The 57,671-nt window shown below is 41.2% G+C and carries 58 protein-coding genes and 1 riboswitch (1 of these 59 running past the window's edge); of the genes, 5 read left to right on the forward strand and 53 right to left on the reverse strand.

Going from position 1 to position 57,671, the window contains the following annotated elements:
- Positions 1–23 precede the first annotated feature (23 nt).
- Positions 24–131: a zinc ribbon domain-containing protein gene (locus tag KMHG_RS18680; protein WP_439097671.1), complete on the forward strand. Its 108-nt coding sequence runs from the start codon at positions 24–26 to the stop codon at positions 129–131.
- A 232-nt stretch (positions 132–363) separates the two neighbouring features.
- Here KMHG_RS18680 and KMHG_RS03500 read toward each other — a convergent pair whose 3' ends face one another.
- On the reverse strand, positions 364–810 hold the full coding sequence (locus KMHG_RS03500) for a transcriptional regulator (protein WP_010287010.1): 447 nt from the start codon (positions 808–810) through the stop codon (positions 364–366).
- A gap of 288 nt (positions 811–1,098) precedes the next feature.
- Here KMHG_RS03500 and KMHG_RS03505 point away from each other — a divergent pair, with 288 nt between their 5' ends.
- Together KMHG_RS03505 and KMHG_RS03510 are read left to right on the forward strand one after the other, a co-directional pair.
- Positions 1,099–2,670 carry an SWIM zinc finger family protein gene (locus KMHG_RS03505; RefSeq protein WP_010287012.1) on the forward strand — a complete coding sequence of 524 codons (1,572 nt, stop codon included), beginning with the start codon at positions 1,099–1,101 and terminating at the stop codon, positions 2,668–2,670.
- Complete coding sequence (locus tag KMHG_RS03510) at positions 2,667–5,432, forward strand: DEAD/DEAH box helicase (protein ID WP_010287014.1); 2,766 nt, start codon at positions 2,667–2,669, stop codon at positions 5,430–5,432. The genes KMHG_RS03505 and KMHG_RS03510 overlap by 4 nt, the downstream gene beginning before the upstream one ends.
- Before the next feature lie 85 nt (positions 5,433–5,517).
- Here KMHG_RS03510 and KMHG_RS03515 read toward each other — a convergent pair whose 3' ends face one another.
- Positions 5,518–5,895, reverse strand: coding sequence for a single-stranded DNA-binding protein (locus tag KMHG_RS03515; RefSeq protein WP_010287018.1), 378 nt, complete (start codon positions 5,893–5,895; stop codon positions 5,518–5,520).
- Between the two features lie 182 nt (positions 5,896–6,077).
- Between KMHG_RS03515 and KMHG_RS03520 the strand changes: the two genes are divergently transcribed.
- Entirely contained in the window at positions 6,078–6,515 is a 438-nt protein-coding gene (locus KMHG_RS03520; RefSeq protein WP_238984664.1) for a YwpF family protein, read from the forward strand.
- A gap of 36 nt (positions 6,516–6,551) precedes the next feature.
- Here KMHG_RS03520 and fabZ read toward each other — a convergent pair whose 3' ends face one another.
- The 34 genes from fabZ to KMHG_RS03690 form a co-directional block, all read right to left on the reverse strand.
- Positions 6,552–6,986 carry a 3-hydroxyacyl-ACP dehydratase FabZ gene (gene fabZ / locus KMHG_RS03525; RefSeq protein ID WP_010287021.1) on the reverse strand — a complete coding sequence of 145 codons (435 nt, stop codon included), beginning with the start codon at positions 6,984–6,986 and terminating at the stop codon, positions 6,552–6,554.
- A gap of 55 nt (positions 6,987–7,041) precedes the next feature.
- Complete coding sequence (locus KMHG_RS03530) at positions 7,042–7,311, reverse strand: DNA-directed RNA polymerase subunit beta (RefSeq protein WP_010287023.1); 270 nt, start codon at positions 7,309–7,311, stop codon at positions 7,042–7,044.
- Between the two features lie 18 nt (positions 7,312–7,329).
- Positions 7,330–8,184 carry a flagellar hook-basal body protein gene (locus KMHG_RS03535; RefSeq protein ID WP_010287030.1) on the reverse strand — a complete coding sequence of 285 codons (855 nt, stop codon included), beginning with the start codon at positions 8,182–8,184 and terminating at the stop codon, positions 7,330–7,332.
- Positions 8,185–8,197: 13 nt separating this feature from the next.
- Positions 8,198–9,034 (reverse strand): flagellar hook-basal body protein, encoded by an 837-nt coding sequence (locus KMHG_RS03540; RefSeq protein ID WP_010287031.1) that lies wholly within the window; start codon positions 9,032–9,034, stop codon positions 8,198–8,200.
- Between the two features lie 30 nt (positions 9,035–9,064).
- Positions 9,065–10,078, reverse strand: a complete 1,014-nt coding sequence (mreB, locus tag KMHG_RS03545) for a rod shape-determining protein MreB (protein WP_010287033.1) — start codon at positions 10,076–10,078, stop codon at positions 9,065–9,067.
- Positions 10,079–10,340: 262 nt separating this feature from the next.
- Positions 10,341–11,648, reverse strand: coding sequence for a UDP-N-acetylglucosamine 1-carboxyvinyltransferase (murA, locus tag KMHG_RS03550; RefSeq protein ID WP_010287035.1), 1,308 nt, complete (start codon positions 11,646–11,648; stop codon positions 10,341–10,343).
- Between the two features lie 314 nt (positions 11,649–11,962).
- The gene (locus KMHG_RS03555; protein ID WP_010287037.1) at positions 11,963–12,208 is read right to left on the reverse strand and encodes a DUF1146 family protein; all 246 of its coding nucleotides are present in this window, start codon (positions 12,206–12,208) and stop codon (positions 11,963–11,965) included.
- A gap of 157 nt (positions 12,209–12,365) precedes the next feature.
- Positions 12,366–12,773 (reverse strand): F0F1 ATP synthase subunit epsilon, encoded by a 408-nt coding sequence (locus KMHG_RS03560; RefSeq protein ID WP_010287039.1) that lies wholly within the window; start codon positions 12,771–12,773, stop codon positions 12,366–12,368.
- A 25-nt stretch (positions 12,774–12,798) separates the two neighbouring features.
- Positions 12,799–14,223: a F0F1 ATP synthase subunit beta gene (gene atpD / locus KMHG_RS03565; RefSeq protein ID WP_010287042.1), complete on the reverse strand. Its 1,425-nt coding sequence runs from the start codon at positions 14,221–14,223 to the stop codon at positions 12,799–12,801.
- 47 nt (positions 14,224–14,270) lie between these two features.
- The gene (gene atpG, locus KMHG_RS03570; protein ID WP_010287045.1) at positions 14,271–15,125 is read right to left on the reverse strand and encodes an ATP synthase F1 subunit gamma; all 855 of its coding nucleotides are present in this window, start codon (positions 15,123–15,125) and stop codon (positions 14,271–14,273) included.
- A gap of 44 nt (positions 15,126–15,169) precedes the next feature.
- On the reverse strand, positions 15,170–16,690 hold the full coding sequence (gene atpA / locus KMHG_RS03575; RefSeq protein WP_010287047.1) for a F0F1 ATP synthase subunit alpha: 1,521 nt from the start codon (positions 16,688–16,690) through the stop codon (positions 15,170–15,172).
- A 29-nt stretch (positions 16,691–16,719) separates the two neighbouring features.
- The gene (locus tag KMHG_RS03580; protein ID WP_010287048.1) at positions 16,720–17,256 is read right to left on the reverse strand and encodes a F0F1 ATP synthase subunit delta; all 537 of its coding nucleotides are present in this window, start codon (positions 17,254–17,256) and stop codon (positions 16,720–16,722) included.
- On the reverse strand, positions 17,253–17,774 hold the full coding sequence (gene atpF, locus KMHG_RS03585; protein WP_010287049.1) for a F0F1 ATP synthase subunit B: 522 nt from the start codon (positions 17,772–17,774) through the stop codon (positions 17,253–17,255). The genes KMHG_RS03580 and atpF overlap by 4 nt, the downstream gene beginning before the upstream one ends.
- A 202-nt stretch (positions 17,775–17,976) precedes the next feature.
- Entirely contained in the window at positions 17,977–18,198 is a 222-nt protein-coding gene (gene atpE, locus KMHG_RS03590) for a F0F1 ATP synthase subunit C (RefSeq protein ID WP_010287050.1), read from the reverse strand.
- A gap of 74 nt (positions 18,199–18,272) precedes the next feature.
- Positions 18,273–18,986: a F0F1 ATP synthase subunit A gene (gene atpB, locus KMHG_RS03595; protein ID WP_010287051.1), complete on the reverse strand. Its 714-nt coding sequence runs from the start codon at positions 18,984–18,986 to the stop codon at positions 18,273–18,275.
- Positions 18,987–19,021: 35 nt separating this feature from the next.
- Positions 19,022–19,393 carry an ATP synthase subunit I gene (locus tag KMHG_RS03600; protein WP_010287054.1) on the reverse strand — a complete coding sequence of 124 codons (372 nt, stop codon included), beginning with the start codon at positions 19,391–19,393 and terminating at the stop codon, positions 19,022–19,024.
- Positions 19,394–19,860: 467 nt separating this feature from the next.
- Positions 19,861–20,967, reverse strand: coding sequence for a non-hydrolyzing UDP-N-acetylglucosamine 2-epimerase (gene wecB, locus KMHG_RS03605; RefSeq protein ID WP_010287056.1), 1,107 nt, complete (start codon positions 20,965–20,967; stop codon positions 19,861–19,863).
- Between the two features lie 18 nt (positions 20,968–20,985).
- Complete coding sequence (upp, locus tag KMHG_RS03610; RefSeq protein WP_010287059.1) at positions 20,986–21,615, reverse strand: uracil phosphoribosyltransferase; 630 nt, start codon at positions 21,613–21,615, stop codon at positions 20,986–20,988.
- 371 nt (positions 21,616–21,986) lie between these two features.
- The gene (gene glyA / locus KMHG_RS03615; protein WP_010287062.1) at positions 21,987–23,240 is read right to left on the reverse strand and encodes a serine hydroxymethyltransferase; all 1,254 of its coding nucleotides are present in this window, start codon (positions 23,238–23,240) and stop codon (positions 21,987–21,989) included.
- Positions 23,241–23,282: 42 nt separating this feature from the next.
- Positions 23,283–23,840: a TIGR01440 family protein gene (locus KMHG_RS18975; RefSeq protein ID WP_010287065.1), complete on the reverse strand. Its 558-nt coding sequence runs from the start codon at positions 23,838–23,840 to the stop codon at positions 23,283–23,285.
- A gap of 13 nt (positions 23,841–23,853) precedes the next feature.
- Complete coding sequence (gene rpiB, locus KMHG_RS03625; protein WP_010287068.1) at positions 23,854–24,297, reverse strand: ribose 5-phosphate isomerase B; 444 nt, start codon at positions 24,295–24,297, stop codon at positions 23,854–23,856.
- A gap of 297 nt (positions 24,298–24,594) precedes the next feature.
- Positions 24,595–25,878, reverse strand: a complete 1,284-nt coding sequence (locus tag KMHG_RS03630; RefSeq protein ID WP_010287069.1) for a methyl-accepting chemotaxis protein — start codon at positions 25,876–25,878, stop codon at positions 24,595–24,597.
- A gap of 28 nt (positions 25,879–25,906) precedes the next feature.
- On the reverse strand, positions 25,907–26,338 hold the full coding sequence (locus KMHG_RS03635) for a low molecular weight protein arginine phosphatase (protein ID WP_010287070.1): 432 nt from the start codon (positions 26,336–26,338) through the stop codon (positions 25,907–25,909).
- A gap of 138 nt (positions 26,339–26,476) precedes the next feature.
- The gene (locus KMHG_RS03640) at positions 26,477–27,502 is read right to left on the reverse strand and encodes an L-threonylcarbamoyladenylate synthase (RefSeq protein ID WP_010287072.1); all 1,026 of its coding nucleotides are present in this window, start codon (positions 27,500–27,502) and stop codon (positions 26,477–26,479) included.
- Between the two features lie 20 nt (positions 27,503–27,522).
- Positions 27,523–28,386, reverse strand: a complete 864-nt coding sequence (gene prmC / locus KMHG_RS03645; protein WP_010287086.1) for a peptide chain release factor N(5)-glutamine methyltransferase — start codon at positions 28,384–28,386, stop codon at positions 27,523–27,525.
- Positions 28,370–29,449: a peptide chain release factor 1 gene (gene prfA / locus KMHG_RS03650; protein WP_010287088.1), complete on the reverse strand. Its 1,080-nt coding sequence runs from the start codon at positions 29,447–29,449 to the stop codon at positions 28,370–28,372. The genes prmC and prfA overlap by 17 nt, the downstream gene beginning before the upstream one ends.
- A gap of 170 nt (positions 29,450–29,619) precedes the next feature.
- Positions 29,620–30,222, reverse strand: coding sequence for a thymidine kinase (locus tag KMHG_RS03655; protein WP_010287089.1), 603 nt, complete (start codon positions 30,220–30,222; stop codon positions 29,620–29,622).
- Positions 30,223–30,433: 211 nt separating this feature from the next.
- The gene (gene rpmE / locus KMHG_RS03660; protein WP_010287090.1) at positions 30,434–30,634 is read right to left on the reverse strand and encodes a 50S ribosomal protein L31; all 201 of its coding nucleotides are present in this window, start codon (positions 30,632–30,634) and stop codon (positions 30,434–30,436) included.
- Positions 30,635–30,918: 284 nt separating this feature from the next.
- Positions 30,919–32,202 carry a transcription termination factor Rho gene (rho, locus tag KMHG_RS03665; protein ID WP_010287091.1) on the reverse strand — a complete coding sequence of 428 codons (1,284 nt, stop codon included), beginning with the start codon at positions 32,200–32,202 and terminating at the stop codon, positions 30,919–30,921.
- A 248-nt stretch (positions 32,203–32,450) separates the two neighbouring features.
- Positions 32,451–33,416: a class II fructose-bisphosphatase gene (glpX, locus tag KMHG_RS03670; protein WP_010287092.1), complete on the reverse strand. Its 966-nt coding sequence runs from the start codon at positions 33,414–33,416 to the stop codon at positions 32,451–32,453.
- A 127-nt stretch (positions 33,417–33,543) separates the two neighbouring features.
- Positions 33,544–34,806 (reverse strand): UDP-N-acetylglucosamine 1-carboxyvinyltransferase, encoded by a 1,263-nt coding sequence (gene murA / locus KMHG_RS03675; RefSeq protein WP_010287093.1) that lies wholly within the window; start codon positions 34,804–34,806, stop codon positions 33,544–33,546.
- Between the two features lie 87 nt (positions 34,807–34,893).
- Positions 34,894–35,541 carry a fructose-6-phosphate aldolase gene (gene fsa, locus KMHG_RS03680; protein ID WP_010287096.1) on the reverse strand — a complete coding sequence of 216 codons (648 nt, stop codon included), beginning with the start codon at positions 35,539–35,541 and terminating at the stop codon, positions 34,894–34,896.
- A 67-nt stretch (positions 35,542–35,608) separates the two neighbouring features.
- On the reverse strand, positions 35,609–36,463 hold the full coding sequence (fba, locus tag KMHG_RS03685; RefSeq protein WP_010287097.1) for a class II fructose-1,6-bisphosphate aldolase: 855 nt from the start codon (positions 36,461–36,463) through the stop codon (positions 35,609–35,611).
- Positions 36,464–36,548: 85 nt separating this feature from the next.
- Positions 36,549–36,920, reverse strand: a complete 372-nt coding sequence (locus tag KMHG_RS03690) for a response regulator (RefSeq protein WP_010287100.1) — start codon at positions 36,918–36,920, stop codon at positions 36,549–36,551.
- A 98-nt stretch (positions 36,921–37,018) separates the two neighbouring features.
- Between KMHG_RS03690 and KMHG_RS03695 the strand changes: the two genes are divergently transcribed.
- Positions 37,019–37,543: a DUF2529 family protein gene (locus KMHG_RS03695; protein WP_010287101.1), complete on the forward strand. Its 525-nt coding sequence runs from the start codon at positions 37,019–37,021 to the stop codon at positions 37,541–37,543.
- A gap of 112 nt (positions 37,544–37,655) precedes the next feature.
- On the opposite strand, the gene pyrG is transcribed toward KMHG_RS03695, so the two are convergent.
- The 17 genes from pyrG to argS form a co-directional block, all read right to left on the reverse strand.
- A complete protein-coding gene (gene pyrG, locus KMHG_RS03700) occupies positions 37,656–39,245 on the reverse strand; it encodes a CTP synthase (RefSeq protein ID WP_010287102.1) in 1,590 nt (529 codons plus the stop codon).
- A gap of 195 nt (positions 39,246–39,440) precedes the next feature.
- Complete coding sequence (rpoE, locus tag KMHG_RS03705) at positions 39,441–39,962, reverse strand: DNA-directed RNA polymerase subunit delta (RefSeq protein WP_010287103.1); 522 nt, start codon at positions 39,960–39,962, stop codon at positions 39,441–39,443.
- 308 nt (positions 39,963–40,270) lie between these two features.
- Complete coding sequence (gene icmF, locus KMHG_RS03710) at positions 40,271–43,495, reverse strand: fused isobutyryl-CoA mutase/GTPase IcmF (RefSeq protein WP_010287104.1); 3,225 nt, start codon at positions 43,493–43,495, stop codon at positions 40,271–40,273.
- 120 nt (positions 43,496–43,615) lie between these two features.
- A complete protein-coding gene (locus tag KMHG_RS03715; protein ID WP_010287105.1) occupies positions 43,616–44,776 on the reverse strand; it encodes an acyl-CoA dehydrogenase in 1,161 nt (386 codons plus the stop codon).
- Positions 44,777–44,855: 79 nt separating this feature from the next.
- Positions 44,856–46,043, reverse strand: a complete 1,188-nt coding sequence (locus tag KMHG_RS03720) for an acetyl-CoA C-acetyltransferase (RefSeq protein WP_010287106.1) — start codon at positions 46,041–46,043, stop codon at positions 44,856–44,858.
- A gap of 49 nt (positions 46,044–46,092) precedes the next feature.
- Complete coding sequence (locus KMHG_RS03725; RefSeq protein WP_010287108.1) at positions 46,093–48,276, reverse strand: (Fe-S)-binding protein; 2,184 nt, start codon at positions 48,274–48,276, stop codon at positions 46,093–46,095.
- Between the two features lie 294 nt (positions 48,277–48,570).
- The gene (locus KMHG_RS03730; protein WP_010287111.1) at positions 48,571–49,158 is read right to left on the reverse strand and encodes a cob(I)yrinic acid a,c-diamide adenosyltransferase; all 588 of its coding nucleotides are present in this window, start codon (positions 49,156–49,158) and stop codon (positions 48,571–48,573) included.
- A gap of 4 nt (positions 49,159–49,162) precedes the next feature.
- Entirely contained in the window at positions 49,163–49,552 is a 390-nt protein-coding gene (locus tag KMHG_RS03735) for a bifunctional adenosylcobinamide kinase/adenosylcobinamide-phosphate guanylyltransferase (protein WP_010287113.1), read from the reverse strand.
- Positions 49,504–50,097, reverse strand: coding sequence for a histidine phosphatase family protein (locus KMHG_RS03740; protein WP_010287115.1), 594 nt, complete (start codon positions 50,095–50,097; stop codon positions 49,504–49,506). Before KMHG_RS03740 ends, KMHG_RS03735 begins: the two co-directional genes overlap by 49 nt.
- Positions 50,070–50,846: an adenosylcobinamide-GDP ribazoletransferase gene (gene cobS / locus KMHG_RS03745; protein WP_010287117.1), complete on the reverse strand. Its 777-nt coding sequence runs from the start codon at positions 50,844–50,846 to the stop codon at positions 50,070–50,072. Before cobS ends, KMHG_RS03740 begins: the two co-directional genes overlap by 28 nt.
- On the reverse strand, positions 50,821–51,396 hold the full coding sequence (locus KMHG_RS03750; protein WP_010287118.1) for a bifunctional adenosylcobinamide kinase/adenosylcobinamide-phosphate guanylyltransferase: 576 nt from the start codon (positions 51,394–51,396) through the stop codon (positions 50,821–50,823). The genes cobS and KMHG_RS03750 overlap by 26 nt, the downstream gene beginning before the upstream one ends.
- Positions 51,369–52,448, reverse strand: a complete 1,080-nt coding sequence (locus KMHG_RS03755; protein ID WP_010287119.1) for a pyridoxal phosphate-dependent aminotransferase — start codon at positions 52,446–52,448, stop codon at positions 51,369–51,371. Before KMHG_RS03755 ends, KMHG_RS03750 begins: the two co-directional genes overlap by 28 nt.
- A complete protein-coding gene (cbiB, locus tag KMHG_RS03760) occupies positions 52,438–53,391 on the reverse strand; it encodes an adenosylcobinamide-phosphate synthase CbiB (RefSeq protein WP_026021990.1) in 954 nt (317 codons plus the stop codon). Before cbiB ends, KMHG_RS03755 begins: the two co-directional genes overlap by 11 nt.
- Before the next feature lie 2 nt (positions 53,392–53,393).
- Positions 53,394–54,860, reverse strand: a complete 1,467-nt coding sequence (locus KMHG_RS03765; protein WP_010287123.1) for an adenosylcobinamide amidohydrolase — start codon at positions 54,858–54,860, stop codon at positions 53,394–53,396.
- A 2-nt stretch (positions 54,861–54,862) separates the two neighbouring features.
- The gene (locus KMHG_RS03770; protein WP_010287126.1) at positions 54,863–55,858 is read right to left on the reverse strand and encodes a FecCD family ABC transporter permease; all 996 of its coding nucleotides are present in this window, start codon (positions 55,856–55,858) and stop codon (positions 54,863–54,865) included.
- Positions 55,858–56,811, reverse strand: a complete 954-nt coding sequence (locus tag KMHG_RS03775; RefSeq protein WP_010287129.1) for an ABC transporter substrate-binding protein — start codon at positions 56,809–56,811, stop codon at positions 55,858–55,860. Before KMHG_RS03775 ends, KMHG_RS03770 begins: the two co-directional genes overlap by 1 nt.
- 51 nt (positions 56,812–56,862) lie before the next feature.
- Positions 56,863–57,002, reverse strand: a riboswitch (adenosylcobalamin (AdoCbl) riboswitch).
- 105 nt (positions 57,003–57,107) lie between these two features.
- On the reverse strand, positions 57,108–57,671 hold the end of the coding sequence (gene argS / locus KMHG_RS03780) for an arginine--tRNA ligase (RefSeq protein WP_010287130.1). It continues 1,104 nt past the right edge of the window; 564 of the gene's 1,668 nt are visible here — the last part of the coding sequence; its start codon lies beyond the right edge, outside the window — the gene reads right to left on this strand; it ends in the stop codon at positions 57,108–57,110.

Raw genomic sequence — 57,671 nt, forward strand, 5'->3', positions numbered from 1 at the left:
AGGATGGTAAAAAATCACTCGATATTCGTGTGTGGACTTGTCCATCTTGCGGTACGGAACTAGACCGAGATATTAACGCAAGTCAAAATATTTTAGCTGAGGGATTAAGGATATTATATCAACAACCGTAGGAACTACGGGGCTCGCCTACTCAAAAAGTGAAGCCACTGTTTCGAGCAAGTGGAAACAAGCAAGCGCTGTTCGTAGGAATCCCCCACTTCAAGCATGTTCGAAGAACGGCTAAGTGGGGGTAGTTCAATATCGGCTTCAATGATATTTTCTCTACAAAAAAGGCATCCACACTCTTCAGAGTATAGATGCCGACGTTGACAGTCATAATAGCAATTCACTGATATCGCTCCTTTAACGCATGTTAGTGAGGTCATCGAATAATGCCTTATCCCGGCGATCGAGCGCTACATCAATTAGATTAAGGCGGTTTTGGTCTTCCATTTCTGTAAAGAGCATTTCAAATTCTGAATGTGCTGCAGCGCGCGCCTCGTCTTGCTCTTTTTTCAACTCTAGGTCATCTAAAATCTTTTGCAGATGATCATGGATATTTGAGACGAGCAATAATTGATACAACGGTAGGCGGATGAAACGGCTACCTCGTTGGAAAACGAAAACGTCGGATAAGTTTTCGATTTGTAGCGTTTTTAAGTTAATAATAATCTCTTTGCCCTCGACCGGAATGAAGTTGAATAGCTCATCATCTTTTAACACTGAAAAATATTGATAAGCGAAGACGAGTTTTAAACGATCCCCTACGCGTTTCGTATAGAACGGTTCGATTCGACGGATTTGTAACATGGCCTTTCCCCTCCTTTAAAAAGGAATATTGAGATCCTTAAATACTTGGGGCCTATTGCGGTCACGGTGCCTAAAGAACTGAAGCTAACAACTTTCGATGATTACCGCTGTCTTACCGCAATATTCTGACTACTTATATAATACCACCAATCAATATATTTTACACATGTACTGTTTCAAATCGAACGATTAGACTATGAAAAAGTTGTTTGAATCTAAAACATTTACCTGTTTCCTGAATCGTTCTATAATGGAGAGAAAGATTTTTTTTGAGGACGGGATACTTATATGAATACAAACGTGTCAGAAATCGCTCATTTATATGAAGATTTTTTACGTAATAAAATGATTGAATTAAGCATTGAACTCGATTCCTCTAATAATAATGATGAGGAAACGGTACGCCGCGCTGCTTTTTTAGCGCGTCACAATTATGTGAAGCTGCGTAGTTTCCGTGCAGATCTTGGACGCATTCAATTTGCGGTACAAGATGCTGGTACACCGACAGTGACAATTTTGACGAATGAAACGAAAACGAATTGTGACTGTCCGATGAAAAAGCCTTGTCGCCACCAATTAGCGGCATTGTTTACACTTTATCAATATGTTGACTCTCTAGCAGGGTGGCTAGAAGATTTTCGTAATAAAAAGAACGTACAACTTCGCTTATTAAATGAAGAACGTACGCCCGAATCTTGGCTAAAACTTGTGCAACAAGTGTATCGCCAAAATTTATACAATCAGCAAAAAATTAATCCATATTTAATGGAGAGCATTTTTGCGGATATGCTTCAACAAATTAATCGTTATACACCACTTGAACGAGAATGGAGTAGCATGTATCAACTGTTTACGCGCATTGCCCTGCTTTCACACACTTGGAAACATTTACAGGCGACAGCGGAAGCTTCTCGTTCACACTACATTAATTTTATTGAGCATGAAGCAGAACAATTAAAAGAACTGATTCGTCAATCATCGACGAAGTCACGTCTTTTTGCGCTTGATCCGTTTTATGAATCACTGCAACAAGTTGTGAACTATTTCTTATTACATCAAGATGGCTATTTTGATGAACGCCTTAATATTTATACGCTATTTTGGGAATCAATGTTCGAAGATAAACGTTCACGTGAAATCGAACTGAACGTTTTACAACAAGAGCGTCATTTATCGGACGACGTTGATTTAAATGTCGTTTATGCGATGTTTTACATTATGCTCGATAAACGACTTGAATTTGAACGAATGCTTGAAGCCATCGAATCAAAACAATTGCTCGTATGGACGGATTTAGCGCATTTCGCAAACCGCAACGGCTACGATGAGATGCTTGCGATGATCATTCGCGCGATGCTCAGTCATTTAAACGTCTTTATTAATGAATGGCTTGCTGCACGCTACCGTTCATCGTTTGTCGCAGAATTTAATGAGTTATGTAAAAACGTCTCATTAACAGATGCCGAAAATGAATTACTCTTTGCAGCATCGGGTATGTACGGCATTCAACCGTATTCGCGCTATTTAATTAAACAACAACGTTTTATCGAATGGGCTGCATTGCATCAACGCTTCCCTTCGTCACTTAGCTATTTAGAATTGTGCGGAATGCGAGACGTACTCGATGAAAAACCAGAAGCACTATTGCCGCTTTATCATACGTTAGCGATGAAGGAAGTCAATCAAAAATCACGCCAACATTATAAACAAGCAGTACGCGTATGGAAAAAAATGAAAACCGCTGCGAAAAAATCAGCGAAAAATGAATTTTGGAATGATTATGTAACGACGTTAAAACAAAGCTACAAGCGTTTACGCGCCTTACAAGAAGAAATCGAGAAAGGAAACTTAATGCTATGACAATGACTAAGCATGTTCCGGATACTTTTTTAAAGTCGTTTATGCTAGAGATTTCGGAGATGAACAACGTCTACGCGCTTTCTGCATACGATGCAACGACGGGCACTGCGCTCAAAGCTGAAGATTGGGTATCTTTCCTTTATTTCCGTTATGAACGCGGCTTTTTCGGCTTAACGGCGAATATGACCGAGGATTCGATTTTATTATCACCACTTGATATGATCGAACTTTTCTCACCACAACAAATGCATCCGTTCGCAAGTTACGTCGGCAAAACGGTTTATGACAATGCGATTTTAGACGCTGCGATACGTGCCGGTAACTATTGGTATAGTGACATTTTATGGGATCATATCGATATTACAGAAGATGCACTACACGTGACGTTAGAAGACCAAGCTATCAATCATTTATTAGAGCTTGCACTGACACAAAAAATGCACGATGCCGGCCTTCGTCATGAAGATTTAACGCATCTACTGCCAATCTTTAAAGATGGTGGTTGGCCGATTCAACCAAAACATATAAAAGATGCGCTCATCGTCGCGCTCCGCCTTCGTGAACCAGATGAAGGTGAAACGATGTGGACGCTTGAAACGGTATTACGTGCGAAAAAATCTGCAAGCTATTGGACCGTTCCAGCCAGCAAGCGCAAACTAACGATTGAACGTGCAATGCCTAATAAATGGAGCGATTACTGTGCAGATGTGCAACAAATGCAAGCGCAAATGTTGAAATTATTGACATTGAAACCGTACGGCGCACATTTAGCAAATGACCGTTTTATTCGCGTCGATTTAACAGATCAAGATGTTCGTCAGTTTTTAAGCACCGACTTCATTTACTTACAAGCGCTCGGTTTTGAAATCGTGCTACCGGGTTGGTTAAAAGAATTGAAAGAATCTCGCATGAAAGTACAAGCGAGTGCTTCTACCGCTTCTAACTACAAATCAGCTGCCGGCTTAGATGAAATTTTAACGTTCAACTGGAAACTATCATTAGATGGTCATGATGTGAGCATTGAAGAATTCGAAAAAATGGTTGCAGAAAATCGTGAGTTTATTCGTGCTGGTACGGAATGGATTCGTGTCGATGCTGCATGGATGCAAGAAATTCGTGAACTCATGGAAAAAGCAGAAGATGAAAACTGGACGGTGCGTGATTTATTGTTCAAAGATGTTGCGCAAGAATTGAGCTTGCCGATGGAGATGGAAGATGACTCCGAATTAGATGACCCTGTATTACAATTTGAACTACAGCGTTCATTAAAAGATTACGTACAAAAAATTGTCGATAAACAAGGGCTGCCAGAAATTCCTGCTCCGGAAACGTTGCAAGCGGAATTACGCCCATATCAACAAATCGGATTTGATTGGCTCGTGTTCATGCGTGAGCAAAAATTCGGTGCCTGTCTTGCCGACGATATGGGACTTGGGAAAACGATTCAATTAATTTCGTATTTACTCCACGTCTACAAAACAGCGACAAAACCGACGCTCATCATTTGCCCGACTTCTGTACTCGGCAACTGGCAAAAAGAACTCGAACGCTTTGCCCCATCGTTAAATACGTACTTACATTACGGTGCAAAACGTTTGAAAGAATCTGACTTAACGAAAATGGTTGTACGTGATGACGTGCAAATTATGTTAACGACGTACGGTACCGTTACACAAGACATTGATTTATTAGAATCAATGGAATGGGCAAACGTCACACTTGATGAAGCGCAAAACATTAAAAATATGAATACGAAACAGTCGAAAGCGATTCGCCGTCTACGCGGTGAGCATCATATCGCTCTTACTGGTACGCCGGTTGAAAACAGACTGTCTGAGCTATGGGCTATTTTCGACTTTATTTATAAAGGCTATTTAGGTAGCTTTTCGAAATTCCAAGAGCAATACATCGCACCGATTGAACGTGATAATAGCGATGAAGTAAAAGAACAGTTGCGTCGAAAAATTCAGCCGTTCTTACTGCGTCGTACGAAGCAAGACCCTGATTTACGTCTGAACCTACCAGATAAAATTGAGCAACGTGAATATTGCCCATTAACGGAAGAACAAGCAGTGCTATATGAAAGCTTTATTCAAGAAACGATGCACAAACTTGAAACGTTGTCAGGTTTTGAACGTAAAGGGCTGATTTTAAAAATGCTCGGTAAGTTAAAACAACTGTGCAACCACCCCACATTGTATTTAAAAGAGCCATTCGATAATGCTGAAGATATGATTCATCGTTCTGAAAAATTAGAGCGCATCGTCAATCTCGGTGCAGAAATCGTACAAAATGGCGAGCAATGTTTAATCTTCACACAGTACATCGGTATGGGTCACTTAATGCAACATTGCTTCTCTGAGCTATACGACATCGACGTACCATTTTTAACAGGTAGTATGCCGAAACAGCAACGTGACCATTTCGTTGAGTCGTTCCAACGCGGCGACTTCCCGATTTTCATCTTGTCATTAAAAGCTGGCGGTACAGGATTAAACTTAACCGCGGCAAGCCACGTCTTGCATGCCGATCGTTGGTGGAATCCGGCTGTTGAAAACCAAGCGACCGACCGCGCATATCGTCTCGGTCAAACGCAATTCGTCCACGTCCATAAATTTATGACGACGGGCACAATCGAAGAAAAAATTGATGTGTTACTGACAGAAAAACAAACGTTATCAGAACAACTTATCCAATCTAGCAATTGGATTACGGAGTTAAATGATGATGAATTAAAAAATTTACTGAGCTTTTCTTATTAACACGCAAAAGCGCCTAGTTTCCGCTAGGCGCTTTTTTGCGTTGAAATGCGCCACCTCTAACGCACTTCTTCCTCAACTATACATTTTAAAATAGTACTTCTACTGAATCGATTGGTTCGAAATGTTTTAATGGGTCCTCATCTTTTTTCGTTACGAGAAACTCTACTTCATCCACAACAACTTCTGTCACATAAATACGTTGTTGCTGGTCATTCATATACGAATCACTTCGCAACCGACCACTTATGGAAACGAGTGACCCTTTCCCACAATAAATGCTCATATTTTCAGCTATTTTTCCCCACGCAGCGCACTGAATAAAATCTGTCTCCGACATGCCATCTGCATTTTTATAGCGACGTGTAACGGCTAACGTAAAACGCGCTCTCGGTTGTTGCTTTTGACCGACATATTGTAAATCTACCTGTTTCGTCGTACGTCCAGTTAGAACGACTTTGTTCAAACCATCACCTCCACACCGTTACTATAAAAGATAAGCATTCTTTTGACGAAGAGCGTATCGTGAGAAATGAGGCGCATCATCTTTGTATTTATAAAAAATCGTGCACAAATCCGGCAATAGCAATGCTGTTTTCTCAACAATCGCATATGCTATACTAAAAAAAAGACTGGATATGAAAGGTGATGAAGCAGTTGAAAACGTTTAAATTAATGTCGTTTGAAGTATTCCAAGGCGACGGCTTTAAAAGATATTTTTTAGAAGATGGGATTATTATTAATCAAGAAAGTAGCCACCAATCGTGGGTGCTCGAAATATTTTGTGATGCCGAGTATGCAGATGATTTCAAACATCTCATCAATACCGATACGATTTTAGAAGTGCGTGCAGTTATTTCTTACCCTGATAACGAGCCAGCTGCTTTCCGTGTGCTCGTACAAGGACTCAAATATACGAGTGACGGACGTATTTCCGTATTATTTAAAGGTACGCTCAAAACGCAAAATCGCCAGCAATATGCAGAGTTATTGCTCGAACATTTAATTAAAGAAGGTTTAGAAAGCGATGCCCTCGTGGACCGCTTCGCACGCGATATGAAAGAGCGCCCGCGCATTAAACCGTAAAAAAAGAGGTTAGGCATATGCCTAACCTCTTCATTTTTATTCAGCTGCCGGTCCAATTGCAAATAAAATATCACATTCACAAACGAGTTCCCCATCAACGGTTGCCACAGCGTGACCTTTCCCCATTTGACGGCGAAGACGTGTAAATTCGACTTCCATTTTTAATTGATCACCAGGAGTTACTTGGCGTTTAAAACGCGCATTATCAATCCCTGTTAAGAAAGCTAAGTGTCCTTTAAACTCCTCTTTTGAGAGCAGTGCGACACCGCCTACTTGTGCCATTGCTTCGACAATCAATACACCTGGCATCACTGGATACCCCGGGAAATGACCTTGGAAGAACGGTTCATTGATCGACACATTTTTAAGACCGACCGCGCGGATCCCTTCTTCCATATCGATAATACGATCGACAAGTAAAAATGGATAGCGGTGCGGTAAAATTGATTGAATTTGTGTTGCGTCTAGCATACATTAGTACCTCCTAGTGAATAAATTATTACCTGATACTAATAGTATACCACAACTACTCTGTCTTACCATTCATGATATCGAAAATATGCGTCCACGTTCCTGGATTTAATACTTGCATTGGGTTACCGTCTCCGATACCACCATAGCCAATCATTGCACCTAAAACGGCTGCTGCCGCTACTAATACAACGACGATTAAAATGCGCACAATCCAAGAGCCGAAGTTTACTGTGACAATTGGTTGTTGTATGTCAGTCGTTTCTTCAGGAGCTGTCTGTTGTTGACGCTTTTGCATACGTGTTTGTTTTTGTTGTTCAGTCATTGTCCTTGTCCCTTCATTCTAAGATCGAATGCTGTTTACAAGTCCCATCATTTGGTCAGCCATTGAAACGGTACGTGAGTTGAATTGGTATGAACGTTGCGTTTGAATTAAGCTTGTCATTTCGGCAGACATATCTACGTTTGACTGTTCAAGCGCGCCATTTTGCAAGCCGATTTGACTACGTTCTTCACCCGTCAAATCTGTTAACACATCGTCAATATTAATATCTAACTCATCAAAATTATCTGGAATGATTAAATAGTTTCCTGCTCGATGAACCATGAGATCAGGACGTTCAATTTGTGTAATTCCTAATCCAATTTTTTCTGTCGTACCATCTTTATATTCAACTTCCATCGTACCGTTCTCACGCATACCGATATTTTCAAGGTCACCTTTGAAGACGATTTCTTCATTATTTTCATCTAACACTAAGTTGCCGTTCGCATCTGTTAAATTAATCGTGCCGTCTTCATTCGGTGACAGTTGGAAATTACCATTACGTGTTACACCGATTTGTTGCATGTTATCCGGGTCATGACGATCTCCCATTTGGACATTAAAATATTGATTTTCTTTCGTTAACGCGAAATCTAAATAGCGATCCGTCGTTTTTAAGCTGCCTTGCGCTTGTTTTAGTTGCGTTTGCGCAATTTGTGCCCCAACACCGGTACGAATGCCAATTGGCGTTTGACGCGGTGATTTGTCCTTTTTATCGTTATTGTATTGTTGATACAATAACTCACCAAATGTTGCATTTTCAGACTTGTATCCAGTTGTATCTGTATTCGCTAAGTTATTACCGATACTATCAATTTTTTGTTGTAGCTGCGACATTGTGTTCGAAGCTGATACCATTGTACGGTTAAACATTTACATGTGCCTCCTAAACTTTCCCGATTTCATTAACCGCTTTATCCATGCTGCGGTCATACGCTTGAAGCATTTTTTGGTTTGCTTCAAATGAACGGTAAGCGGACATCATTTCTGTCATCGTTGATGCTGCATCAACATTTGACTGTTCAACGTAACCTTGGTTTAGAGAGTATGTATACTCACCGTCGCCAACAATTGACTCAAGTGGTTCTTCATCCTCTTCTGTATAGTATAACCCATTATCTTGTTTTAATAACCTATTTGGGTCCTCTGCATAAGCGACGTCAATTTGTGCAACAAGTTCATCATTTTCAATTACTTGACCATCTGTAGTTACTTGGAAGTCTGCACTTTGTAATTGAATTGGTTCACCAGTTGTCGATAGTACGTAATTGCCGTTAGATGTAACGAGATTACCTGATCCATCTTGTGTAAAGTTACCGTTACGTGTATATGCTTCACCAGTATCTGTTTGCAAGCGGAAGAACAGTGCCCCTGTTGATCCATCTTCATTTTCTGGTACATACTCTTGGCTCATGCCGATATCTGTTTTTAAATCTGTTTGTACAAGTTGACCTTGTGTATAATCAGGAATCGTTTCTTGGACGTATACGCCTGTACCAAGTTCCCCAATTTTTAATGTTGAGTTTGGATTAAAACCATTTGATAGACTGGCTTTACCACTTTTTTGAATTGCTGAAAGGAGCATATTTGGGAATGCGCGCACAGTCGATTGATCAGCTTTATAACCTGGTGTATTCGCATTAGCGACGTTGTTAGACAAAATCTCCGTACGACGTTGTTGTGCGATCATGCCTGTCGCCGCTGTATAAAATCCTTTAAACATCGATAAAATCTCTCCTTTGTTGTACTACTATTATATTTCGACTAATTTTTTGCTTTTTGCAACCTTATCTATGTTTTCTAACAAAATACCTGTACCGTCTACAACACAGTTCATTGCGTTGTCTGCAATAAATACCGGCACTAGTAATTGTTCTGTCAACAATTGGTCCAGCCCGTGAATTAACGCGCCACCGCCCGTTAACATCACACCGCGGTCGATAATATCTGCTGATAATTCTGGTGGTGTTTGTTCTAACACACTTTTGGCACCTTGTACGATTTGGTGTACGGCATCTTCTACCGCTTCTTGTGCCTCTTTAGACGTAATCGTAATCGTACGTGGTAAACCGTTAATCATGTCGCGTCCACGCACTTCTGTCTCTTCTTGACGGCCATCTTTTAACACAGTACCCACTTCAACTTTAATACGCTCTGCCGTATGTTCACCAATCAATAACTTATGATGTTTTTTCACATATTCAGCAATATTTTTATCGAATAAGTTGCCTGCTACTTTCAATGATTTAGAAGTAACGACGCCACCTAGTGATAGCACAGCAATATCTGTCGTACCGCCACCGATATCGATGACCATGTTGCCATATGGTTGGAAAATATCCATGCCTGCGCCTACTGCTGCTACTTTCGGCTCTTCTTCTAAGTAAACTGTACCGCCGCCTGCTTTTTGCGCTGCTTCACGAATAGCATTTTGTTCTACCGATGTAATATTCGTTGGACAGCAAATTAAAATACGTGGTTTTTTAGAAAAACGACCACCTAATTTTAATGAGCTAATAAAATGCGTTAGCATCGCTTCTGTCGTATCAAAATCGGCAATGACACCATCTTGTAATGGGCGTACTGCAATAATGCTTCCTGGCGTACGTCCAACCATCAGACGTGCTTCTTCTCCGACTGCTAATACTTTTTTCGTGCTTTGATTTAGCGCTACAACAGATGGTTCATTTAATACGATCCCCTGTCCTTTAACATATACTAATACGTTCGCCGTTCCTAAATCGATTCCGATATCATTTGAAAACATGTTCATGTTTCCCCTTTCGTAAAAAAATATTGTGAATTTAGTAAAAAAGCGTGCTCTACATACGTAACTTACAATAGTTTAACATAGGGAGGAAAGGCGAATATAGAGCAATTTAGTGAAATCTATAACATTTTTCTTACGTGAAATAAAATATTCGCCCCGACTTGGGACTTATATTTTTTATAAAATGACAGCAAATAAAAAAGAGCTCCTTCTAAAGAAGGAACTCTTTCAGATTATAATTTATAAAATAATGACAGTACTAAGCCTTTTGAAGTTCTTTTTCGTCTGCTGTTTCTTTTTCAGTGTCGATACGTTCGATATCTGCACCTAATGCTTTTAGCTTACCGTGGAAGTTTACGTAACCGCGATCTAAGTGACGTAATTCTGATACGCGTGTAATACCTTCCGCTACAAGGCCTGCAAGAATTAATGCTGCAGCTGCACGCAAATCTGTTGCAGCTACTTCAGCACCTTGTAATTTTGTAGGGCCTTCGATCACAACTGAACGGCCATCAATTTTAGCGTTTGCATTCATACGACGGAATTCTTCAACGTGCATGAAACGGTTTTCGAATACTGTTTCAGTTACCATGCTGCTACCTTCAGCAACAAGCATTAGTGCCATCATTTGTGATTGCATATCTGTTGGGAAACCTGGGTGTGGAATTGTTTTTACATCTGTTGCTTTTAATGGATGTGTTGCGCGTACACGTACACCACCATCTTCAAGTTCTGTAATTTCAACGCCCATTTCGCGCATTTTAGCAACTAGTGCTGTCATGTGCTCGATTACAGCGTTTTCAACGATCACATCACCGCCAGTAATTGCTGCGGCTACCATGAACGTACCAGCTTCGATACGGTCAGGAATGATGCTATGTGTTGTACCATGTAATTTTTCGACACCTTCGATACGGATTTTATCTGTACCTGCACCGACAACTTTACCACCCATTTCGTTGATAAAGTTTGCAAGGTCAACGATTTCTGGTTCGCGTGCTGCGTTTTCGATAATTGTTGTACCTTCAGCTAATGCTGCAGCTGTCATTAAGTTTTCAGTTGCACCTACTGATGGGAAATCCATATAGATTTTTGCGCCTTTAAGACGACCATCAGTTGTTGCTTCTACATAACCGTGACCCATTGTAATTTTCGCGCCCATTTGTTCGAAGCCTTTTAAGTGGATATCGATTGGACGAGAACCAATTGCACAGCCACCTGGCATTGCAACGCGTGCGAAACCGTTACGCGCTAATAATGGACCCATCACTAAAATTGAAGCACGCATTTTACGTACGAATTCGAATTGAGCCTCTGAATTAATTTCGTTGGACGCATCGATGTTAACGATGTTTGTTTCTGGATCGTATGTTAAATCTGCGTTTAAACTTTTTAACACTTCATCGATTGTATATACGTCTGATAAGTTTGGTACATTTTTGATTACATTTTGTCCTTCTGATGCAAGTAATGTTGCAGCAAGTACTGGTAAGACTGCGTTTTTAGCGCCCTCTACTCGTACTGTACCGTTCAACACATTGCCGCCTTTTACAACAATTTTTTCCACTTTTTGTCCCTCCGAATGTATTTATATCAAAAAAAATTTCATCATCTATTCATTGTTAATTTTTAAAGTCTGTTGTCAATTATTAGTAGCAAAACACATATAATGATACATGGTTTTCTTGGTATTGACAAGCATCCAAAACACTAATTTCAATTGACCTTTTTAAATTTTAACACAAATTTATTGTGCGTGCCTACTTCCATTCCTTTATTCCCTGGGAAATAGTAAATTATTCTCTACATTTATTTTCAAACAATTTAGTTTTAACGAAATTTTTTTTCATTATACCATCTATGACAAAAAGCAAAAAAATACTACGAAAATAAATAGCCTAACTGGCGTGCCCAACCTGTGAACGCTAAGAACACATTTGAAGCAGTACCGCCGATTGCGATGCTTAATAAAATTAAAATTAATTGCGTTTGAAATACATGGTTTTTTTTAAACCATTGACTATACATGAGACTTTGTAATCCGTAAAATGTGATCGCAATAAAGAAAATATGAGACATTAAACTAAATAGTGCGTTCTGCCCAATCATCGTTGATACTTCGCTCAATACACTCACCGCCCTTGTCATTAGTTATACCTATAATAATCGAATATCTCATCATCAATCAAATGCCTGAAGACACCCTTTTATTATATAGAAGGAAAAAAATATAAAAAAAAGATGAGTAGATTAAAATCTACTCATCTTATATTAAGCCCAAAGCTTAAATGTTACCCTCTTTAACGTTGATACGATTGATTGCACGGCTAAGAGCAGCCTCAGCGCGTTTCACATCGACGCCGTCTTTTTTCGCTTGTAAGCGTGTTTCAGCACGTTTAAGTGCTTCTTTTGCACGCGCAAGATCGATAGAGTCAGCCATCTCTGCAGAAGGTGATAAAATAGTAACTTGTTCAGCACGGATTTCAACGAACCCGCCGCTAACTGCTACTAATTCAGTTTTATTATTCGCAGTTTGTACGCGAACAACACCAACGGCAAGTGGTGCAACTGTTGGAATGTGTCCCGGTAGGATACCCATTTCACCAGATGTCGCACGCACACTTACCATTGAAGCTTCTGAATCGTATACTGGGCCGTCAGGAGTGACAATGTTGACTACAGTGGTCTTCATATTTTCTTCCTCCTAGTCCCTATGATTAAAGTGTTACGCCTAAGCCTTTAGCTTTTTCGATAACATCATCAATGCCACCAACTAAGTGGAATGCTTCTTCAGGGAATTTATCGTATTTACCTTCAAGAATTTCTTTGAAACCTCGAATAGTGTCTTTCACGGGAACAAGAGAACCTTTTTGACCAGTGAATTGTTCTGCTACGTGGAAGTTTTGAGATAAGAAGAATTGGATACGACGAGCGCGGCCAACTAATACTTTATCTTCATCAGATAATTCATCCATACCTAAGATAGCGATGATATCTTGTAATTCGTGGTAGCGTTGTAATGTTGATTGAACGCGACGAGCTACGTCGTAGTGTTCTTGACCAACGATTTCTGGTGCTAATGCACGAGAAGTTGAAGCTAATGGGTCAACCGCAGGGTAGATACCCATTTCAGATAATTTACGCTCTAAGTTCGTAGTTGAATCTAAGTGAGCGAAAGTTGTAGCTGGCGCTGGGTCAGTATAGTCATCGGCTGGTACATATACCGCTTGGATAGATGTAACAGAACCTTTGTTAGTAGATGTGATACGTTCTTGTAGTTTACCCATCTCTGTTGCAAGAGTTGGTTGGTAACCTACTGCAGAAGGCATACGACCTAATAATGCTGATACTTCAGAACCTGCTTGAGTGAAACGGAAGATGTTATCGATGAATAGAAGTACATCTTGACCCATTTCATCACGGAAGTATTCTGCCATTGTTAAACCAGAAAGTGCTACACGCATACGAGCACCTGGTGGCTCATTCATTTGACCGAATACCATTGCAGTTTTTGTAATTACGCCTGCGTCAGTCATTTCGTAGTAAAGGTCATTACCTTCACGAGTACGTTCACCAACACCTGCGAATACAGAGATACCGCCGTGACCTTTGGCGATGTTGTTGATTAATTCTTGGATTAAAACGGTTTTACCTACACCGGCACCACCGAATAGACCGACTTTACCACCTTTGATGTAAGGAGCTAATAAATCGACTACTTTAATACCTGTTTCAAGAATTTCTACAGAAGTAGATAATTCATCGAATTTTGGAGCTTCGCGGTGAATTGGATCACGACGAACTGAAGCTGGTATTGGTTCTTTACCTGCTTCTAAATCGATTGGATCGCCTAGTACGTTAAATACGCGACCTAGTGTTTCTTTACCTACTGGTACTGAGATTGCAGCACCTGTGTCAGTTACAACTGCACCACGACGTAAGCCATCAGTTGATGCCATTGCGATCGTGCGGACAGCGTTATCACCTAAGTGAAGGGCTACTTCAAGAGTTAAAGTAGTTGGTTCTTCGTTAGGTTTGTTAATTTCTACAGTTAGCGCGTTATAAATTTCTGGTAGTGCACCTTCGCCGAATTGTACATCGACTACGGCACCCATAATTTGAAGAACGTGTCCTGTGTTCATTATGCGTTTCCCTCCTATCAAAATCTACAGGGTCATTGCGGGTGCGCCTATTCTAAGGCTGCAGCACCGGCAACGATTTCTGTAATTTCTTGTGTAATCGCCGCTTGACGCGCACGGTTATACAATACTGTTAAATCGCTAATTAATTCTTTAGCGTTATCTGTTGCGTTTTTCATTGCTGTCATACGTGCAGCATGTTCACTAGCTTTAGCATCTAATAATGCACCGTATACTAAGCTTTCCGCATATTGTGGAAGTAATACTTCTAAGATTTCTTCGCCTGATGGCTCGAATTCATAAGATGCATTTGTAGTTGCTGGTGCGATATCAGTGATTGGTAATAATTTGCGTTGTTGGAACACTTGTGAAACAGCGTTTACGAAGTGTGCGTAACACATTACTACTTCATCGACTTTACCATCTGTGAACATACCAACAGCAGTACGAGCAATACGTTTGATATCCGCGAAAGCTGGTTGGTCTGGTAAACCGATTTCAGAATCGGCTACTTCGAAACCTTGCTTCGTGAAGAACTCAGAACCCATACGACCTACTGCAAAGATCACTGCGTCTTTAGAAGTTTGATTGCGTTCTTCCATAGCGTTTGTGACTTGGCGGATAGAGTTCGTATTGAATGCACCTGCTAGACCACGGTCAGAAGTGATTACGATGTAAGCAGTCTTCTTAACTGGGCGTTCAACTAGCATAGGGTGTGAAGCGGCTGTACCGTTAGCGATAGCAGCAACTACATCTTGAATTTTGTTCATATATGGAACGTATTTCTTCGCATTACGTTCAGCACGCGACATCTTAGAAGATGAAACTAAGTGCATTGCTGATGTAATTTTAGAAGTAGACTTCGTCGAATTAATACGTTGTTTGACCTCACGTAAAGTTGCCATTGATATATTTCACCACCTTATTATTTTAAGTTAAATGCCACTAATTATTCAGCTGAACGAGCGAAAGTTTTTTTGAAGGCTTCAATAGTAGCTTTCATATCTTCATCTGCTGGAAGAGCTTTAGTGTCTTTAATTTGACCTAAAATGTTTTTGTGGCTTGCATCATTAGCGTCTAACCATAAGTAGAATTCTTTTTCGAAACGAACGATATCTTGTACTGGGATATCATCTAAGAAGCCTTTAGTTAAAGCGTAAATGATTGCAACTTGTTTTTGAACTGGGATTGGTTTGTTTAAGTCTTGTTTTAAAACTTCAACAGTACGTTTACCACGTTCAAGGCTACGCATTGTAGCTTCGTCTAAATCAGAACCGAATTGTGCGAATGATTCTAATTCACGGAAACGAGCTAAGTCAAGACGTAATGTACCAGCTACTTTTTTCATTGCTTTGATTTGTGCAGAACCACCAACACGAGATACAGAAAGACCTGGGTTGATTGCTGGACGTACACCAGAGTTGAATAAGTTAGCTTGTAAGAAGATTTGTCCATCAGTGATAGAGATTACGTTTGTTGGGATGTATGCACCGATATCACCAGCTTGTGTTTCAACGAATGGTAAAGCAGTGATTGAACCACCACCGTAGTTTTCGTTAAGACGAGCTGCACGTTCTAATAAACGAGAGTGTAAGTAGAATACATCACCAGGGTAAGCTTCACGACCTGGAGGACGACGTAATAATAATGACAGTTCACGGTAAGCTGCTGCTTGCTTAGAAAGATCATCATATACGATTAGTACGTCTTTACCTTGTAGCATTAATTCTTCGGCCATAGATACACCAGCGTAAGGAGCTAAGTATAACATTGGAGATGGAGAAGATGCTGACGCAGTAAGAACGATAGTGTAGTCTAGTGCACCATGTGTACGTAAAGTTTCTACTAAGTTACGAACTGTAGATTCTTTTTGACCAATTGCAACGTAGATACAAATAACATCTTGGTCAGCTTGGTTGATGATTGCATCAACGGCTACAGATGTTTTACCTACTTGACGGTCACCGATGATTAACTCACGTTGACCACGACCGATTGGAACTAAAGCATCGATTGCTTTAATACCTGTTTGTAATGGTTGGTCTACTGACTTACGAGCCATTACACCGAAAGCTGGGCTTTCGATCGGACGAGTTTTAGTTGTGTTGATTGGACCTAGTCCATCAACTGGTAAACCTAATGTGTTTACAACACGACCAATTAGTTCTTCACCAACTGGTACTTCCATAATACGGCCTGTACGTTTAACTTCGTCGCCTTCTTTAATACCGTCACTTGAACCTAGAATAACGATACCTACGTTATTAGCTTCTAAGTTTTGTGCCATACCAAGAACGCCTGTAGAGAACTCTAAAAGTTCGCCTGACATAACGTTATCAAGACCGTGAACACGAGCGATACCGTCACCAACAGTGATGATTGTACCGACTTCGCTAACTTGCATTTCAGATTGGTAATTTTCCATCTGCTGTTTAATTAGTACACTGATTTCTTCAGCTTTGATGCCCACGTTTGTCACCTCTCAAGATTGTTTTCGGATTAACCGATTAATGTACGTTTTAAGCTTTCTAATTTCGTAGCAATTGTGCTATCGTAAATTAAATTACCTACTTGTACTTTGATACCACCTAATAAAGATGGATCAATTTCATTTGTAATATGAAGCGTATTTTTACCAACTTTTTTAGCAAAAGTAGTTGAAATACGGTTAAGTTCATCTTCAGTAAGGGTAGTTGTTGAGTAAACAACTGCTTCAGCAGCACCAGATGCATTGTATGCGATTGTCATGAATTCATTCACGATATCTGATAGCTCTGAAAGACGGCCCTTATCTAAAATTACTTTTAGTGCATTTAGCACGATTTGTTGTGCACCTGCGAAAACAGTGTCAAATAATTGACGTTTCGCAGTTGCTGGAATTTTAGGAGAGTTTAAAAGAACGTTAAGATCTTTATTGTCTGCTAAAACTTTTTTAATTTCTGCCATGTCCGCTGTAACAGCATCAACAGAATTATGAGCTTGCGCTAATTGAAAAAGTGCTTCGGCATAACGTTTAGCTACAGGTGATTGACTCATCGAGCTTCCCCTGCCTTCGCAATCGTTTCGTTGATTAGAGCACGATTATCTTCTTCAGATACTTCTTTCGCAAGAACTTTAGAAGCAGCAAGTACAGAAAGTGATACCACTTCTTCGCGTACTGCAGCAATAGCTTTTTCACGTTCAGCATCGATATCACGTTTAGCTGATTCTTGTAAACGAGCAGCTTCATTTTTAGCTGCAGAAACAATCTCTTCTTTTTGCATTTCAGCTTGTTTCTTCGCGTTTTCAACAATCGCCTGTGCTTCGTTTTGAGCTTTGTTTAAAAGGCTACGTTGTTCTTCTAAAAGTTGTTGAGATTCTTGACGATTCTTTGCAGCTTCGTCTAAATCATTGGCAACTTGTTCTTCACGTTTTTGCATGATACCCATTAAAGGACCCCATGCTACTTTTTTCAGGATCGCCATTAAGATAATGAACATAACTAAAGTGAAGACGATGTCGCCCCAGTTTACGCCATGTTCTGCTGATCCAAGTACTAGATGATCTAGAAACACGATTGTTTCACTCCCTTCAAGAGCTTATAAAATTCATTGTTAAATCTTACTGTTATGAAAAGTAAAACGAAACGTTCTACAAATAGTTAAATCATGTGAACTACTGTACTCCTACACGTAGGCTCCTCATAGTTCGAAAGGATTTGGTGAAACATAAAGGAATGGCGAAGCTATACTTCGCCATTTTAAATCGTAATCGAAATTATTTGTTCATTACGATGAATGCGATTACTACCGCGATGATTGGAAGTGCCTCTACTAAAGCGACACCGATGAACATTGTTGTTTGTAAAAGACCTTTTAATTCTGGTTGGCGTGCGATACCTTCTACTGTACGACCTACGATAAGACCGTTACCAATACCTGCACCAAGTGCACCTAAACCAACTGCGATTGCTGCTGCGATTAAACCTAAACCTGCCATTGTAATGTTTTCCTCCTTGGAAATAATAAAATTTTTTTGGTTGTCAGCTGCCTAGTTTCCTAGGCAATTTTATACTAATGGTCCTGACTCACTTTGTGAGACATATAAACCATTGTTAACATAACGAAAATGTACGATTGGATAGTACCAACGAAAATAGAGAAACCTTGCCATGCTAATGTTGGGATGATTGCAGCAATAATACCGCCGCCATGCCACATGCCTGCAAGACCTGCAAGTAAGCCTAAAAGAACCTCACCTGCGTAGATGTTACCATAAAGTCGAAGACCTAATGTTAATGTGTTAGCGAATTCCTCAATTAATTTAATTGGGAATAACCACCACATCGGTGTAACGAATGTTTTTGCGTAGCCACCGAAACCTTGTAATTTAATACCGTAGTAGTTAGACAATGTAATGATCATAACTGCTAGTGTTAAGGTAATCGCTGGGTCGGCTGTTGGTGATTTCCACCATAAATAACCGTCTACTTGGATAGAGAATGGAAGACCTAACATATTAGCTACGAAGATAAACATGATTAATGTAATCCCTAATACGTGGAATCGACCACCCGTTTTCCAGTCCATGTTACTGCCAATGATACCTCGAACGAAGTCCATTAACCATTCCATGAAGTTTTGCATCCCAGTTGGTTTCATAGATAGCTTACGTGTTGCTAATACTGCGATTAGAAGCACGATAACACATGTGATAGTTACCATCATAAGTGTCGCTGGGTTGAAACCAAGTCCTAGAAATTCAAAATGCGGATTTTTGTGATCCATTTTGTGTGTTCACCTCTCTTTCGAATGCGCCAAGCTTATTGGTTTTTTAAATGAAATACGATCCTGTCCACTAAAAGCAGAACGTACGGAATCATTAATCCAATGACCGTGTATCCGACGCTCACGTACTGCGGGTAAGAGATTGCAATAGCGACCCCTAAAATTGCAGAAGCGAAGCGGATAAGTGTCCCTAAAGAACGTTGTTTCTGTCCTTGTTCCACCTTACGACCAAAGCTTTCCATTTTTCGGATTAGATTCCAAAAATTAAATAGACCGCAAAGCGCACCTAATGCGAGACCAGCGAATACAGTGTTATAAGACGTAAAACCCCAGCCTAACGCGCATACGAGAAGGAATAAAAGAATGAACTTTCGAAGCCTTCTATAAATACGATGCATTTCTACCATTGGCCTTTAATCTCCTGAATCTTTTTTTCGAATGATGGAAGTACTAGCTGACCACCGGTAAATACCGGATAAGTAGCGTTAAACTACAAATGCGGGAGGGAAACTAGCTCCCTATATGTGAGAGATAAAGTATGAATCTACTTATTTAAAGTGTCTAAATAAACGCCTTAGTTTGTGAATACTACATTTTTGTTAAAAATTTGATATTCGCAATCTCGGCGTTTTGTCAAACGAAAGATATAGTAGAGCCATAATAACTTTATCATTTTACCCTTTGTTAGCATACAATAGTGAATATTTCATGTCAATTGCTTAGAGTGAAAAACTTCACAAGCAAATAACTTTTGTCGATTTGTTGACAAAATTGTGTAGTTTTTGTAAAACGTTGTTATCTCAACGTTTTCAAACAACCTAAGCGAGCTTTTTCACGACATCTTAAAGCGAGAATCGTTTATTCATTTCACTAACTATTTTTGTAAAAAAGTAATTAGCGCCTCTACAATGCGTTCAGACGCATGACCATCCCCATATGGGTTCGATGCATGAGCCATTTTTTCGTAAGCTACCTTGTCATTTAATAGTTCAGAAGCTAAGTGATAAATTTTTTGTTCTTCTGTCCCCGCTAGTTTTAATGTACCTGCTTGAATACCTTCTGGGCGTTCCGTCGTATCACGCAAAACGAGCACCGGTTTGCCCAGTGAGGGAGCCTCTTCTTGTACGCCACCTGAATCAGTCATAATCATATATGACTGCGCAGCGAAATTATGAAAATCGAATACATCTAATGGCTCGATTAAATGCACCCTTCCTTCATCCCCTAGCACGTCTTGTGCGATTTCTCGTACAGCTGGGTTTAAATGGATTGGATAAACGACTTCGACATCTTCATGATCATGTAAGAGACGTTTTATCGCACCAAAAATATGACGCATCGGTTCGCCTAAGTTTTCACGACGGTGAGCCGTCAGTAAAATCATACGCTTTCCTTTTAATGCGGCTAACACTGGGTGCGTATACGCGTCGTCAATCGTCGTTTTCAGCGCATCAATCGCTGTGTTACCTGTAACGACAATCGACTCCCCTCTTTTGTTTTCAAGAAGTAAATTTTGTTTTGCTTGTTCTGTCGGCGCAAAGTGAATGTCTGCCATTACGCCCGTAAGCTGTCTATTCATCTCTTCTGGATATGGAGAGAATTTATTGCCTGTGCGAAGCCCTGCTTCAACATGACCTACCGGAATTTTGTTGTAAAAGGCTGCGAGACTTGCAACGAATGTCGTTGATGTATCGCCATGCACGAGAACAATGTCAGGACGCGCTTCTTTCATGACGGCATCTAGCCCTTCTAAACCACGTGTTGTGACGTCGATGAGCGTTTGACGCGCTTTCATGATATTTAAATCATAATCTGGCGTAATCTTGAATGTTTCGAGCACCTGATCAAGCATTTGACGATGCTGAGCAGTAACTGTTACGATCGTCTCGATGTCGTTACGCTTTTGCAGTTCTAGTACGAGTGGCGCCATCTTGATTGCTTCCGGTCTCGTACCAAATACCGTCATGACTTTCAACTTCATTGGTACACCATCCTTACATTATTTTGTGCCGAATAAACGGTCCCCTGCGTCACCTAGACCAGGAACGATGTAACCATGGTCATTTAATTTTTCATCTTTTGCAGCGATGTAAATATCAACGTCTGGATGTGCTTTTTGTAATGCTTCTACACCTTCTGGAGCTGCGATTAAGCACATGAATTTAATACTTGTAGCGCCACGTTTTTTCAGTGAGTTGATCGCTTCGATTGCAGAACCACCTGTTGCTAACATTGGATCGACAACGTAGAAGTCACGTTCTTCGATATCAGCTGGGAATTTTGCATAATATTCCACAGGTTGTAATGTTTCAGGATCACGGTATAAACCGATGTGTGCTACTTTTGCAGCTGGGATTAATTTCAAGATACCATCAACCATACCTAAGCCTGCGCGTAAGATTGGAACAACGGCCATTTTTTTACCTGCTAATACTTTTGTTTTAGCTTTTACGACTGGTGTTTCAGTTTCTACTTCTTCTAATTCCATATCGCGTGTAATTTCGAATGCCATTAATGTAGCTACTTCATCTACTAATTCACGGAATTCTTTCGTACCAGTATTTTTGTCGCGAATGTAAGTTAATTTGTGTTGAATTAATGGATGGTCAAATACGTATACTTTACCCAAGGTTGAACACTCCCTATAAATAATTATCTTATCTATTATAGCAGAAAAAGCGCTTTCTTTTATGTCAATTATGGCGTAAATGTACTTTTATGCTAATCCGACTTATTTTTTAGAAAAAAATGTATTAATTAGGTTTTAATGTTAAACAGTGAAATATACAAGAATACATATATTAATAGAATAAACTAACATTTTCTAGCATATTCAGACAATATTTTTCTCTCCTGTTGTACGCTAGATTCCACGAAAAATCGTTTTTAAACAAAAAGAAAACTATCCTACACCCCTCCCCTCTTCAAAAGGGGGGAGTCATAGATATTGCTATCTATGGACAAACGTCATGTCGTTGTAGGATAGTTCAAAAAATTACATTATGCGTAAATTGGATATTTGTCTGTTAATGTTTTTACGCGTGCTCGTGCATCAGCTTTCACAGCTTCGTCTTCTGGATTTTTTAGAACTGCAGCGATTAATGCGGCAATTTCTTTCATATCTTCTTCAACGAAACCACGAGAAGTGATTGCTGGTGTACCGATACGTACGCCTGAAGTTACGAATGGTTTTTCTGGATCGTATGGGATACCATTTTTGTTTGCAGTAATGTTTACTTCATCAAGAAGTGCTTCTGCAACTTTACCAGTTAAACCTAGAGAACGAACGTCTAGTAATAATAAGTGGTTGTCTGTACCGCCTGATACTAAATCGATGCCTTCTGCTTGAAGTGATTCGCCTAGTACTTTTGCGTTTTTCACAACTTGTGTTGCGTATTCTTTGAATTCAGGTTGTAATGCTTCACCGAAAGCAACTGCTTTACCTGCGATTACGTGCATTAATGGACCACCTTGAATACCAGGGAAGATCGATTTGTCGATTTTTTTGCCCCAAGCTTCAGAAGTTAAAATCATACCGCCACGAGGACCGCGTAACGTTTTATGTGTTGTTGTCGTTACGAAGTCAGCGTATGGTACTGGGTTTGGGTGAAGACCAGCTGCAACTAAACCAGCGATGTGTGCCATATCAACCATGAATAATGCGCCAACTTCATCAGCGATTTCACGGAATTTTGCAAAGTTGATTTCACGAGGGTACGCACTTGCACCAGCAACGATTAATTTCGGTTTGTGTTCTAACGCTTTTGCACGTACATCTTCATAGTCGATTACGTTTGTATCTTTTGTTACGCCGTATTCAACGAAGTTGTATTGAACGCCTGAGAAGTTCACTGGGCTACCGTGTGTTAAGTGACCACCATGTGCTAAATTCATACCTAGTACTGTGTCACCTGGTTCTAAAACAGTGAAGTATACAGCCATGTTCGCTTGTGCGCCAGAGTGTGGTTGCACGTTTACATGCTCTGCACCGAATAATTGTTTTGCACGATCGCGCGCAATATCTTCAACGATATCAACAAATTCACAGCCACCATAGTAACGTTTACCAGGATAACCTTCTGCATATTTGTTTGTTAATACTGAGCCTTGTGCTTCGATGACTGCCGCTGACACAATGTTTTCAGATGCGATTAACTCGATGTTTGCTTGTTGACGCGCAAACTCTTTTTCCATCGCTTCAAATACTGCTGAATCTTGTGCTTGTAAATTTTCTTGTGCTGCAAGTTTTGCCATTACTCTTTTTCCCCCTAAAATCTGATTAATTTATATGAACATCTATGAAGATGTTTCTAATGTATAGACTGCGCGTTCACCGCCGATTAATTTCGGACGGGTTTTTGCGACTGTGACGACAGCTTCACCGATTTGTTTCACCGATGTACGCACGGGCACAGCGACGCGCTTCAAATGCATACCGATCAATGTTTGACCGATATCGATACCAGCGTGCGCTTGGACTTCTTCGACGACAACGGCATCTTCTAAATGACGATACGCATATGTCGACATCGAACCTCCTGCTGTACGAACAGGTACGACAGCTACTTCTTCGTAACCGTATTTTTCTGCCGCAGCACGCTCTAACGTAATGGCACGGTTTAAATGCTCGCAACCTTGGAATGCTAAGTAAATATCGTGTTTAGCCGCAAATGCTTTCAGTGGTTTGAAAATCGCTTCTGCAATTTCAAGACCACCTGCTGTACCGATTTTTTCACCTTTTACTTCCGATGTTGAGCAACCAATTACGAAAAGCTGGCCTTTTTTGAGTGGTGCTTGTGCTACAAATTCATCAAGTAACGTTGTTAAATCTTGTTCGATTTGTTGTAGTGTCATTGTTTACACCTTCTTAGTTTTGAGCTTCGATTTCAGTAATTTTATCGACGCGACGTTCGTGACGGCCGCCTTCAAAATCTGTTGATAACCAAATGTCAACGATGTCTAATGCTAAACCAGGGCCGATGACGCGCTCACCCATTGCGATGACGTTTGAGTCATTGTGGCAACGCGTTGCTTTTGCTGAGAATGTATCGTGTACTAACGCACAACGAACACCTTTTACTTTGTTCGCAGCGATCGACATGCCGATACCTGTACCACAAATTAAAATCCCTCTATCAAATTCTCCGTTAGCAACACCTTCTGCTACTGGTTTTGCGAAGTCAGGATAATCGACAGAACCGTCATCTTTTGGTCCGAAGTCAGTATATTCATAACCCTTTGCTTCTAGTAACCCTTTGATTTCTTTACGTAAATTATTCCCACCGTGATCAGATGCAATTGCAATTTTCACAGTTATCCCTCATTTCTTTAATCTTAGTCAAAAACAGTGTACCACTTATCAGCTGAGAAAAACATCGCCAACAAATGATTTTTTAGCATAAATTTTCTCCAAAAAACGAACAATTAAGTCGTTTAAAGTTTTGTTATATGTATATAGCACAGCTAAATCCGAATTTATAAGATTAAATACTTTTTATAATTCGTATTTTACCAATTAAACGGTTGTTGCACAACCTAAAAAAGATGATTCTGTGTGAAATACAGAATCATCTTGCATGACTACATCAAATTCGTTCGTAAACGAGCACTAACGTTCAAACTTTTTAATGACATCATATAACGCCGTTGCTTGATCATTTACGTCTTCCATCAATTTGTTAATTTCTTCAATCGCATCGACTTGTTTTAACGTCGCAATGCGCATGTCGCTCGTACCAGCGGATGTTTGTTTCGCAATGGCCGCTACTTCTTGTGATTGCGCCGCCGTTTGCTCTAGCATATTGCGTTGTTGGTCGGCAAGCGTGGAAATTTCTGTCACAGCCGATGCCATTTCATGAATCATTGACGTCATGCCATCAACGGCTGCCGTTGTCGTTGCGACACGCTGAACTTCTTTTTCGGTCGTCGTTACTTGCTCGTTCATCGATGCGACGACGTCTTTCACATTCGTTTGCATTGCATGAATTAAATTCGTTACGTTGTTGGCTGCTTCTGAACTACCGTCAGCTAACTTCCGTACTTCTTCGGCTACGACGGCAAAGCCTTTCCCATGTTCACCTGCACGCGCCGCTTCAATCGATGCGTTCAATGCTAATAAATTCGTTTGGTCCGCGATTGCACTCACGAGTTGAATAATATTTTCGATTTCATCGGCGTTTTCTTCAAGTTTTTGAATCGTGCCAAGTGATTGACGATTTTGATCAACCATTTTTTGCACACCTTCAACGAGTAAATTAATGTGCGCTGTTGCCGAAGATAATTCACTCACCATTTTTTGTGACGTAGCGGTCGATGATTCGACATGTGCCGTTACAGATGTCGTAATTTCGCGCACGTCATCTAAAGAATTGGCTGTAAATTGAATCGCATCAGATGAATGTTCTGCCCCATCTGAAATTTGAGAAATCGTTTTAGCAATGCGTTCTGTTTGTGTCGATGCCTCTTTCGCGCCATTTGATAAACGCCCCATACTATCTTTTGTCGCTTCGAAGTTTTCTTCAATATGCGCGACCATGACACGTAAATTGACGAGCATCGTTTGAAATGCTTTACCGAGCGATTCCATTTCATCATTCGTTTTTGGTACATCAATATCTTCACTAATACGACCTTGTGCAGCGTCATTTGCGACTTTTTCAAGTTGTTGCAACGGTTTCACTAAAATGATCCCAAAAATGGCTGCTAAAATCCCCGACCATATAATGCCTAATGTGTACGTAGCAATTTCAAATAATTTTCGATTGCCGTCTGCAAAAAATACAGGCTGCACATATTCGATAAATACAAAACTAATGCTATACGTAATGATTGCTAATAACACGACAAAAATGACGAGCTTTTTACGCAAGCCGAACTTAACACGTTTTTCCATCCCTTTATCCCCTCTTCATTTAGGCAATCTAGTGTAGCTTTTGCACAACAATATCGATGAGTGTCGATAATTCATCAAACGTTTGACGATAAATATCGACCGACCCACCGTACGGATCAGATACATCCCCATGCGTATCTGTCGCATACTCTTTCAAAGAAAATGCTTTATCCGCGAACTGTGGAAATGCTTGAAGCAAACCTCGTTTGTGAGACATCGTCATCGTTAAAATCAGGTCCGCCCATTGTAAATCCTCAATCGTCACTGGTGAAGACTGATGAGGAATGAGCATATTTTGTTCAGTCAATACTTGCGTCGTGCCACTCGACATTTTACCGCCTGGCATCGCATAAATTCCTGCTGACTTAACGTTCACACCGTCGAGCTTCTTTGCACGTAAAATGGCTTCAGCCATCGGACTTCGGCAAGTGTTGCCTGTGCATACAAAATAAATATTCATCTATGTCACCTCTTCATTCGTTCAATTATATTGATTATAAGCGATAAGCATTAGAAAATCACAAAAAAAGAAGAACTAGCCAGTAAGTGGTAAAACTTACTGACTAGCATCTTCTCTCAATCATCTATGTTGAATGGCCTATGCCTCATAGAAGCGGCCACCTGCTGATTTTTCTAAACGGTTCATAATCGCTGAGCCAACGTCCGATTTATCGGTAATCGTTGCTAAGACGATATCTGCGTCAGTCGCGTTGCACGCGCGCAGTGCATCATATAAATGCGCCGCCATTTGTGCATGTGAACCATCACCGAACGTAAAGAACCAATCGCTATCAATATCGCTAAAAGCATCTGGTGCAAGCAAAGCAACCTTTTTGCCTTCTGCGTGTAATGTTGCAACAGCGCGTGTTACAACGTCTACATCACAAGCAATTTGATAAACGGGTGCGTCTGGTGCGTAATGCGTATATTTCATACCAGGTGCTTTCGGTGCACCTGCTTTTTGTTCAATATGGGTCGGCTCAATCACTGGACCGATGACACTTTCGAACATTTCTTTCGTAATGCCACCTGGACGTAAAATCGTCGGTGTGTCTAACGTTAAGTCGATAACCGTTGATTCGACGCCAATTCCTGTAGCACCACCATCTAAAATAAGTGGAATGCGACCTGTTAAATCTTCTTCAACATGGACCCCTTCTGTCGGACTTGGTTTACCACTCGTATTTGCGCTCGGTGCAGCGACTGGTTCGTCCAACTGACGTAATAATCGAAGGGCGACAGGATGATTTGGCATACGAATACCGACCGTATCAAGACCAGCCGTTACTTTATTAGAAAGCGTACCCGGCTTCACTTTACAAATAACTGTTAGTGGTCCTGGCCAAAATGCTTTCATACAAGCTTTTGCTTTATCTGATAAATCCATCACGTAGCGATCCAATTGTTCAAACGCACCAATATGGACGATTAACGGATTATCCGACGGGCGTCCTTTTGCCGCATAAATGCCGGCTACTGCCTCATCATTTGTCGCAACGCCGCCAAGACCATATACAGTCTCTGTCGGGAATGCGACGACTTGTCCTGCTTTTAAAAGTGCTACTGCCTCATCAAAGGCAGGGTCTGCTACTTTGCCATCTACGATTACTCGTTTTGTTTCCATTTTGTCGTTCCTCGCTCTTACTATTTTTTTAGTTCGCAAAAGACGATGCGATCTTGTCCAAACATATCTTTTACGATATCTACTTGTGCATTTTCAACATGCTTACGGAAAAATCCAGCAACAGCTTGGCCTTGTAAATAACCGATTTCGACACCGATTAATCCAGGGCGTTTCATCATCGTCGGTAAGTTTTCTGCAAGCTCGCGATACAATTTCAATCCATTTTCTTCTGCAAATAATGCAGTATGCGGTTCATGTTTAATGACCGTATCATCCATCACATCTATTTCTGATTCAGCAATATATGGCGGATTTGATAGTACAACATCCCACAGTTCACCTTCAAGTGGCGCTGTTAAATCGCCTTCTAAAAATGTAATGTCGGCTTCTAATCGCGTGGCATTTTTTTGTGCAACAGCGAGTGCTGCTGGCGAAATATCCGTCGCGGTGACATCGAGCTTCGGACATTCTTTTTTCATCGAAATAGCAATTGCACCACTACCTGTACCGATATCTGCAACTTTCACATGACCGTTCGTGAACATTTTTTTCATACGTTGTAACGTATAATGTACGAGTTCTTCGGTTTCTGGTCGTGGAATTAATACCGCTTCATCAACATAAAAATCACGACCGTAAAACTCTTCATGATGCGTCATGTATTGTACAGGTACACCGTCTATATGTTGTGCAACGAGTTGTTCAAACGTTGCCATTTCTTCCTTTGTTAGTAGGTCGTGCATGCGCATAACGAGATGCGTATAATCGACGTCTAATACGTGCTGCAATAACAACTGTCCGACGCGCGCCTCTCGATTTGCCTCCTCTAAAATAGAAGAAGCCCAATCAAGGGCCTCAAAAACTCGCTTAGAATCGTTGTTCATTTAATGCATCCAATTTTTTAGCTTGTTCTTCCATAATTAATGCGTCGATAATGTCACCTAATTTACCGTCGATAATTTGGTCTAATTTTTGGATTGTTAAACCGATGCGGTGATCCGTCACACGGTTTTGTGGATAGTTGTACGTACGAATACGTTCTGAACGGTCACCTGTACCTACAGCTGAGCGACGTTCTGCATCGTATTTAGATTGTTCTTCTTGTTGCAATTTATCGTATACACGTGCGCGAAGGATTTTCATCGCTTTTTCACGGTTTTTCAGTTGTGAACGTTCATCTTGCATCGCTACAACTACACCTGTTGGAATGTGCGTCATACGAACAGCTGATGCTGTTTTGTTGACGTGCTGACCACCGGCACCTGATGCGTGGTAAATGTCGACACGAATATCTTTATCTTGCAGGTCAAGTTCTACTTCTGCAGCTTCTGGCATTACAACGACAGTTGCTGTAGACGTGTGAACACGACCTTGAGATTCTGTTTCTGGTACACGTTGTACACGGTGTGCGCCACTTTCGTATTTTAATTTAGAGTAAACGTCGCTACCTGAAATCATAATAACGATTTCTTTGTAACCGCCTAGCTCTGTTGGGTTTGCAGAAACGATTTCTGTTTTCCAACCTTGTGTTTCAGCAAATTTGCTGTACATACGGAATAATGAGTTAGCGAATAACGCTGCTTCATCACCGCCGGCAGCACCACGAATTTCCATGATAATATTTTTACCATCGTTCGGGTCTTTCGGAATTAATAACAGTTTCATTTTGTCTTCTAATCCAGGAATTTGCGCTTCAAGTTCTTTTACCTCTTCTTGCGCCATTTCTTTCATATCAGCGTCGTCTTCCATTTCAATTAAATCTTTCGCGTCTTGAATTTGCTCTTTAATTGATTTATATTCACGATAAACAGCTACTGTTTCTTGAATATCTGATTGTTCTTTAGAGTATTGTGCTAATTTTTTTGAGTCAGATACGATATCTGGGTCACTTAGAAGTTCGTTTAAGCGTTCGTAACGGTCTTCTACTGCTTGTAGGCGATCAAACATTTACTTTCACCTAGTCCTTTCTTTCATCTATATTCTATTTCGTTTTGCATTAAAGTTATTTTGCTTCCCTCAATAGTATAAAGAAAAAGAGTAACACATGCTACTCTTTTCAAAATACATTCTCTGTTCATTTTACTACGAAATGAACTTTTTAGGTCATATATTGTCTTCTATTTTACTTCATTAAGTTGTGTAGCACCGACAGGTACATAATGGTGGTGGCGACAACGCGGTTCGTATGCTTCTGAAGCACCAACTAAAATAACAGGGTCATCTGCTTTTGCAGGTTCGCCGTTAATTAAACGTTGCGTGCGACTTGCAGGTGAGCCACAGACGCTACATACCGCTTGTAATTTTGTCACTTGTTCAGCGATCGCCATTAAAAATGGCATCGGCCCGAATGGCACGCCTTTAAAGTCTTGGTCAAGACCGGCTAAAATTACGCGGAAGCCGTGGTCAGCTAGCTTTTGAACTGTGTCGATAATATCTTCTCCGAAAAATTGTGCTTCATCGATTGCAATTAAATCGTACTCGTCGTCGATGTAGTTCCACATTTCCTCCGTTTTTTCAATCGGGTGTGCAATGACTGTCGTACCGTTGTGACTTACGACCGCTTCTTCGCTATAACGATTGTCTAACTTCGGTTTAAACACCGCAATCTTTTGTTTTGCGAATTGCGCGCGGCGCACTCGGCGGATCAGTTCTTCCGATTTTCCAGAGAACATACTGCCGCAAATTACTTCTACCCAGCCGTTTTGAGACATAACGTACATTATGAACAGGCTCCCTTCTAAAATATCTACTCTATATCATAACAAAAAAGAGCCAACGAACTGCTCTTTTTTTAATAATTATTTGTTATGTACGAACGAAAAATCTGCAGTAATAACGTGACTTATACTACACGAATTTTCGAGCGCAATCAAGAAAAATACCTGCTACGCAACAAGTGCATAGCAGGCATTATTTCCACTTAAATAATGATTATTTAAGGTTGTATTTTTTGTTGAAACGATCAACACGACCATCAGCTGACGCGAATTTTTGGCGACCAGTGTAGAATGGGTGGCATTCGTTACAGAATTCGACAGTGATTGATTCTTTAACAGAACCTACAGTGAATTCGTTACCGCAAGAGCAAGTTACTTTTGCTTGTTTGAAATCTGGGTGGATACCTTGTTTCATAGTTGGTGTTCTCCTCTCGCCCTGAACCATCTGGAACAGAGTTATTATATCGGTTGCCTTACACGGCCCATTTAAACGCCATATATGCAACACAGATTATTTGCATTATGAAAATATAATACCAAACTGACATTTCAAATGCAATGCATTTTTTCGTTTGGATTAGAAAATAGGTCAAACTCACAAGAAATAAAATGCGTCGATAGACGAACATCTTTAAGTCCTCGATGTCTTCTTGACACTAATTTACTATGCAAGTTATTTAATGTCAAATAATTACTATTTTAAATCAATCCTCGACCATTACGTTGTTCTTTTGATTTTTGATCTAATGCATCAAAAAATGCGGCGTTATTTTCCGTTGAACGTAATTTACGTAAAAACTTCTCAGTGAAGTCTGGCGTATCTGAAAATGTTTTACGAATCGCCCATAATTGATTCAATTGTTTTTTCTCAATAAGTAGCTCTTCTTTACGCGTACCTGAACGACGAATATTAATCGCCGGGAAAATACGACGTTCTGCAAGTGCACGGTCTAAATGAAGCTCCATATTCCCTGTTCCTTTGAACTCTTCATAAATAACTTCATCCATACGTGAACCTGTATCGATTAAAGCAGTCGCTAAAATCGTTAAGCTACCGCCTTCTTCGATATTACGCGCTGCACCGAAGAAACGTTTCGGACGGTGGAACGCGGCTGGGTCGATACCGCCTGATAACGTACGACCACTTGGGGGAACCGTCAAATTATACGCACGCGCAAGACGTGTAATGGAATCCATTAAAATAATGACGTCGCGTTTATGTTCCACAAGACGCATCGCACGTTCTAATACCATCTCCGCCACTTTAATATGGTTTTCTGGTAATTCATCAAACGTTGATGACACGACATCTGCTTTCACTGAACGCTCGATATCTGTTACTTCTTCTGGACGCTCATCGATTAATAACACGATCAACTCTGAATCTGGGTGTTGTTCGGTAATTGCATTCGCAATTTCTTTTAATAAAGAAGTTTTCCCGGCTTTTGGTGGTGCAACGATTAAACCACGTTGTCCGAAACCGATTGGTGACACAAGGTCGATAATACGTGTCGATACTTTATTTTTCGTCGTTTCTAATTTCATATGACGATCCGGATAAAGTGGTGTAAGTGCTGGGAAGTGAACACGATCTTTTGCTACTTCTGGATCTTCACCGTTTACTTCAGACACTTGCAGTAAACCGTAATGTCTTTCGTTCTCTTTTGGCGGACGTACTTTCCCCGCTACTTTATCACCGTTACGTAAACTGAAGCGGCGAATTTGAGATGCTGAAATGTAAATGTCTTCAGAACTTGGTGAGTAATTGATTGGACGTAAAAAACCGTAGCCTTCTTGCTGCAAAATTTCTAATACACCGTCCATATAAAAATACCCTTCACGTTCTGCGCGCATTTTTAAAATCGCGACGATCAGTTCTTTTTTTGTTAACTTACTATAATATGAAACTTTATATTCACGGGCTAACTCATAAAGCTCTTTTAACTTCATATTTTCGAGTTGCGCCATCGTTAAATTTGTCATAGGTAATACACCACTCTTATTTCTAATTTTTCTACTACACTGTTTGACACACTACTCATTTACTGGAAGAAATTAGTCAAATATTTACTTAATCATTATACAGTTTAAGCATCAAAAAAGGAACTATTCGTCGAATAAACAATGTTGAAAAGCGACAAATGGACCGCGCGATTGCACGGTCCACTTGTCATGGCATCTACTTCATTGAGTAATGCTATATATAGATGAAAAATTATTTCATTTAAAAATTAGTGTAAGTAAAGATCTGGTTTTTTGTCTAGACGGTGACGACCTTCTACGAAACGTACAGTACCAGATTTGGCACGCATAACAACTGATTCAGTTGTGCAGTGACCGCCTTTGAATTGTACACCTTTAAGAAGTTCGCCATCTGTTACACCTGTTGCTGCAAAGATTGCGTCATCACCTTTTACAAGGTCGTCTAATTGTAAAACAGTGTTTACGGCAATACCCATTTTTTCGCAACGTGCGATTTCTTCGTCGTTAGATGGTACTAAACGACCTTGGAAGTCGCCACCTAAGCATTTAAGAGCTACTGCTGCGATTACGCCTTCTGGAGCGCCCCCAGTACCGAACATAATATCGACACCTGTTTCGTCGAATGCTGTGTTAATTGCTGCCGCTACGTCGCCATCATTGATGAATTTAATGCGAGCACCTGCTGCACGAATTTCGTCTACGATAGCTTGGTGACGTTCACGTTTTAATAATGTTGCCACAACATCTTCTACATTTTTATTTTTCGCTTTGGCTACTGCTTGTAAATTTTCTGTTACTGAAGCATCGATGTCTACTTTACCAGCTGCTTCTGGACCAACTGCGATTTTTTCCATGTACATATCAGGTGCATGAAGTAAGTTACCACGGTCTGCAATGGCTAATACTGTTAAAGCATTACCACTACCTGCTGCGACGATATTAGTACCTTCTAACGGATCTACTGCGATATCTACTTGAGGGCCGTTTTTGTCAGAGCCTAATTTTTCACCGATGTAAAGCATTGGTGCTTCGTCCATTTCGCCTTCACCGATTACAACTGTTGCGTCCATTGGAATAGAATCGAAAACTTGACGCATTGCTGTTGTTGCTGCGTCATCTGCTTCCATTTTAAGTCCACGGCCCATCCAGCGTGCTGATGCGATCGCTGCTGCTTCTGTTACACGTACTACTTCCATTGATAAACTACGTTTCATGTTCTACTGTTCCTCCCGTTTGCCACTTTCGAAAAGCGGATGTGGTTTAAAACCAAATCTATTGTAGCACAGTTCGTATACAATTCACGTAATTTTTGTAGATGTTGTAAAATGAAAAAATTTTTCATTATTCATCCACTTCGATTTTTTCAATATGCGCGCCAATATTGACTAATTTCTCAACAATATGACTATATCCGCGCTCAATATGATGAATATCGTGAATAATTGTTTCTCCTTTTGCGACTAATCCGGCGATAATTAACGCGGCACCTGCACGTAAATCTGTTGCAGTAACTGTTGCACCTGTCAGTGGTGTCGGTCCGGTAATAATCGACGTACGTCCTTCTACTTTACCGTTTGCACCCATGCGATTAAGTTCAGCAATATGTTTAAAGCGCGCTGAATAAATCGTATCGGTAATGACTGCAGTTCCTTCTGCTTGCGTCAGTAATGCAGCAAATGGTTGTTGTAAATCTGTCGGGAAACCTGGATAGACGAGTGTTTTCACATCGACCGCTTTAATCGGACGCTCGGTTTTCGGAATAATAATACGCTCTTCTTCTTCAATAACTTTAATATCCATTTCACGCATTTTCGCCGTTAACGAGTCCACGTGCATCGGAATAACGTTATCAATTGTAACGCCATCACCGATTGCTGCTGCAAGCAACATATACGTCCCCGCTTCGATACGGTCTGGAATAATCGTATGCGTCGTGCCATGTAATGTTTCAACGCCATTAATGCGAATGACATTTGTCCCCGCGCCTTTAATATTTGCACCCATGCTTGTTAACAATGTCGCAACGTCAATAATTTCTGGCTCTTTCGCCGCGTTTTCAATCGTCGTTTGTCCTTCTGCAAGGACGGCTGCTAGCATAATATTAATCGTTGCACCGACGCTTGATACGTCTAAATAAATTTTGGCACCGACGAGTTTTTCTGCGCGTAAATAAATTGCACCATGCTCATTCGTCACTTTCGCACCGAGCGCTTCAAAACCTTTAATATGCTGATCAATCGGGCGCGGTCCTAAATAACAACCACCCGGTAAACCGATGACCGCTTGTTTAAAGCGGCCAAGCATCGCGCCCATTAAATAATACGAAGCGCGCAGTTTTTTAACGTTGCCATTCGGAAGTGGCATATCCGTCATATGCGTCGGGTCGATATGCATATCACCGTTTTCAAACGTGACGGAGCCACCGATTTCTTCAAGTAATGCTTTCAATGTCCACACGTCTAAAATTTCTGGTAGTCCTTCGATTGTTACTGGTGAATCTGCTAAAATAGCTGCCGGAATTAATGCGACTGCACTATTTTTCGCACCACTCACTTTAATTGTTCCTTTGAGGCGATGGCCCCCATTTACTTTAAATACGTCCATAAAAAGCTCCTTATATACAAATTCGCCCTGAAACCACGCTTAAAAAAGTGTAGCTTCAGGACGAATGTTGTTTAGTGATGAAACGGATTATTTATCTTTGTTAGCCCAGTCAGCCATGAAGCCTTCGATACCTTTATCAGTAAGTGGGTGTTTGAATAATTGTTTTAACACTTTGTATGGTGTTGTCGCAATGTGTGCACCTGCAAGCGCTGCTTGTGTCACGTGTTGAGGGTGACGGATAGATGCTGCGATAATTTGTGATGGAATTTCGTGAATCGCGAAGATTTCAGCGATTTCGCGGATTAATTCTACACCGTCAATACCGATGTCATCAAGACGGCCGATGAATGGTGATACGTAAGTTGCACCAGCGCGCGCTGCCATTAATGCTTGGTTTGCAGAGAAAATTAATGTTACGTTTGTTTTAATGCCTTTTGCTGTTAATGCTGCACATGCAGTAAGACCAGCTTCAGTCATTGGTAATTTAACAGTGATGTTTGGGTGGATTTCTGAAAGTTCAAGACCTTCTTTAATCATACCTTCTGCATCTAGTGAAATCACTTCACCTGATACTGAACCGTCTACTAATTCAGCGATCTCTTTTAAACGATCGTGGAAAGAAATGTTTTTTTCTTTCGCAACTAGAGATGGATTTGTTGTTACGCCTGATAAAATACCCCAAGCATACGCTTCTTTAATTTCGTCAAAGTTTGCTGTGTCGATGAAAAATTTCATGTGTGTGTTTCCCCCTATGTGTATGAAAAAATGGGAAGCTCACAAAAGCTCCCCTTTATATAGTGAATTACGCTTTGCCGTTGCTGCCGAAGTCGCGGATTTTACCGATAACTGTCGCTTTAATTGCTTCGCGACCAGGACCCATGTATTTACGTGGATCATATACTTTTTTATCGTTTTCTAAAATTTCACGAATTGCTGCAGTTTGAGCGATTTGGTTTTCAGTATTAACATTGATTTTAGCAGTACCTAAAGAAATCGCTTTTTGGATATCTTTTAATGGAATACCAGAACCACCGTGTAATACTAATGGTAGGTCAGCTAACTCAGAGATTTCTTTCATTTCTTTGAAACCTAAGTTTGGTTCGCCGTGGTATGGACCATGTACTGAACCTAATGCTGGTGCTAGGCAATCGATAGCTGTCGCTTCTACCATTTTACGGCATTCTTCTGGATCAGCGTACATAATACCGCCGATAACGCCATCCTCTTCGCCGCCAACTGTACCTAATTCTGCTTCTACAGACACGCCATTTGCATGTGCGTATTTTACAACTTCAGAAGTGATACGAATATTTTCGTCGAATGAGTGATGAGATGCGTCGATCATTACTGAAGTAAAACCAGCATCAACTGCTTCTTTACATTTTTCAAAGCTTGAACCATGGTCAAGGTGAATCGCAACTGGAACTGTGATGTTGTAGCTTTCGATTAAACCTTTTACCATATAAACTACCGCCACGAAGCCGCCCATATATTTACCGGCACCTTCAGACACACCTAAAATAACCGGTGATTTTTCTTCCTCAGCAGCTAATAAAATCGCTTGTGTATATTCAAGGTTGTTGATGTTGAATTGACCTACAGCGTATTTACCTTCTTTTGCTTTTTCTAGCATTTCTTTCATAGAAACTAAAGCCATAATATAAATCCTCCTTCATGAATTCAAGCATAATAAATTGATTACTCTTAAACAGTACAATCATATCAAAAAGTTATATATTTTACTACTTTAAGTCGTGTGCTTTCATTAAATTATTAATCGTTTCGCGGACTTCGATAATGTTGAACGGTTTCGTAAAGAAATGCTTCACCCCAAGACTTTTTGCTTGCTCGATAAGTTCCATTTCTCCGTACGCTGTCATCATCATAGTGACCATATGTTCTGCCTTCGTTTGCGCGCGTTGTAAGATGTCGACGCCGTTCATGCCTGGCAGTTTCATATCCGTTAGTAGCGCATCAAAATGTTCCGATTCTAATAGCGAGATGGCTTCAACGCCGCTTCCTGCTGTTTGAATGTCGTAACCTTCTTTTTTAAGCACTTCTTGTAACAATACGCGAATGCCAGGTTGATCATCAACAATTAAAATTTTTTTCATTGTAACTCTCCCCTTACGTTATCTCATTAATACTAACATATATACACTTTACAATTTGTCGAAAACATCATTATAATTGGCTTCATGAGGTGAAAAGAATGTTAAAAATGTTAACGACTCAACTAACAGGCTTACTACAACGTATTACTTCTGATCAAGAAGAAACGATTGAAGAAGCTGCGCGCTTACTTGCACAAGCAGGAATCACAGACGGTAAAGTTTATTTTGCGTGCTTCGGTGAAATGAAAGCACTTGAATATAATGCACAATTCGCCGAGGAACCATTCGCAAAAATGACGCCTTGGACGAAAGATACAAATGTTACAGACTTAGACCGCGTATTAATCGTGACGCGTCATGCAGATGATGCCGAAGCATTAGCACTTGCACAACAACTGTACGATGCATTTATTCCATTCGCTGTCATTACGAGCGAAAAACAAGCAGACGCTGGCAAAATGGCGGACCTTGCATACGTGTACGTATCATTAAAAATTAAACAAGGTTTAATCCCAAATGATATTGGCGAACGTATCGTCGTACCGCACGTTATCGCTGCGTTATTTGTCTATGAAGCAATCAAAGTACAATACGATGAAATGCTTTTCGATGACGAAGTGTAATATGTATGAACCGCGTAGCCATAAGCACGCGGTTTTTATTTGTATTCCCTAGAATAAAATGACATAACATAAAAAAAGACCGCGCAATACGCACGGTCTTTTTTTCGTTCAATTATTTTACTGAAGCGCCAATGAAGTCGCGGAATAATGGTTGTGGACGTTGTGGACGAGAAACGAATTCTGGGTGGAATTGTGCTGCCACGAAGAAATCTTTTTCTGGTAACTCGATAATTTCTGCAAGACGACCGTCTGGAGAAAGACCTGAGAATACAAGACCTGCTGCTTCCATTGCTTCGCGGAATTCGTTGTTGAATTCGTAACGGTGACGGTGACGTTCATATACTAAATCTTCGCCGTAAATTTCACGTGCACGAGAACCTTCTTTTAATTTACATGGGTATAAACCAAGACGTAATGTACCACCAATATTTTCTACGTCTTCTTGGTCTGGTAATAAATCGATGATTGGATATTTTGTATCTGCAAGCTCTGTTGAGTGTGCGCCTTCTAAACCAAGTACGTTACGTGCAAATTCAACAGCAGCCATTTGCATACCTAGGCAAATACCTAAGAATGGTTTGTTGTTTTCACGTGCGTATTTGATTGCTTCGATTTTACCTTCAACACCACGGTCGCCGAAACCACCTGGTACAAGGATACCGTCAGCATCTTTTAATAATTCAGCAACGTTTTCAGCTGTTACGTGTTCTGCATTAATCCAGTCGATATCGATATCTGTATCGTGTGCGTAACCAGCATGTTTTAATGCTTCTGCTACTGAAATGTAAGCATCTTGTAATTCAACATATTTACCAACAAGCGCAATTTTTGTTGTTTTAGAAAGGTTTTTCACGCGTTCAACAAGCACTTTCCATTCTGTCATATCAGCTTCTGGTGCTTTGATGCCGAAGTGGTCCAGAACGATTGAATCTAACTTTTGTGCTTGAAGTGCTAATGGAATATCGTATAGGCTTTCTGCGTCTACACATTCTACAACTTCGTGAGATTCTACGTCACAGAACAGTGCGATTTTGTCTTTCATACCTTGTGGTACTGGACGATCAGAGCGTAATACTAATACGTTTGGTTGAATACCTAAAGAACGTAATTCTTTCACTGAGTGTTGTGTTGGTTTTGTTTTTAATTCGCCTGAAGCTGCGATGTAAGGTACTAATGTACAGTGTAAGTAAAGTACGTTGTTTGAACCTAAATCACGTTTTAATTGACGAATCGCTTCTAAGAATGGAAGTGATTCGATATCACCAACAGTACCACCGATTTCAGTGATGACAACATCAGCGTTTGTTTCGCGACCTGCGCGTTGGATACGGTCTTTAATTTCATTTGTGATATGTGGAATAACTTGTACAGTACCGCCGTTGTAGTCACCGCGACGTTCTTTACGTAATACTGAAGAGTATACGCGACCAGAAGTTACTGTAGAGTGTTTACCAAGGTTGATATCGATGAAACGTTCGTAGTGACCTAAGTCTAAGTCAGTTTCTGCGCCATCATCTGTTACGAATACTTCACCATGTTGGTATGGGCTCATTGTACCTGGGTCAATGTTGATGTACGGGTCAAATTTTTGTGTAGTGACTTCTAAGCCACGGTTTTTAAGTAAGCGTCCTAATGATGCTGCTGTAATCCCTTTACCAAGTGAAGATACAACGCCGCCTGTTACGAAAATATATTTAGTCAAAATAGTTCCTCCTAGTAGTTCATTTTTCCATAAAATCTGTTTTCTAGCTCTATAGAAAAAACAAAAAAACGCTCCGCCCGCAAACTGAATTGCAGGGGGAGCGTGTAATTACACGGTCATTCTCCTTTTTTAAGGAGCCCAAGTAAAAGTCTAATCGTTTTGCATTTTAATGTCAAGACTGTTGACGAAAATCGATTAACGCTTGTCTTCTTCTTCGTCTTCTAAATCGAAGTCATCTTCTTCAACATCTAAATCCATGTCTTCTTCAACAACATCAAGACCAGCAAGATCATCGTCTTCTTCGTCATCGTCTAAGTCATGATCGATTGTTGTATCTGTTGTATCGTCAAAGTCGCTAGCATCATCTTCTAATACTAATTCTTCTTCCTCTTCAACATCTAATGTTAAATCTTCTTCGTGTTCATGAACTTTTACAGTAGGAGCAGTTTCTTCTTCTACTTGATCGATTGCGTACCATTCACGTAATCCCCAACGGTCTTCGCCTAAAACGATGAAACGACCGTCGATGTTAATATCAGTATAGAACTGTACAATAGCAGCTTCTAATTCAGCAGCTGTACGAGCGCCTAAAGATAAAATTGTATTGTTGATTTCTTTGAAAGTTAAAGGTTGACCTTTGTCTACTAAAATACTATAAGCTAAGTTAATTAATGATTCTTCATTTAATTGTTCTGTTGTTAATTCACGAAAGTTCAATTCGTGCACGTCCTTTCTCTACTTAAACATACTCATTATTATATACATATTGTGCTCTATTACGCCACATTCAATTATCATTTTTCTGTCGTTTCAAACTACGATAAACGTAGTAAAACAAATAGAGGGCTAAGATTAAAATTGGAATAGCGCCTAGTTGCTTATTATACAACAAATATGTGGCAACAGCACATGCGATTATAATGACATAGTGAATGATCTTCTCCATAAATGCTGCGGCTCCTCAAAAAGCTTTTCCTACATTATACAGAAAAAAACATAAAAACGCGTCTTTGAACGTGCATGAATTACATATTTCGACGATATTTTCCGCCAACTTCGTATAGCGCATTCGTAATTTGACCAAGACTTGCATATTTTACTGTTTCCATTAACTCTTCAAAAATGTTGCCGCCTGATTTTGCTACTTCTTGCAGACGTTGTAGCATTTCTTGTGCTTTATCTTCATGCGCTTGTTGGAATTTACGTAAATTCATAATTTGCGTATCTTTTTCTTCCGTTGATGCACGTGCTACTTCCATCGTATCGAATAGTTCTTCTGGATTTGCATTTGGATTTAAATACGTATTCACGCCGATAATTGGCAGTTCACCTGAATGTTTTAAATGTTCGTAGTACATTGACTCTTCTTGGATTTTCGCACGCTGATATTGCGTTTCCATTGCGCCAAGTACGCCACCACGGTCGTTAATACGGTCGAATTCTGCAAGTACCGCTTCTTCGACTAAATCTGTTAATTCATCAATAATGTACGAACCTTGCAATGGGTTTTCGTTTTTCGATAAGCCATGCTCTTTCGTAATAATTAATTGAATCGCCATCGCACGACGAACAGATTCTTCTGTCGGTGTCGTAATCGCTTCGTCATATGCATTCGTATGCAATGAATTACATTGATCTTGCAGTGCCATGAGTGCTTGTAGCGTCGTACGAATATCGTTAAAGTCGATTTCTTGTGCGTGTAAGCTTCGACCAGACGTTTGAACGTGATATTTAAGTTTTTGGCTACGCTCGTTTGCACCGTATTTATCACGCATCACGACAGACCAAATACGACGCGCAACGCGACCAATAACCGTATATTCTGGGTCTAGCCCGTTTGAGAAGAAAAATGATAAGTTCGGCGCGAAATCATCAATGTGCATACCGCGGCTTAAATAATATTCCACGAATGTAAACCCATTCGATAGCGTAAATGCTAATTGTGAAATTGGATTCGCACCCGCTTCTGCGATGTGGTAACCCGAAATTGACACAGAATAGTAGTTGCGTACTTCATGGTCGATAAAGTATTGCTGAATATCACCCATCATGCGCAGCGCAAATTCCGTTGAAAAAATACACGTGTTTTGACCTTGGTCTTCTTTTAAAATATCTGCTTGTACCGTACCGCGTACGACGTTTAACGTTTTTGCTTTAATGTCCGCATATTCTTCGTCTGTTAAACGACGATTTAGCGCTTGTTCTTGTTTTTCGACTTGCTGTGCGACAGCCGTATTTAAAAACATCGCTAAAATAATTGGCGCTGGTCCGTTAATCGTCATCGATACAGACGTCGAAGGTGCGCATAAGTCAAAACCTGCATACAACTTTTTCATATCGTCTAACGTACAAACGCTTACACCAGATTCGCCGATTTTCCCGTAAATGTCTGGACGTTCATTCGGATCTTCACCATAAAGCGTTACTGAGTCAAATGCCGTCGATAAACGTTTCGCCTCATCACCTGCTGATAAGTAGTGGAATCGTTTATTCGTACGTTCTGGCGTTCCTTCACCAGCGAATTGACGCTTCGGATCTTCCCCTTGGCGTTTGAATGGGAATACACCCGCAGTATATGGGAAAACACCTGGTACGTTTTCGGTATAGGCAAATTGTAAAATCTCGCCGTAATCTTTCATTTTTGGCAATGCGACTTTCGGAATTTTTGTGCCTGATAACGATTCGGACACGAGAATCGTACGAATTTCTTTATCGCGCACTTTCGTTACCATTTCATCTCCTGAGTAGCTTTCTTTTAATGTTTCCCAGTTGTCTAAAATTTTCTTCGATTGCGGCGTTAATTCAACGCATAGTTCGTCTAATTTCGCTTGAAGCACTTGTTTTGTCGCATCGTCTTCTACAAGTGCTAGCGCGCCTTCTACTTGGAAAATTTTACGGGCGATATCGACTTGTTGCGCAGTCGTTTTTTTGTACGCGCGAATCGTATCGGTAATTTCACGTAAATAATAACGACGATCTGTCGGAATAATCACGTGATCTTTTTGCGTTTTCACGAATTCACTGTATGACGTATGCCAATTTTTGCCGAACTTTTCAGCGATTTTTTTCACGAGCGCCGCAAACAATGCGTTCGTTCCTTTATCGTTAAATTGACTCGCAATCGTGCCATACACCGGCATATCGTCTGGTGATTGGTCCCATAAATTGTGACTGCGTTGATATTGCTTTTTCACGTGCGTCATCGCATCTTCTGAACCTTTACGTTCAAATTTATTAATGACAACGAGGTCAGCAAAATCGATCATATCGATTTTTTCAAGCTGCGTCGGTGCACCGAACTCACTCGTCATAACATACATAGATAAATCAGATACTTTCGTAATCGCTGCGTCACCCTGACCGATACCACTCGTTTCTACGATAATTAAATCGAATCCAGCTGCTTTTACAACGTCTAATACGTCATCTAAGTTATCTGAGATTTCAGAGTGTGATTCACGCGTTGCAAGCGAACGCATATAAATACGATTGTTGAAAATCGAATTCATGCGAATACGGTCGCCAAGCAATGCACCGCCTGTTTTCTGTTTCGTCGGATCAATCGACACAATCGCGATACGAACGTCAGGAAGTTCTTGTAAGAAACGACGAATTAATTCGTCCGTTAATGAACTTTTTCCAGCACCGCCTGTACCTGTAATCCCAAGCACTGGCGTTTCTTTTGATAAGTGCCGCGCCTTTTCGATAAAGCCTTCTGATGCGCCATTTTCAGCAATCGTAATCGCTTTTGCGAGCGCTAGTTGATTATCTGGCGATAGTTGTTCTAACAAACTGATATCTTCCCCTTCAACTGTCGGGAAATCACTTCGTTCAAGCATTAAATTAATCATTCCTTGAAGACCGAGCGTACGCCCATCTTCTGGTGAGAATAAATGATTAATCCCATAAGCGTGTAATTCTTTCGCTTCCGACGGTAAAATAACGCCACCGCCCCCACCAAAAATTTGGATGTGAGAAGCATTTTTTTCTTTTAATAAATCATAAATGTATTTAAAGTACTCGACGTGACCGCCTTGATAAGACGACACAGAAATACCTTGTACGTCTTCTTGAATAGCCGCATTGACGATTTCTTCTACAGAACGATTGTGACCTAGATGAATGACTTCTGCACCGCTTGATTGCATAATGCGGCGCATGATGTTAATCGTGGCATCGTGCCCATCAAAAAGGCTTGATGCTGTGACAAAACGTAGTGGATGTTTCGCTTGATAAACTGTTGTTTCCATATTAGAACTCCCCCTTCTGTAAAAAAAGGGCTGTTTAAATGCCCACATCCCTCTATGTATAATAGATGAAGAATGCAAACGTTCAAACAACCCGTAAAACTTTAAACACTATGAGTTAAATTACGCTTTTTGTAATGGACGTGCGTTTGTTTCTAACCCACGTGCGATAACCATACGTTGAATTTCTTGTGTACCTTCATAAATTTGCGTAATTTTTGCATCACGCATGAAGCGTTCTACTGGGTATTCTTTCGTGTAGCCATAACCACCGAATACTTGAACTGCTTCTGTCGTTACTTTCATCGCTGTATCCCCAGCCATTAGCTTAGCCATTGCTGATGCTTGACCGTATGGTAAACCTTCAGTTTCTAACCATGCTGCTTGGTATGTTAATAAGCGAGAAGCTTCGATTGCTGTTGCCATATCTGCTAACTTGAAGCTAATGCCTTGGTTTGCAGAGATTGGCTTACCAAATTGAACACGTTGAGAAGCGTATTCTACAGCCGCATCTAATGCGCCTTGTGCGATACCGACAGCTTGTGCTGCGATACCGTTACGGCCGCCATCTAATGTTTTCATCGCTACTTTGAAGCCTTCACCCTCTGCGCCAAGTACGTTTTCTTTCGGTACGCGGCAGTTTTCAAGGATAATTTCAGTCGTTGCTGAAGAACGAATACCCATTTTGTGCTCTTCTTTACCAACTTTGAAACCTTCAAAGCCTGATTCTACGATGAATGCTGTTGAGCTACGACGATCTTTTGGATCTAATAGCGCGATGACAATGTAGATGTCCGCCACGCCGCCGTTTGTAATAAAGATTTTCGAACCGTTAATGATATAGTCATCGCCATCTTTCGTTGCGATCGTTTTCATACCACCTGCGTCACTACCTGAACCTGGCTCAGTTAAGCAGTATGCACCAATTTTTTTACCTTCCGCCATTGGACGTAAGTATTGTTGCTTTTGCTCCTCTGTACCAAATTTGAAAACAGGCCAACCTGCTAAAGATGTATGAGCAGATAACGTTACGGCTGTTGAGCCACATACGCGTGCTAGTTCTTCAACTGCGATACAGTATGCTAAATAATCCATACCAGCGCCGCCGTACTCTTCAGGCCATGGAATACCTGTTAAGCCTAGCTCTGCCATTTTATCGAAAATCTCGCGATCGAAGCGTGCTTCCTCATCGCGTTCGGCTGCTGTCGGTGCCACTTCGTTTACGGCGAAGTCGCGTACCATCTTACGTAACATTTCGTGTTCATCTGATAATTTGAATTGCATGTTGTTTCCTCCCTATTTCTGTATGACTGATTTTGTGGTGTGTTCTAACTTTAACGATTCAATCCAAGTTCGAACACAATTACTTCGGTACTTCGATCATGATGGCATCTCCTTGACCGCCACCTGAACAAATCGCTGCGATGCCAATACCGCCACCGCGACGTTTTAATTCTTTTGCAAGCGTCAATACGATACGTGTACCGCTTGCGCCGATCGGATGCCCCAGTGCAACCGCGCCGCCATTGACGTTTACTTTTTCAGGGTCAAGCCCTGCAATTTGATTCGCTGCTAATGCAACGACTGAGAATGCTTCGTTTAATTCGAATAAATCAATGTCTGCTAGTTGTTTGCCTGTCTTTTTCAGCAATGTGTCGATAATTAAACCTGGCGTTTCCGGGAAACGTGACGGTTCAATCGCAATCGCCGCATGTCCTACAATTTCAGCAAGGACGTCTAATTGACGCGCGGCTGCTTCTTCCTCTGATACGACGACGACTGCGCCTGCTCCGTCGTTAATGCCTGGTGCATTGCCGGCAGTAACAGTGCCATCGTGGCCAAATACTGGCTTTAACTTTGCCAATGTTTCTTCGGTCGTCCCCGCACGTGGGGCTTCGTCTTTGTCGACGACAATTGCATCCCCTTTGCGTTGTGGAATTGTTACCGGTGCAATTTCTTCAGCGAAAATGCCTGATTCAATTGAAGCGATGGCACGTTGTTGACTGCGCGCCGCCCATGCATCTTGCGCTTCTCGCGTAATGCCGAATGACTCGGCTGTTTCATTGCCGTAAACGCCCATATGGACATGGTCTGGGTGGAATGCACACGTTAAACCGTCGTGTAACACGCCGTCTACTAATGTGCTATCTCCCATACGCAATCCCCAACGACCGTTCGGTAAATAGTAAGGGGCGTTCGACATGGATTCCATACCGCCTGCAACGATAATTTTTTCATCTCCTAAACGAATCAATTGTTCCGCTAATGTAATGCTACGTAAACCTGATGCACACACTTTGTTGATCGTTTCGGTTTTCACTGAAAACGGTAAGCCCGCTTTCGTCGCTGCTTGGCGTGACGGAATTTGTCCTTGTCCCGCTTGTAATACCGTACCGATAATAACTTCATCTACTTCTTCAGGTTGAATTGATGTTTGCGCAAGCGCTGATTTGATGGCAATGCCACCTAAATCACTCGCTGTTAAGCTGCTTAATGCGCCACCAAATTTGCCAAATGGCGTTCTCGAACCTGCTACAATGACTGCTTTCAACTACAACACCTCTTTCTACGAATGTCGTGCAGTAAAAATGGTCTCGTGACTATGCATTTGTTAATGATTCTGCTAATACTTCCGATGTAACGTCTTCTTCTAATACTGGTGGTGCGTCGCCGAAAATAGATTTCTCTAGTAATTCTGCAACGTCGTAAGTGCCGACTGTATCTTCGACTTCTTTCGCTTTCGTACCATCTGATAACATCGTTAAGCAGTATGGACATCCAGCTGAGATGACGGTCGGATTCGTCGCAAGCGCTTGTTCTGTACGCGCTACGTTAATACGGTTGCCGACATGTTCTTCCATCCACATTAAACCGCCACCTGCGCCACAGCACATTGCTTCTTCGCGGTTACGTTCCATTTCAACAAGCTCAACCCCAGGAATCGCTTTTAAAATTTCACGCGGTGCGTCGTATACATTGTTGTAACGGCCTAAGTAACAAGAATCGTGGAAGACGATTTTTTCGTTTACAGCATGTTGTGGTTTTAGACGACCTTCTTGAACGAGCTTGAATAAAAACTCTGTATGGTGATACACTTCACCACTCCAACCAAAGTCGCTATATTCGTTTTTGAACGTATTGTAAGCATGTGGATCAATCGTGATGATCTTTTTCACTTCTGCTTTATCGAACTCTTTAATGTTCGCTTCTACAAGCTCTTGATATAAGAACTCGTTTCCTAAGCGACGTGGTGTATCCCCAGAGTTTTTCTCTTTGTTACCTAAAATCGCGAATTTCACACCTGCTTCATTTAATAAATGGGCAAATGATAAAGCGATTTTTTGTGAACGGTTATCGAATGAACCCATTGACCCAACCCAGAATAAGTATTCGAACTCTTCACCTGCTTTAGAAGCTTCTTTTACAGTTGGAATATGAAGGTCTGGGCGAGCATCGCGCCAGTTTTCTTTTTCTTTACGGTTGATACCCCAAGGATTCCCTTGACGCTCGATGTTGTTCATAGCACGTTGCGCATCACCGTTGACTTTACCTTCTGTCATCGTTAAGTAACGACGTAGGTCAATAATTTTTTCAACGTGTTCGTTCATAACTGGACATTGGTCTTCACAGTTACGGCAAGTTGTACATGCCCAAATTTCTTCTTCTGTGATGACGTCTCCGATTAATGATGGGCTGTAGATGTCGTCAATGACTGCACCGTCAGCACCAGCTGCTGCAACGAGTTGATTCCCTTTTGAATTATTAAATAAGAAACCTGGCACCCACGGTTTTTGATGCGTTTGTACCGCACCAGTGAATGTAAGGTGATCACGTAATTTTGTCATTAAATCCATCGGTGACAACATTTTACCTGTCCCTGTTGCTGGGCACATGTTCGTACAGCGACCGCACTCTACACAAGCGTATAAATCAATCAGCTGTAGATCGGTAAAGTCGGTAATTTTACCAACACCGAATGTAACTTCCTCTTCTTCTGCACCTTCTGTTTCGTCCTCTTCTTCAAGTGCTGCAAAGTCGATTGGACGAAGCTTCCCTGGATTGTCTAAACGGTTAAAGTAAACGTTTACAGGACCAGCGATTAAATGAGCGTGTTTTGATTGTGGAATGTACACTAGGAATGTTAGTAACGTCACTAAATGAATCCACCACATAACGAAGAATACGGTAATGGCTGCTGTTTTCGGTAAAAATGCGAATATTACGGCAATTCCAGATGCAATTGGTTCTGACCAATGCCACGTTGCAGCATCTTCCCAAATTAACATCATACCGTTACCGATTAATACAGAAAGCATTAATGAACCGATAAAAATTAACACAAGACCTGATTTCAAGCCTCGTTTTAAACGTACTAATTTTTCAATGTATCGGCGATAGAACGCACCGATGACAGCGACTAAAATCATCAATGTAACGATTTCTTGGAAGAATGTAAAGATCGGATAAAGTGGTCCAAGTGGTAAATGAGATCCTGGCTTTAACCCTTTCCAAATGAAGTCGATTGCACCTAATTGAACTAAAAGAAAACCGTAGAAAATCATAACGTGGATAATACCACTCTTCTTATCTTTAAACAGTTTCTTTTGTCCAAATACCATGACCCAAATTTTGTTTAGGCGTGCTTTCACATCGTTGTCGAATTCTTGCTTCTTACCCATCTTGATAAACTGGTAACGTGTCTTCACTAGGTAAGCAAATAAATAGATACCATACCCGATTGTGAGAATCGTTAAAATCCAGTTTGCAATTAATAATGGATTCATGCCTTTCCCCCCTAAAAGACTGATTTTCCTTTTTGTATAGTATTTGGATACTTTTGGAATTACCAACATTCTACTTTATGAATCGTCACTCAGTCAATAATTTTCCGCAATATGTTTTATTTTTTCGTAAAAATACATATTTTTCTTTAAAAACGATGCCAAAAAAAGATATAAGCTATCCCCTTTCGAGGATAGCTTATATCTTAATAGTTAGTATGAGTAGGATATTTTCATTTTACTATTATCATTTTTTACCTTTTTCGCTTAGATGTCACATGACATATAGATGTGAACTTATTTTTCTTTTTTCTTACTCGTTGAAAAGACGTTTGCGCTACGGACGTATTCGTTATTCGGTACACCGAGACGCGCATTCACGACGAGTGCTGCAGCAAATAAATAATCCGATAAGCGATTTAAATAACGTTGTACGACTGCCGATACGTCACCTTCTTCGCTATTTTTTAGCAATGTGACTGCTAAACGTTCTGCACGACGCGCTACAGTACGCGCAATGTGTAATGTCGCTGCCGCTGGAGAACCACCTGGTAGCACGAATTTTTGAAGCTCTGGCGCTTCGTCCATTAACGTATCAATACGTGCTTCCATTTCTTCAATCGGCTCATCTGCTAATTTGTAATGACGCTCTTTCATAACATTCGCTAAATCGCCACCACCATCGAACAATTCATTTTGGATTTTTTCTAAGTCGTATAAAATGTCTTCGAATTTCGTTGCATCTAATTCTGTCATCGCTTTTCCGATAATCGCATTGAGTTCATCGATTGTGCCATATGCTTCTACGCGAAAATCATCTTTATCGACGCGTCCTCCAATAATGCTCGTTTTCCCTTTATCGCCTGTACGTGTGTAAATATTCATTTAATCATCTCCCTTTCAAAATTTCTGGTATCCCATACCAAATATGTGTAATCGTTTGTGCTTGTTGAAACAATTGTTGATAAAGGCGTCCGCACGTATCTCGCAGTTGTCTTGCTTCTGATTCAAGCGGTACGACGCCACGCCCCATATCCGTTAAAATTACCGTTAATGATTCACATTGGTCATCTAACGCCTTTAAACGCGACGCAAATTGTAGTGCTACTTGTTGCTCATCTTCTTCTAGATGCGCACGTAAAAGTCCTTCTAAACCTGCAACAACGATTTTTGGTGCGGTCGTCGTCGGCCATTGTGCTTCATACCATATCGCATCCGGCTGAAGTTTTTTTACGTACGCGCGTTTGCCGTTAAAGGCACCGCCGATAACGATGTGCATCGCTCCCCCTCCTCAAACGCTTGTTGTGTCGACCACTTCAGTTGAAAACGTACGTCATGTTCAACGTGCCAATCCCAAAATGTAGATGGTGTTGGCGCTAAATCGACGAGCAATGCGCGAATCGTCCCGCCATGTAAAACGGCAACGTAATGACGCGCACCACGTAATTGCTGCATACCACGACGAACACGTGCATAAAAATCAGTAAGCGACTCGCCGTTCGGTGGCGCAACGTTTGTCGGTTCGTCAATCCATTGACGATATGTCTCATCATCTTTTAGTTGATCGTACGTTTTCATTTCAAAGTTTCCGAAATGTGTCTCACGAAAATCAGCGATTACATGTTGCGTTGCATGTGGAAAATAAGCTTGTGCCGTTTGTTGCGTGCGTACTAAATCACTGCAATATACCGCCTCAATCGTATTATCGATTATTGGCAAATCGGTCGCGACAATCGGGTCGTCTGTCCAACCGACGTAGCGACGCTCGATATTTCCTGCCGTTTTCGCATGACGAATTAATTCAAGCATAACAGCGCAATCCACAATATCGCCTCCGTTCCTTCGATAAAGGCACCGTATAAATCGCCTGATGCACCACCGAAGTTTTTCTTCGTCCACCATTTATAAATCGGGACGATGATGAGTGCGATGACGACTAATATACTAGCGGTCCAATTGTGTGTCATATAAATGATGATGGCTGTTCCGATACATAATGATAGCAACGTCACAATCATATATTGTTTCAATTGAATATGTGTACGGAAAAAGTAGCCAAGTCCTTTTTCTTTCGACGACTGCGTGAGTGTAATATAAAAACCGAGTGCTGCACGCGCTAAAAACGGAACGAACATTAACCAATACACTGATAAAATTTGTTGTGTCACGAGCTCTGTTAAAACAATCAGTTTCGTTAACACTAAAAATAAAAGTGACATCGCACCGAATGCACCAACACGTGGGTCATCTAAAATATCTTGGCGTTTTTTTAAATCGCGATAAGAAAAGTACGCATCTCCCATATCGGTAAAGCCATCGAGATGGAGGCCACCTGTCCAAATAATGAACGCCATCATGACGATAAAGCCGATTAAAAGTGGTGAACTGTCTGTAAGCGTTAGGCCTTCAAAAATAAGTGCGACGACCGCGCCCATGATGACGCCGAGCCACGGTAAAAATTGAAACATTCCTGTGACGGTTTGTTTCGTTAAATCGAGCTGTTTGTTAACCGGTACAATCGTAAAAAATTGAAAGGCTAGCAATATACTACTGAAGAAGTTTTTCAAATTCATCTGCTCCCTTCCATATTTTCCGGTAACCATATTGCATTTCAATGGCGACCGTTGCTTGCTGTACGAACCATTGATGCACCAATCCTAGTTGCTTCGCATACGTTTGCGTTTCCGCATAAGGTGGAATCGGCGCATCTAACACTTCGTTCGATACGACAATTAGCGGTATGTGCTGACGATGGAGCGCCAACATCGCTTCTTTCATCGCCGCAATCCGCGCCTGCAATTGCGCCGTTTGCCACGCATCATCGGTGTAACATTCATTCGCTAACCACGTCGTTGCACAGTCCCATAAAACGATAGCATTATCCGGAATACGCGGTACGAGCGTCGAAAAATCAGTCGGATGCTCGAGTGTTAACCAGCCGAGGCCATCGCGCAGTTGTTGATGATGCACAATGCGTCGTTTCATTTCTGCATCAAAAGCGACACCTGTTGCTACGTAGACGAGCTGACGGTTCGCTGCGAGTTGATGCGTTACTTGCTCTGCAAAATGACTTTTCCCGCTTCGTACACCACCTGTTATAAAAATAAACGGTGTTTGTGCCATGCGATCATACCTTCTTTCAATACGTCCATTTTTGCTCGTTCTTTTATACCGACGCGGAACCAACTCCCGTCCATCCCGAGAAAGTTTTTCGTATGACGTAACACACAACCACGATGCAACATAAACGTATAAAACGCATCACTTAGCGAACGGTCTGGCAATTGAAAACTAACATAATTCGTTTGACTATGCGTATATTTATATCCATTTTCTTGTAAAAATGTTAAAAATGTTTCACGTGGCGCACGTAATGCATCGATCGTTTGCGCACGATACGTCTGTAACTCCAGCATCTCTTTACCGAGCGCGCTCGCAATACCATTAATATGCCAATGTGCCGTAAAAGCACGTAATTTCGCAATGATTGCTTCATGTGCGACGGCATACCCGAGCCTTACCCCTGGCATTTTATACATTTTCGTCATTGAACGAACGACGATGACGTGTGGCCATGTCGGCGCTCGTTCTATTAAAGCGACATGTTCGCCGATAAAGTCAATAAATGCTTCATCGAGCACGACGAGCGTATTCGTTTGCGCTGCCCACTCAATGATTTGTAACAATTCGTGCTGCGGCGGTAACACGCCTGTCGGATTGTTCGGTGTACATATATAAATCGCTGCGGACTGTTTAAGCGACTGTTCAATCGCTGTCATCGGTAATCGGTACGTCGCAATATCTTCGACAATTAAACGGTCAAACGTTACATCATGTGGCGCAAGCGTCGCTTCATATTCCGAAAATGTCGGATGAATGATCGTGACACGTTTGCCGTGCAATAAATTGCCAAGGAGCGCGAAAATTTCTGCAGCACCATTGCCAAGCAAAATGTGACGCTTGTCGACGCCATGATAATGCGCCACAGCAGATAAAAATGGTTCACCGTTTGAATCAGGATAAGCAGTTATGTATGGCATGAATGTTTCCATAGAAAGTTCTAGTGGAAACGGTAAATGATTGACGTTTTCGCTAAAGTCGATTATACGTTCAGGTATGTCTAACCCGAGCGCCTCATATACGTGATGCGGATTCGCACCGTGACTAGGTAACAATGAACATTCCCCCTATAAATAAGCCGACGATTAAAAAGGCCAACGATGTGCGTTCCATTTGCACGACCGTTCGTTGAATATGTGTCGCTGACAATTGGACATACGGTTCGCCCATTTCTTGACGATGGGATGCGATGCCACCGTAGTAATTGAGACCACCTAATTGAATGCCAAGCTGATAAGCCGTCGCTGCTTCTAAATAACCGCTGTTTGGGCTCGGATGTTTCGGCGCATCTGCTAACCAACGTTTAAAACGTGTTAAAAACGATAGCTTATAATCGTTCGGTGACGCGACTAACAACAAAAATCCCGTCATGCGACTCGGGATGAAATTTGCGAGATCATCCAACTTCGCAGCGACAAAGCCAAATTCACCGTACGTTTCGTTTCGATAAGCAATCATCGAGTCGAGTGTATTGATTGCTTTGTACACCCATAATCCTGTTGCGCCAAATAATAACGCATAAAACAGTGGCGCGGTCACACCATCACTCGTATTTTCAGATACTGTTTCAACGACCCCACGCGTAATGTTCGCTTCGTCTAAATGTGCCGTATCGCGACCGACAATCCACCCTAGCTTTTGACGCGCTCGTTCAAAATCCCCTGCAACGAGTGGTTCATAGACGTCGTTAGCCGCTTGTCGTAAGCTTTTTTGCGCTAAGCCACAGGCGATTAACAATGCTTCGACACCGATGCCTACGTAAGCGTGCAATTGATAACTGCCGTAAACGATGGCGCCGACGATTACACCGGTCAGTAAAATGGTCGTCATCGCCGTGAGCGCACCTTTCAATTTTCGATGCTGTCCTTTATTCAACATACGTGTCAACGTGCGAATCAAATTGCCAATATAAATAACGGGATGTGTCACCCATTTTGGCTCCCCGTAAAAACGGTCAATTATAAAACCTATCGTACAAGCGATTAAATGATATAACACCACTATAAAATCCAACCTTTCGCTCGTTTATAATCGTCTAGTGCAATATGCATCGCATCGTACACACCGCGACCGATGAGCTTTCCAAGGTCCGTAATCGTGCCCGCATATTCATAGCGTGTACCTGTTTGCGTAGCCGCGATTAAAATGCTGTCGGTCGATGTGCCAGTCGCAAGCGTTCCAGTATACCGATCACGAATATCGTCGTCATGCATCGCTTTTACTTTTGCTTCGACAGCGGTCATCATCGCTTGCATAAACGATTCATCTGTTAAATGCCCATTGACGATGACCCATAAGTTAATCGTACCGACCGTTTGTAATTCTTCATGTAAATGTCCGCGCGATGCATCGACAGCGTTTCCAATGCCCGCTGTGACCATAACAAAAATATCACCATCGCCTTCTGTATAATGACGAATAATCGCATGTTCTGCAGCGACGGCAGTCATCATTGCAACCGTTTGTTCAATCGGTAACTGCTGCGCCGCAATGTAGCGCTTCATTTCTGCATGCGCGTCGTCGCACATATACGTCGCATCAACAGTACGGTTCAAAAAGTGACGGAACCAACCGAACCCAGGATTGTGCATCGCAGACGATAACGTACGTAGTGGTGCATCCGTTTGTAAGTGGACGAATTGTTCCTCAATCGAAAATTGGTCTTCGGTGACGATAGGACATGCGTGTTGAAAGTCAGGAATGAGTGCCATTTGGGGTGTGGCAAGTTGTGGATGCGCAAATTTCGTCACACACGTTCGGTACACCGCCGCAATTTCGTCTTCTGTGAGTACTTCTGCCGGTGCCCCGTATGCTCGTATACGCCCATTTTCTAATAACAATAATTCATCGCAATAGAGCGCAGCTAAATTCATATCGTGAAAGATCGATACGACCGTTAACCCACGATTCGTCACTTCCGCTTTTAACATGTCCATCATTTGACGTTGATGCTCTAAATCTAAATGATTCGTCGGTTCGTCTAACAGTAAAATTTCAGCTTGTTGGGCGAGTGCTTGCGCGATAAACGTGCGCTGTTGTTCACCACCTGATAAATAATCGAGCTGTGCATCACGATAGCGGTCGACACCTGTTTGTTGCATCGCTTCTGTCGTTGCCTGTTCATCCGCTTCTGACCATTGAGAAAACAGTCCTGTTTGATGTGGATAACGCCCAAGCGACACTGTTTCATGTACGGTATGTGAAAAAGCGTGCGCATGTAGCTGAGGCAATACCGCCATTTTACGAGCAAGCGCCTTTTGTTTATACGATTGCTTTAACGCTCCATCAATATAAATCTCTCCGCTTTGTACCGGCAGCACGCCACTCATCATTTTTAACAAAGTTGATTTTCCACTACCATTCGGCCCTAAAATACCGAGCATCCGTCCTTTGGCGACTGAAAATGATACATCGTTAACAATCGTTTGATCGTCGTAACCACCGGATACGTGTACTACGTCTAACATCGCTATCGTCCCTTTCTACGTTGTTTGAAAAATATAAATGCAAATACTGGTGCGCCGATAAATGACGTAATGACACCGATTGGTAGCTCGCTCGGTGCAATGACCGTACGTGCTACTAAATCACAGGCAATCAATAAAGTTGCGCCGTTAATCATTGATAGCGGCAATAAATGGCGATGGTCAGTGCCGAATAATAGACGCGTCATATGTGGCACGACGAGACCGATAAAGCCAATCGTACCCGACACAGCGACAGCACAACCGGTTAAAATCGATCCGCCAATTAAAATCATCCATTTACTTCGTTTGACGTTTACGCCTAAATAATGCGCACGCTCTTCACCGAACAGTAGCGCATTTAATTCTTTACGATTCCACCATAGTAGTGCTGCACCGAGCAACATAAACGGCCAAGTCATTTGAATGTATGGCCAGCCACGCATCGATACACTCCCCATAATCCAATTTAAAATTTGGCGAAGTTCTTCTCCCGTAAGCGCAATCATAAGCGAAATGACGGAACTTAAAAACGCACTGACAATAATCCCTGTTAAAATAAGCGTTTCCATTTTCATCGTCCGGTCAATTAATCTTGCAAATCCGAGTACGATGATCATTGCGCCGAGTGCCCCTATCATACTAAAAATCGGTAACGTCAATAATCCGAGTGCAGATGACGATAAACCAAAGAAAATTGTCATCACCGCACCGACAGAAGCTCCTGATGATACGCCGAGTGTGTACGGATCGGCAAGTGGATTTTTCAATAGCCCTTGGAACGCCGCACCTGCCATTGCAAGTGCTGCACCGACAAGCGCTGCTAAAATGACGCGTGGTAGTCGGATTTTCCATAAAATATTCGCTGACGCTTCATCGGTAGACGCTGGATCCCACAAAGCTGAAATCGGCACTTTCACAGAACCGATATAAATAGCGAGTGCTGCGACGATGAGGAATAAACTAATCGACGCAACGTAGCCAATGAACCGCTTCGTCATTATTTAAACGCCTCTGGATAAACAGCTTCGGCAATTTCTTCTAAACCATCTGCTAAACGGGGACCAGTGCGACTAGTTGTATCATCGTCAACTTGCACGACGCGATCTTCTTTTACCGCTGTAATCGTATTAAAGCCATCGCGTTTTTTCACTTTTTCGATGATGTCTGGTACGTAGTCATACTTGACGATAATGACGTCTGGATTTCCTTTCACAATCGCTTCGGGATCAATTTTGTACCAGTTTTTACCGCCATCTTTCGCAATATTGTCTGCGCTAATTAAATCAAACATTTCTTGCATGTATGAGCCGTCACCCGCTGTGTAAATGTCTGGTGCATCTGATGTTTCAACGAATACTTTACGCGTTTCTACATCGGCTTCTTTAATTTTTTGTTGCACGTCCGCTACAGTGTCCTTCATATCGTCGACGATATCATCCGCTTCGTCTGCTTTATTCGTCACATCACCGATTAATGTAATATCGTCATACGTTTCTTCGAATGAATTGGCATTCGGTACGACAAATACCGTAATTCCTGCGTCACGCAGTTGCTGTAAGCCCGCTTCATTCGAACTAATTGATGATTCATCAATTAATACAAGGTCAGGTGTTAGTGAAATAATTTTTTCGATATTTGGATTCATATCGCCCACTTTTTCTTTTTTTGTCGCTTCTTTCGGGAAATTATCGTTCGTCGTCACACCGATCACTTCATCGTCTAGCCCTAATTCAAACAACGTTTCAGTAATGCTCGGTGATAACGTAATAATTTTTTTCGGTTCCGATGAAATCGTCACTTCTTTACCCGTCGCATCTTTCATATTTTGTGGGTAAGCCCCTTGTGTTGTCGTTTCTTTTTTCTCTGTATCATCTGTGTTGTCAGTACCACAACCTGTTAGTAACATCGCTGATACGGCTAATGCCGATCCCCATAATGACCATTTTTTCATATTATTTTCCCCCTTCAAATAAAAAAGACTCTTGTGCATACAAGAGTCTCTTAAAAAAATTGACTATCCTCGTAGCACATTCTCATTACAACAACGATTGGTAATCTGGCTTCGGGTTTCCCCGTTACAGTGGCGGGACCGCATGAGATTTGCACTCATTTCCCCAATTCGTTGCACGTCTTTAATTGGTTATCATTATACAGAACTTTAACTTATTAAGAAAGCGTATTCGAAATAGTCAGACTTTTATTTATTAAAAAAGCAGTAAGGATGAACCCTTACCGCTTCTTTTCATATTACATTTTTTCAGGAGCTGCAACGCCAACTAATTTAAGGGCGTTTTTGATTGTTTGTGCAACAGCTGTAATCATTGCAAGACGAGCTGCAGAACGTTCTTTGTTGTCAGCATCTAATACTTTTTCAGCATTGTAGAAGCTGTGGAATGTTGCTGCAAGTTCTTGTACGTAGTTTGTAATACGGTGTGGTGCGCGAACGCGTGCTGCGTCTGCTACGACTTTCGGGAAGTCGCCCATTTTTTTCAATACATCGATATCTTTTTCAGTTGAAAGTGTATCTAAGTTGTCAGTTGAAGCTGCGAAACCTTTTTCTGACGCTTGACGTAAAATTGAGTGAATACGAGCGTGTGCGTATTGTGCGTAGTATACAGGGTTTTCGTTCGATTGTTTAACAGCTAAGTCTAAATCGAAGTCTAAGTGTGTATCACCAGCGCGCATTGCGAAGTTGTAACGTACTGCGTCTAGACCTACTTCTTCAACAAGCTCACGTAATGTAACCGCGTTACCTGTACGTTTAGACATTTTGACTTTTTCACCGTCACGTAAAAGGTTTACCATTTGGAT

The organism is Kurthia massiliensis, from assembly GCF_000285555.1.
GTDB classification, from domain to species: Bacteria; Bacillota; Bacilli; order Bacillales_A; family Planococcaceae; genus Kurthia; species Kurthia massiliensis.

Bases quoted from the DNA above. Each gene is read 5' to 3' on its own strand.
- KMHG_RS03500 (WP_010287010.1), bottom strand. From the start codon at position 810: ATGTTACAAATCCGTCGAATCGAACCGTTCTATACGAAACGCGTAGGG.
- KMHG_RS03505 (WP_010287012.1), top strand. From the start codon at position 1,099: ATGAATACAAACGTGTCAGAAATCGCTCATTTATATGAAGATTTTTTA.
- KMHG_RS03510 (WP_010287014.1), top strand. From the start codon at position 2,667: ATGACAATGACTAAGCATGTTCCGGATACTTTTTTAAAGTCGTTTATG.
- KMHG_RS03520 (WP_238984664.1), top strand. From the start codon at position 6,078: ATGAAGCAGTTGAAAACGTTTAAATTAATGTCGTTTGAAGTATTCCAA.
- fabZ (WP_010287021.1), bottom strand. From the start codon at position 6,986: ATGCTAGACGCAACACAAATTCAATCAATTTTACCGCACCGCTATCCA.
- KMHG_RS03530 (WP_010287023.1), bottom strand. From the start codon at position 7,311: ATGACTGAACAACAAAAACAAACACGTATGCAAAAGCGTCAACAACAG.
- KMHG_RS03535 (WP_010287030.1), bottom strand. From the start codon at position 8,184: ATGTTTAACCGTACAATGGTATCAGCTTCGAACACAATGTCGCAGCTA.
- KMHG_RS03540 (WP_010287031.1), bottom strand. From the start codon at position 9,034: ATGTTTAAAGGATTTTATACAGCGGCGACAGGCATGATCGCACAACAA.
- mreB (WP_010287033.1), bottom strand. From the start codon at position 10,078: ATGTTTTCAAATGATATCGGAATCGATTTAGGAACGGCGAACGTATTA.
- KMHG_RS03560 (WP_010287039.1), bottom strand. From the start codon at position 12,773: ATGAAGACCACTGTAGTCAACATTGTCACTCCTGACGGCCCAGTATAC.
- atpD (WP_010287042.1), bottom strand. From the start codon at position 14,223: ATGAACACAGGACACGTTCTTCAAATTATGGGTGCCGTAGTCGATGTA.
- atpG (WP_010287045.1), bottom strand. From the start codon at position 15,125: ATGGCAACTTTACGTGAGGTCAAACAACGTATTAATTCGACGAAGTCT.
- KMHG_RS03580 (WP_010287048.1), bottom strand. From the start codon at position 17,256: ATGAGTCAATCACCTGTAGCTAAACGTTATGCCGAAGCACTTTTTCAA.
- atpE (WP_010287050.1), bottom strand. From the start codon at position 18,198: ATGGCAGGTTTAGGTTTAATCGCAGCAGCAATCGCAGTTGGTTTAGGT.
- atpB (WP_010287051.1), bottom strand. From the start codon at position 18,986: ATGGATCACAAAAATCCGCATTTTGAATTTCTAGGACTTGGTTTCAAC.
- KMHG_RS03600 (WP_010287054.1), bottom strand. From the start codon at position 19,393: ATGGTAGAAATGCATCGTATTTATAGAAGGCTTCGAAAGTTCATTCTT.
- wecB (WP_010287056.1), bottom strand. From the start codon at position 20,967: ATGAAGTTGAAAGTCATGACGGTATTTGGTACGAGACCGGAAGCAATC.
- glyA (WP_010287062.1), bottom strand. From the start codon at position 23,240: ATGGCAAAACTTGCAGCACAAGAAAATTTACAAGCACAAGATTCAGCA.
- KMHG_RS18975 (WP_010287065.1), bottom strand. From the start codon at position 23,840: ATGACACTACAACAAATCGAACAAGATTTAACAACGTTACTTGATGAA.
- KMHG_RS03630 (WP_010287069.1), bottom strand. From the start codon at position 25,878: ATGGAAAAACGTGTTAAGTTCGGCTTGCGTAAAAAGCTCGTCATTTTT.
- KMHG_RS03635 (WP_010287070.1), bottom strand. From the start codon at position 26,338: ATGAATATTTATTTTGTATGCACAGGCAACACTTGCCGAAGTCCGATG.
- KMHG_RS03640 (WP_010287072.1), bottom strand. From the start codon at position 27,502: ATGGAAACAAAACGAGTAATCGTAGATGGCAAAGTAGCAGACCCTGCC.
- prmC (WP_010287086.1), bottom strand. From the start codon at position 28,386: ATGAACAACGATTCTAAGCGAGTTTTTGAGGCCCTTGATTGGGCTTCT.
- prfA (WP_010287088.1), bottom strand. From the start codon at position 29,449: ATGTTTGATCGCCTACAAGCAGTAGAAGACCGTTACGAACGCTTAAAC.
- KMHG_RS03655 (WP_010287089.1), bottom strand. From the start codon at position 30,222: ATGTACGTTATGTCTCAAAACGGCTGGGTAGAAGTAATTTGCGGCAGT.
- rpmE (WP_010287090.1), bottom strand. From the start codon at position 30,634: ATGAAACAAGGTATCCACCCAGATTTCAAACAAGCAAAAGTAACTTGC.
- rho (WP_010287091.1), bottom strand. From the start codon at position 32,202: ATGACAAATTTAACGATGGCGCAACTCGAAAATATGAAGTTAAAAGAG.
- glpX (WP_010287092.1), bottom strand. From the start codon at position 33,416: ATGAAACGTAGTTTATCAATGGAAGTAGTACGTGTAACAGAAGCAGCA.
- murA (WP_010287093.1), bottom strand. From the start codon at position 34,806: ATGGACGTATTTAAAGTAAATGGGGGCCATCGCCTCAAAGGAACAATT.
- fsa (WP_010287096.1), bottom strand. From the start codon at position 35,541: ATGAAATTTTTCATCGACACAGCAAACTTTGACGAAATTAAAGAAGCG.
- fba (WP_010287097.1), bottom strand. From the start codon at position 36,463: ATGGCTTTAGTTTCTATGAAAGAAATGCTAGAAAAAGCAAAAGAAGGT.
- KMHG_RS03690 (WP_010287100.1), bottom strand. From the start codon at position 36,920: ATGAAAAAAATTTTAATTGTTGATGATCAACCTGGCATTCGCGTATTG.
- KMHG_RS03695 (WP_010287101.1), top strand. From the start codon at position 37,019: ATGTTAAAAATGTTAACGACTCAACTAACAGGCTTACTACAACGTATT.
- icmF (WP_010287104.1), bottom strand. From the start codon at position 43,495: ATGGAAACAACAGTTTATCAAGCGAAACATCCACTACGTTTTGTCACA.
- KMHG_RS03715 (WP_010287105.1), bottom strand. From the start codon at position 44,776: ATGCAATTCAAATTATCAGATGAACACGAAATGTTACGTAAGATGGTA.
- KMHG_RS03725 (WP_010287108.1), bottom strand. From the start codon at position 48,276: ATGAATCCATTATTAATTGCAAACTGGATTTTAACGATTCTCACAATC.
- KMHG_RS03730 (WP_010287111.1), bottom strand. From the start codon at position 49,158: ATGAATATTTACACACGTACAGGCGATAAAGGGAAAACGAGCATTATT.
- KMHG_RS03735 (WP_010287113.1), bottom strand. From the start codon at position 49,552: ATGCACATCGTTATCGGCGGTGCCTTTAACGGCAAACGCGCGTACGTA.
- cobS (WP_010287117.1), bottom strand. From the start codon at position 50,846: ATGAATTTGAAAAACTTCTTCAGTAGTATATTGCTAGCCTTTCAATTT.
- KMHG_RS03750 (WP_010287118.1), bottom strand. From the start codon at position 51,396: ATGGCACAAACACCGTTTATTTTTATAACAGGTGGTGTACGAAGCGGG.
- KMHG_RS03765 (WP_010287123.1), bottom strand. From the start codon at position 54,860: ATGTTAGACGTAGTACACGTATCCGGTGGTTACGACGATCAAACGATT.
- KMHG_RS03770 (WP_010287126.1), bottom strand. From the start codon at position 55,858: ATGACGAAGCGGTTCATTGGCTACGTTGCGTCGATTAGTTTATTCCTC.
- KMHG_RS03775 (WP_010287129.1), bottom strand. From the start codon at position 56,811: ATGAAAAAATGGTCATTATGGGGATCGGCATTAGCCGTATCAGCGATG.